This is a genomic window from Agrobacterium sp. ST15.13.015 (genome assembly GCF_027871645.1).
GTDB classification, from domain to species: Bacteria; Pseudomonadota; Alphaproteobacteria; order Rhizobiales; family Rhizobiaceae; genus Agrobacterium; species Agrobacterium leguminum.
Window position 1 is genome coordinate 1 of the sequence record NZ_JAQAHF010000012.1, and the last position, 53,391, is coordinate 53,391.

The following is a 53,391-nucleotide window of genomic DNA, read 5'->3' on the forward strand; positions in this document are numbered from 1 at the left end:
AAATCCTCGCTACCGTCGCAACCATGCGAAAGCTTCTGACAATGCTCAACGCCATCATCAGAGACAACAAACCATGGCAAAACGCTTGACATCAAAGACAGTCGCTCATCCGACCCTTCGGGCCACCTTCTCCCCCTTGGGGAGAAGAAACAGGCGGCACGGGCTCGCCCTATGCGGCAAGAATGGCATTTTCCTGAATCAACCTCTTAGCAACACCCGCCAGCGGGTTGAAGAGACTCACCTTTTCCGACCCGCTCAGCTCGCCTTCGGCCGCCAGACGATATCCGCCACGTTGAGTTTCTTCGGCACGATCTTCAGATCGTAGAACTCATCCGCAAGTGCCTGCTGATAGGCGATGGCTTGATCCGGAACCAGCGAAACCCGCCCGAGATCGGCGCCCGGCCGCGTTAGCGAGACCTTGGTGACATCCTCGGGAACGCCGGTGATCGACGCCAGCGACTTTGCCGTTGCATCGATATTGGCCTGCGCTTTCGCACCCACATTCGCCAGTTCCTTGAGGATCAACGGCACGAGATCGGGATTGGCCTCCACGAAATCGCCATTGGCAAGGAAATAACTCCACGGATCGACGATGCCTTCGGCGGTCGAGAGAACCCGTGTCGTCGGCTCTTTTTCCGCCACGGCGAAATAAGGATCCCAGATCGACCAGGCATCGATGCTACCGCTTCGGAAGGCGGCGGCCGCATCCGGCGGGGCAAGATCGACCGGCGTAATATCATTCAACGTCAACCCTGCCTTTCGCAACGCCTTGACGGTGACATTATGCGCGCTGGAGCCGCGCTTGAAGGCGACTTTTCTGCCTTTCAGGTCTTCCAGCGTCTTCAGCGGCGAATCCTTCTGCACGAGGATGGCCGATCCGCCGGCCGCCGCTTTGTAAGTGCCCACATAACGCAGATTGCCGCCGGCGGCCTGCGCGAAAAGCGGCGGCACATCGCCGGTCGGGCCGATATCCAGCGCACCGGCACCCAGCGCTTCGAGAAGCGGCGGCCCGGAGGAGAATTCCGACCATTTGACCTCGATACCGCGATCCTTCAGCAACGCTTCGAGCGCGCCCTGGCTTTTCGCGAGCGCTATCACGCCATTCTTCTGCCAGCCAATCCGCAATGTGGCGGTTGCGGCACTCGCCCGCCGGATATGCGGCAGAAACACCGCCCCGGTCGCACCTGCAATCAGTCCCAATGTTCCGCGTCGTGTAAGCATATGGATATCCCTCGCTATTCCATCCTTCGACAGTAAAAGCGTAGATATTCGAGAGATTTTATCAAAATCGCAGTTTGCGCGCAGACAGCTCCGGGAGAATTGAATGTGCGAATTTGCCACGATGGGTGGAATAGAATTGTCGTGCCCCGGCGGCGGCTACCGGGATGGACCTTCCGGCTGGATCAGCCCTTGGCGGGCCAGATCGACGGGAAAAACGACCCGCAAATGAAAATGCCCTCCCCGGCAACCGGAAAGGGCATTGGTCGAAAAAATTGACCGGCGGACGATCACTCCTCGCCGGATTTCGGATTGTCCAGCAGCATGTAATCGAGCGGCAGCTCGGTCGTATATTTGATCTGCTCCATCGCGAAGGCGGAGGACACGTCGCGAATTTCGATCTTGGCGATCATGCGCTTGTAGAAGGCGTCATAGGCCGCAATGTCAGGCACAACGACGCGCAGCAGGTAATCGACATCGCCGCTCATGCGGTAAAATTCGACGACTTCCGGAAACTCGGAAACCACCTCGGAGAAACGCTTCAGCCATTCGATGGAATGGGAGGCGGTGCGGATGGAGACGAAAACCGTGACCTTGGTGTTGACCTTGACCGGATCGAGCAGCGCCACGCGCCGGCGAATAACGCCGTCTTCCTCCATCTTCTGGATACGCCGCCAACAGGGCGTCGTGGAAAGGCCGACCTTTTTCGCCAGATCGGCAACGGCCAGCGTGGAATCCTCTTGCAGAATGCGCAAAATCTTACGGTCTAGGCGATCCAATGCGTCTATCCTCCTGAATTAATTTCCTTTCAATACACTAATTTTTGCAGAAAAACAGAAAATTGTTTCACTAAAGCCGCATTTCCACATGTTGTCGCAGAACCGGCAGCAGTTCCTCCGTGAACCATGGGTTCTTTTTCAGCCAGCCGGTATTGCGCCAGCTTGGATGCGGCAGGGGAAAAATGCCGGGGCCGGAATTGGCATGGAGAAAGCCGCGCCAGTCCTGCACCGTTTCCGTCATGGTTTTGCGCCGCCTTTCACCCAGGTGAAAAGCCTGTGCATATTGGCCGATGGCGAGGATCAGCTCCACCTGCGGCATCGCCATTATTACCCGCTCACGCCATTGCGGCGCGCATTCGCGCCGGGGCGGCAGGTCGCTGCCCTTGTCGTCATAACCGGGGAAACAGAAGCCCATGGGCACGATGGCGAAACGATCCGGATCGTAGAACGTCTGCCGGTCGACGTTCAGCCATTGGCGCAGCCGGTCACCCGAGGCATCGTTGAACGGCAGCCCTGTTTCATGCACGCGAAGCCCCGGCGCCTGCCCGGCAATCAGGATGCGCGCCTTGGTGGATATGACGACCACCGGCCGGGGTTCGTGCGGCAGGCGATCGGCCATTCCCCTGAGCGGCTTGTCGCGACAGAGACGACAACGGGCGATTTCGCCGCGCAATACGTCCAGCCCGTCATCACGCACCGGCGCTAGCTCAACCATGATCCCACCCCAGAAGATGACGGACAATGGTGAGGAAACCCGCCGCCGGCGTTTCCAGATCCGCGGCACGGTGTTCCCGCCGCCATTGCGACGGTTTCTCGAATTCTCCCGCCCAGATGCCGCGTGCCTGCCTGCGCGCCGCCGCCTGCTCGCTGGAGAACTGGAAATAACCAGATGCGACGGCAAAACCCGCCGACACCATTTCCGATGAGACATCCCTGCCGCCGGCGGAACAATAAACCAGCAGCCGCCCGTAACGGTCCCTGGAACTGCCGGAACAGGAAAAATCCACAGCCCCGGCCAGCCTTTGCAGGACACGACGCGCTTCCTCACCGCACGGCCAGCTTTCGCTGCCGCGCAGGCATGTCTGCGAAAGCTCCGGCGCATCGATGCCGAGCAGCCGGAAACGTTCCTCACCCTTCGACAGCGTATCGCCATCGATCACGAAGAAGCGGCCGCTATAGGTTTCGCTGTTGATCTGGTCGAGCTTGGCCGCGATCAGAATGCCCAGAAAAACCGTGGCGAGAAAAAGCCCGCCATCGCGAAATGCCGAAAACCGCCTGCCCTTGCCTCCATTTCGTCTCATGTAACAACAAACCCTTGTCAGAAATGGCAAACAAATCCTTTCACGGCAGCATCTTCTTAAGATTTTGCGCGTAGTCTGCAAGGGTTCATGTCACCCTGCGTTGTAACAATGAGTAAAAGCGTCAGCACGTCCACCGACAAGATCATCGTCGACCGGTCGAAAAAGCACCGCAACAAGGCGGTCTTCGACACGGTGAAGACGACGCGTGAACGCCTGCAGCAGGGGGCCGGCGCAAGCGACGCCTATGAACGCGAAATGCTGACCATGCACATCGCCGAAACCCTGCAGGGCGCGATGATCATGCCGCTTTTCATCCTGCTCGCCTCCATCATCGGCCTTTATATAACGCGCGACATCAGCCTGATCATCTGGTCGCTGATTGCGCTGAGCTTCCACGCCTTTTCCCTGCTCTTGGCCAAGCGGGCGGCAAAACAGGAAATCACGGCCGACAATCTTCAGCACTGGAAAAGTCTCTTCCTCGGCATGCAGATCCTCATCGGCTGCGCCTGGGCGATGTTTGCGTTGGCCGAACCCGTGCGCAACGACCCGACGCTCGTGCTTTTCTTCAAGGGCTCGACGCTGCTGATCGCGCTTTCGCTCACCGCCATGGCCAATTTCATGCTGCGACGGGCGACCTTCATGACCTTTTTGCCGGTGCTCGCGGCTCTCTGCATGACCTCGGCCATTTCGCGCAATCCTTTCGATGTCGGTCTCGCGCTGATGTTCGGCATGGCCATCCTCTTCTGCCATCGCATCACCAGCCGGCTTTACCAGACCAGCATCAAGCTCCTCTCCTCGCAGACGGAAAAGGACGACCTGATTGCCGAACTCGAAGTCGCCAATTCGGTTTCGGACGAGGCGCGGCGGCGCGCGGAAGAAGCCAATCTGGCGAAATCGCGCTTCCTCGCTTCCATGTCGCACGAGCTCAGAACGCCGCTCAACGCCATTCTCGGTTTCTCGGAAGTCATGTCGTCGGAAGTGCTCGGCCCGCTCAACAATCCGCTCTACAAGGAATATTCCGGCGATATCCATCGCTCCGGCCAGCATCTGCTTGATCTCATCAACGAAATCCTCGACCTGTCGCGCATCGAGGCAGGCCGCTACGACCTGAACGAAGAAGCGATCTCGATGCTGGAAATCGCCGAGGATTGCATCGGCATGATCCAGCTTCGCGCCCGCGCCAAGAACATCAAAATTTCCCAGCAGTTCGAAAACAGCCTGCCGCAGGTCTGGGCCGATGAGAAATCCATCCGCCAGGTCATCCTCAATCTGCTGTCCAACGCCGTGAAATTCACGCCGCAGGGCGGCGAAATCCTCGTGAAGGCGGGCTGGACGGCAGGCGGCGGCCAATATGTCTCGATCAGGGATAACGGACCCGGCATTCCCGAAGATGAAATTCCCGTGGTGCTGTCCGCCTTCGGTCAGGGATCGATCGCGATCAAGAGCGCCGAACAGGGAACCGGCCTTGGCCTGCCCATCGTTCAGGCCATTCTGGCCAAGCATGACGGCCAGTTCATCCTGAAATCGAAACTGCGCGAGGGCACTGAAGGCATCGCCATCCTGCCGGCCAAACGCGTGCTGCAAAGCCTCCCGGCCGTGGAAGAAACCCACGCCATCCAGCCGCGCCGCCGGTCCTTCGCTTGAGGCATTTCCAGGAAAAGTGGCCTCCGGTTTTCCGTCCGGGAGAACTTCAGAAGAACAGCGTCGTTACCAGCGAATACAGCACGAAAAATCCGTTCGCCATCAACAGGCAGAAGACGGCAAAGGAGCCGAGGTCCTTGGCATGCCGCCCGACCGAGGAGATTTCCGGTGAAATGCGATCCACCAGCTCTTCGATGGCGGTATTGAGCGCTTCCACCGAAAACAGCAACAGCATCAGCACCGTAAAGACGAGAAGATGGGCAAAGGGTGCGCCGACGACCAGAAGCAGGGTAAGCCCGACGCCGAAGGCGAGAACCTCATGCCGGAACGCCGCTTCCTGCCACAGCCGGCCAAGCCCCTGCACGGAATAGCGCGCGGCGGCAAAAAGATGCCGCCAGCCTTTTTCCTTGCGAAAGGCGGGTTCCGGTTGCTTCTTTTGCGGCGTCACGTCCATCTTCAGCCTCAATGGTCGGGGCGGGAGCTGATGCGGGTGTCCACACCCGCCGCTTCGAATGTCGCCATGCCGGAATGGCAGGCGGCGGCGGCCTTGACGATGCCGGCGGCAAGCGCTGCCCCCGTGCCTTCGCCGAGCCGCATGCCAAGCGCCAGAAGCGGCGTCTTGCCGAGCTTTTCGATGGCGGCCAGATGGCCGGGCTCACCCGAGACATGGCCGATCAGGCAATGGTCGAGCGCCGCAGGATTGGCAGCCTTGAGGAGAGCGGCAGCGGCCGTCGCCACATAACCGTCGATCAGCACGGGAATGCGTTGCACGCGGGCAGCAAGGATGGCGCCGGCAATCGCTGCGATCTCGCGTCCGCCGAGACGGCGCATGATCTCCAGCGGATCGGACAGATGATCCTTGTGGAACTCCACCGCCGCCTTCACCGCCGCGATCTTGCGGGCCATGACTTCGCCTTCCGAACCGGTGCCCGGACCGGTCCATTCTTCCGCCGTGCCGCCATAAAGCGCGAGATTGATCGCCGCCGCAATGGTGGTGTTGCCGATACCCATTTCGCCGACGCAGAGAAGATCGGTTCCGCCGGCAATCGCTTCCATGCCGAAGGCCATGGTGGCGGCGCAGTCGCGCTCGGAAAGCGCCGGCTCGCAGGTGATGTCGCCGGTCGGGTAATCGAGCGCCAGATCGAAAATCTTCAGGCCAAGATCGTTTGCAACGCAGATCTGGTTGATCGCCGCACCGCCTGCCGCGAAATTTTCTACCATCTGTTGGGTCACGGATGTCGGATAGGGCGTGACGCCGTGCCGGGTAACGCCATGATTGCCGGCGAAGATCGCCACCAGCGGACGGGTGACGGCCGGAGAACGGCCCGACCATGCCGCTAGCCACATGGCGATTTCTTCGAGACGTCCGAGCGAACCGGCAGGCTTGGTCAGCTGCGCATTGCGCTCCTTGGCCGCCACAAGCGCGTGCGTATCCGGGCCGGGAAGCTCGCGCAGCAGCGCGCGGAAATCGTCGAAGGGCAATCCGCTCATGCTCATGATATCTGTCTTTCTCGTCGTCGGGTTGGCTGTCGCATCGGCTCATGCGTCCGGAACTTGTGTTTTCCGGCAAATCGGTCTTTGTTGCGCCTCTCATAATCGCGGATGCGCCGCGGAACAACCGGAAATGCAGCGACTGCAACGGAGAGAGCATGAAGGCCGGGGATTTTATAACAGATGTCATGCATTCCCTCGCCTTTCTGAGCCGCCTGCCCGTTCCTTCGCGGTTTTTCGATGATGCCGACGGCGTGTCGATGCGCCGCACAGCCCGCGCCTTTCCCGCCGCCGGCCTGCTGATCGCCCTGCCCGCCGCTTTCCTTATTGTGGTTTTCGCAGTCTTCGACGCCTCTCCGCAACTTACCGGCTGGCTCGTCATCGGCCTGACGGCCCTCATCACGGGGGCTCTGCACGAAGACGGTCTCGCCGACATGGCCGACGGTTTCGGCAGCGGCAAGGAGAAGGCCCGCACCCTTGAGATCATGAAGGACAGCCGCATCGGCAGCTATGGCACGATTGCCATGATCATGTCCTTTGCGCTTCGCGCTACCGCACTCGCCTCGCTCATTGAGACGCTGCCGGCAAAGACCGCCGCCGCCGCCCTGATCGCCGCGCTTGTCCTCAGCCGCGCCCTGATGGTGTGGCACTGGCAGTCCCTGCCTGCCGCCAAAACCTCCGGCATCGCCGCCGGCGCCGGTCAGCCGGGCTCCAGCGAGCGCAACATCGCGCTCGTGATCGGGCTACTGCTTTTCACGCTCTTCACGCTGCACGCCCTGCCGCTCCTGTCGATTGCCCTCGTGCTGGCGGCAGCCTTTCTGGCGGCCGTCCTTTTCGGTAGGGTCTGCGACAGCAAGATCGGCGGCCATACCGGCGATACCATCGGCGCCTGCCAGCAGATCACGGAGATCGTGATTCTCATCGCCCTTGCCCTTGCGGCGTGACGGCCTGATATAAATCATCATGGAAACACCCTGCATCCATATCTGCCGCCTCGATGAAACCAGCAGCCTCTGCATCGGCTGCGGACGAATGCTGGATGAAATCGGCGGCTGGGCAGGCTATAGCGACGAGAAGCGCCGCGAAATCATGCGGTCGCTGCCGCAAAGACTGGCAAACCTGCCCGAGACCGCCAAGGAGACGCATACCGCATGAACAGGCTGACCATCGTTCTCCTCCTGCTGGCCGTCGGCCTTGGCCTGCTTCTCATCAATCACGACGGCGGCCGAACGCTCGGCATCGACAACGATCAATTCGCCCACGTGCTTTATCTTCTGCCCATTGCCGGTCTATTATCGGCCGGCATTCTGGCGGGAAGACGAGGCAGTTTCAGCACCGTCATCCGCCAGCTCGCCGTCTGGCTCGTCATTATTCTCGGCCTCGTCTCGCTCTATCTCTATCGCTACGACCTGCAATCCTTCGGCGACCGGTTGCTCGGCGGCCTGATGCCCGGCCGCGCCGTGGTGGTGACGACAGCTGGCGGCGAACAGGAAATCGTCCTGCAAAAATCGATGAGCGGCCATTTCGAGGCAAATGTCGGCGTCGAAGGCAAGACGATCCACATGCTCGTCGATACCGGTGCAAGTTCCGTGGTGCTCGCCAATGCGGATGCGGCAGAAATCGGCATCGACACCGCAAATCTCCGCTATACCGTGCCGGTGATGACCGCGAATGGTCGCACGGCGGCAGCCCCCGTTACCCTTTCGGAAATCAGTATTGGCCCGATCATGCGACGCAACATCCCCGCCCTCGTCGCGCAGGATGGCCAATTGGGCCAAAGCCTGCTCGGCATGAGCTTCCTGTCGACGCTCGGTTCGCTGCAGATGCAGACCGATGAATTGCGATTGCGGGATCGGTAAGCTGCTCTCGGAGAAGGCACCTTATCTTGCGATCAAACGCCCCCATCACAATATATGTGAAGTAACGAGGAAAGGGTTGATCAACGCTGACCCGCTGAAGCAGTGGCTTATCTCGAAAAATACCGCCACCTCGGCAAATCATTGACAGGCCGCATTGACCATGAGACAAGATTACATATTCAACGCAGGAGTTCTCAACATGATCGGTCCAGATCCTATCCTACTTTGATCTAAACGTCCTTCCACTGTAGAGAAGCGAAGCGTCGAACTATGGTTTCGGCGCTTTTTGGTTTTTTGAGATGCCCGGTGAACGGATTTTTCGCTTTAGTTTGTATCCCCTGTATTTTCTTTCCATTGTCTGCAAAAGCTTCTCGCCGGTTTTCTTTGCCTCTTCCGCGTGCTCGTAGAGGCTACGAATGGCGCTTTCCCGACCCTCGAGTGAAATATTGGTGAAACTCTTACGGTATATTCCATCTATCTTGGCGCGGATTTTATCCAGAACACCATAGAAATAGACGACATCGCCAATATACTCTCTTCCAGTGGCCGATATGGAATCGATATTCTTCAGATAGAAATGGGTGTGACGTGCATCTGTAATATGCGGAACGAAATCTTTGTTTTCCTTGATGCGCTCCCTGAAAGTCACATAGGAAATAGGCGCGGCAAGGAAGATCGCCATATCGGCTGTATTAAAGTCGATTTCCGCATACAGGGATCGAATGAATTTCTCTTTTTCTCGCGATTTTTTCCAGAATCCTACGCCCACCGCTACAAATTGTCCAAGTATCCAAAGTGTGAAGGCTGTGGAAGCCGCCACCAACGCGGCGAGCAATTGCGGGCTTTCAGATATTTGCTGCGTCGCTGACATGCAACAATTCCCTTAAATATAAGAAAATACATATTGCGATAATGACAATATAAAAATCACAAGACGCCAATATTAACAACATAAATACGATACTTCAGATGGCGAACTGGCCAGGATTGCGCCGCCAATATCAAATCGGTCTCGATAGAAAAACGCAGTAGGAACTCAACCTGAAACGGGCGGAACTAAAATGCTCGTAGAAACGCCTTTCCGAGAGATTTCTTTCTGCCCGGCACCCGCCCAACGAACCATTGCCCCTTGATTCCTTCCCATTTGATAATTTATGTTGGTTCCGTTCTCAGGGCGGGGTGCAATTCCCCACCGGCGGTATCGGGATTTTTCCCGGAGCCCGCGAGCGCTTCCGGTCTCCAAAGCCGGAAGGTCAGCAGATCCGGTGAGAGGCCGGAGCCGACGGTATAGTCCGGATGGAAGAGGACAAGGCATAGGACGCCCGCGCGTGAGCGGGCTTCGCATTGCATTGTTCGCCCAAGGGATATTTGGCGCTTCTCGAAGCGCGAAAATGCCGCAAAACGGCATAACCCTTGAAAGGCTTGAAAGAAAATGACCATTGCTAAAATTGAAGACGCGATCGAAGCCATTTCCCGTGGCGAGATGGTGATTGTGGTTGACGACGAAGACCGCGAAAATGAAGGCGATATCATCGCCGCCTCCGACAGCATCACCCCACAGCAGATCGCCTTCATGATGAACCATGCGCGCGGGCTGATCTGCGTCGCCATGCCGGGCGAGCGTCTCGATGCGCTCGATATTCCGCTGATGGTGTCGCGCAACACCGAATCCCTCAAGACGGCCTTCACCGTCTCGGTGGACTATATTCCGGGCACCACCACCGGCATTTCCGCCGCCGACCGCGCAAAAACCGTGCGTGCGCTGGTATCGGAAGAATCGCGCCCGGAAGATTTCGCCCGCCCCGGCCACATCTTCCCGCTGCGCGCCAACCCACAGGGCGTTCTCGGCCGCACCGGGCACACCGAAGCAGCTGTGGACCTCTGCCGCCTCGCCGGCAAATATCCCTGCGGCACCATCTGCGAAGTCGCCAATGACGACGGCACCATGGCCCGCCTGCCCCAGCTCGAAGTCTTCGCCGAACGCCACGGCCTGCTGGTCGTGACGATCAAGGACCTTGTTGCTTACCTCAAGGGCGAGGTTGTCGAGGAAGTGGCGCAGAAGCAGGTCGCTTGAGCTGCTGCTCGCGGTGTGAATACAAAAACGCCCGGCGCAAGCCGGGCGTGATGCCTGTGAAACCGTCTGGTCCTCTTCCGTCATGCCGGACTTGATCCGGCATCCAGCCACGGCGCGTCTGCGCCGTGAGAAGAGTATTTTGCGATCAAAGACTTGATCGCGCTGGACCCCGGATCAAGTCCGGGGTGACGGAGGGAAAAGCCGCGTCAGCCTGACCCATAGGTCTGGCGCGCCCCATCATCCACCTCAGCGCTACCGCGTCGAAAACCCTACCAGCAGCAGAAACCACCATCCACCAGCAGATCCACGCCCGTCACGAAGCTCGCCGCATCGGAGAGCAGGAAGATCGCCGGACCGACCATCTCATCGACGCCCGCCATGCGCTGCATCGGCGTCTGCTCTTCGAACAGCTTCGTCTGGTGCACCATTTCCGGCCGCGTATTCATCGGCGTCGCCGTGTAACCGGGCGAGATGGTGTTGACGCGGATGCCGCGACCCACCCACTCCATCGCCATGGATTTCGACATGTGGATGACGCCTGCCTTCGAGGCATTGTAGTGGCACTGCATCAGCCCGCGATTGACGATGACGCCGGACATGGAGGCGATGTTGACGATTGCGCCGCGCCCGTTCTTCAGCATGGCATTGGCTTCCGCCTGGCAGGACAGGAAAACGCCCTTCAGGTTTATGTCCATCATCGTCTGGAACTGGCTTTCCTCCATCTCCTCGGCCGGATTGGCATTGGCGATGCCGGCCGCATTGACGGCGAGCGACAGCGCGCCAAGTTCGGCCTCGGTGCGGGCAACCGCATCGGTCAGCGCCTCTTTGCTGGTCACATCAGCGGCAATCTGGATCGACTTGCGCCCGGCCTTGGCGATGAAATCCGCCGTCTGCGCCAGACCGTCATCGGTGCGGCGGTCAAGCAGCGCGACATTGGCGCCGGACTGGGCAAGCCCCATGGCGATCCGCTGGCCGATGCCGGAACCGGCGCCGGTGACGAGCGCCACCTGGCCGGAAAGATCGAACAGTTTCGGCGCATTGAGCGTGATGGTAGACATCGGTATTTCCTTCTTCAGATGGTTGCCAGTTCCATGACCGAGACGTCGTTTGCTTCGTCACGGTTGAGGATGCCGGCCTGTTTTCCCTGCGCAAGCACGAGGATGCGGTTCGAAACGCCCAGCACCTCCTCGAGATCGGAGCTGACGACGATGACGGCCACGCCGCTTTTGGCCAGATCGACGATGATATCGTAAATGCCCGCCCGCGCGCCGACATCGATGCCGCGCGTCGGCTCGTCCAGCACCACCACACGCGGATTGCGGGCAAGCCATTTGGCAATGACCACCTTCTGCTGGTTGCCGCCGGAAAGATCAGATGCCGGCTGTTCGCTACGGCCCTTCACGCCAAACTTGGCGATGGCCTCCTTGGTAAAGGCGCGCTTGATACGCGGCGTGATCCAGCCGGTGCCTACGCGGTCGAGATTGGCATAGATCAGGTTTTCGCCGATCTCGTGCTCCACCACCAGCCCCTGCAATTTGCGGTCTTCCGGCACCATGACGATGCCCTTGGCGATGGCGTCCGCCGGGCTTTTCAACGTCAGCACCTTGCCATCCAGCAGCACCTCACCCGCACTCGTCGGATCGGCGCCGGAAATGGCCCGCACCAGTTCGGTGCGTCCCGCGCCGATAAGACCGGCAATACCGAGAATTTCACCGGCGCGAACGCCGAAGCTAATGTCGCGGAAGGCATTGGTCGCGCCGGTCAGCCCCTTGACCTCCAGCACCACCTTGTCCTGCGGTTCCGGCAGCGTCGGAAACAGGCGTTCCAGCGAGCGGCCGACCATGCTTTCGACAATGGTCCGTACCGGCGTCGCGCTATCGGCGAATTCATGCACCCGCTCGCCATCGCGCAACACGACGATGCGGTCGGTGATCTGTTTGATCTCTTCCATGCGGTGAGAAATATAGATGATGCCCACGCCCTCGGCGCGCAGCTTGCGCACCTGCTCGAACAGCGCCTGCGTTTCCGCGCCGCCAAGTGCCGCCGTCGGCTCGTCGAGGATCAGAAGTTTGGCGTCCAGCGCCAGCGCCTTGGCGATTTCGATCAGCTGCTGATTGGCAGTCGAAAGACCGGCCACCTTGCGGGTCGCGGGAATGTGGAGGTTGAGACGCGCCAATTGCTGCTGGGCTCTGCGCACCATCTCGGCACGGTCGACAACGCCGTTCTTCATCGGCCAGCGGCCAATGAACACGTTTTCGGCGATGGAAAGCTCCGGCAGGAGCTTCAATTCCTGATGGATGAGGACGATGCCCTTGTCGATCGCCTCTCGCGGCGAAGACGGTGCATAGGGCTGGCCGAGCCATGTCATCGTGCCTTCGGACGGCTCGCGCGAACCGGCGATGATGCCTGACAGCGTGGACTTGCCCGCGCCGTTTTCACCCAGCAGGGCCACCACTTCGCCGGGATAAACGTCGAGATCGACGTTTTTCAGGACCTCGAGCGGACCGTAACGTTTGCTGATGCCACGGAGCGAAAGAACCGGCTCGCGCATGACGGGACCTCCCAGGACATGATCGCGGCGGAGATCCGCCACAGCCTTGTGTCCAAATTGCATAAAGACAAACCAATGAATGCCCCGCGCATCCCATCGGACGCGCGGGGCGGATGCATCAGGGATGGTTGGCGATGAAGCCTTCGACATTTTCCTTGGTGGTCAGCGTCGCATCGGAAAGCTGCACAGCCGGAACCTTTTCGCCGCCGACGATCTTGACGGCCATCTCGACAGCGGTGCGGCCCATCTTCTGGGTCTGCTGTGTTGCGGTCACGTCGAACACGCCGTTCTTCAGCGCCTCAAGCGCCGCCGTATCGCCATCGAAGCCGCCAACGACGATCTTCTGCGAAGGGTTGGCGACCTTGATCGCCTGCGCCGCGCCAAGCGCCAGACCGTCGGCCTGTGCAAAGACGATGGAAATATCCGGATTGGCCTGCAGCATGTTCTGCATGATCTGGAAGCCTTCATCCTGGCTCCACATATTGGACCACTGTTCGGCAACGATCTTCACACCGGAATTGGCCTTCACCGATTCCATGCAGCCCTTGGTGCGGTCCACTTCCGGCGTCGTGCCCTTCTGGCCGTGGATGATGACCATCTTGCCCGAACCGCCGGCCTGCTTGATGATGTAATCGCAAACCGCCTTGGCGGAGGCGACGGAATCGGTGGCGAGGAAGGTATCGCCCGGCGCGCCATCGGCATTGCGGTCGATGTTGATGACCGGAACACCGGCGGCCTTGGCAAGCTTTACCGGAACGGTCGCGGCGGCGGCACCGGCCGGAATATAGATCAGCGCATCGATATTCTGGGTCAGCAGATCCTGGATCTGGTTCACCTGCGTCGGGCCATCGCCCTTGGCATCGACGGTGACGACGGCAATGCCGCGCGTCTTGGCTTCGGCCTCAACGGCCTGCTTGATCTGGTTGAAGAAGTTCGCCTGCAGATTGGCGACGGCAAGGCCGATCTTCTTGACTTCGGCGGCATTGGCAGAGCCGAGCGACAGGGCGAGAAGGGCGGCGGATGTCAGCAGAATGCGTGAAAATTTCATGATTATTCCTCCATTTGTTGATTGTTGACCTTCGGGCAGATCGAACCTCCTCCCCTCCGGCCGTTTATTTCACGCCTCCCCAATAAGGAGGGTCGTTTATTGCGCGGACGGCTCAGCACCGTCCGCAGGCAAATTCAGCTTCTGCGGCGGCGCAAGGTTTCAGCGCCAACGGCCAGCACGATGACGACACCGATGATGACCTGCTGCAAAAAGGGAGAGACGTTGAGCAGGTTGAGGCCGTTGCGCAGCACGCCGATGATCAGCACGCCGATCAGCGTTCCGCCGATGCCGCCCGCACCGCCCGAAAGCGAGGTTCCGCCGATGACAACGGCCGCAATCGTATCCAGCTCGTAACCGAAGCCGCTGGAGGGCTGCACCGAGTCGAGACGCGCCGCAAGAACGATGCCGGCGAGACCGGCAAGAACTGCACAGGCGACATAAACGCAGATCGTCACCAGCGGCACATTGATGCCGGCAAGGCGCGCCACTTCCGGGTTACCGCCGACCGCATAGACCGTCCGGCCTTCCGAACGGAAGCGCAGGAACAACCAGGAAACCAGAACGACGACGAGCATCAAAAGCACGGTCGCTGTCAGCACGCCGAAATGGCGGTCGATTGCCAGCATCATGAACCAGTCAGGGAAACCGACGATCTGCTGTCCATCGGTGATCATATTGGCGAGACCGCGCGCCACCGACATCATCGCCAGCGTGGCGATGAAGGCCGGCACGCGGAAGGCAGTGACGAGAATACCGACCACGAGGCCGCAGGCGGCGGACGCGATCAGCGCCAGCACGATGGCCATGCCCATCGGCATGCCCGCCACATTTGCCGTCCAGCCCATGATCATCATCGACAGCGCCAGAACCGAGCCGACAGACAGATCGATGCCGCCAAGCAGGATCACGAAGGTCATGCCGACGGCCATGATGCCGAGAACGGTGATCTGGTCGAGAATGTTGAGCCCATTGCGCAGCGACAGGAAATTCTCGCTGGCGAAGGTCAGAAACACGCAGAGCAGCAGCAAGCCCAAAAGAGGTCCGGTCGCTCCGCTCAACCAGGCAAGCGGGCTCCTGGTGTGCGTGACCCCCTCATTGCGTTCAATCGCGGACATGGCTCCTCCCGGTGACTGTCTTGCATTTTTTAAACCGATTAGAATAATTATTCATTGTCGGTGAAACATGCATAAGCCAGTTTCGAGAAGGTTGTCAATAGGGCGTTAATGGCGAGGCCTGCCGTGAACAAGGACAGGCGGCTTTCAGCCTGCCGCCTCTCTACTCATTCCTGTGCTCGTCACAGGAATCCAGTCGACGCGCGTCTGCGCGGCGGGAAGAGCCCTTTCAGCCCAAGGACTTGGGCTGACTGGATTCCTGTGACAAGCACAGGAATGAGGGCTGTAGAGATGCTCTTCACCGTGAATGCGAATGTAGCGGCAGAAATAACCAGCACGGATTGAAACAAGAGAATCCGCAATTCCGGCTTGACAGAAACGCCATCTCTGCAATTATATAAATAGCTGTATAAATATTCACACGCATGTTTTGAAGAGGATTCCATGCAGTCCCAGGAGCTAGAGCGCATTGCGCGCCAGATTCGCCTTCGCGACGTACAGGCTGTTTTCGAAGCTGGTGCGGGCCATGTCGGCGGCGAAATGTCCGCTATCGACATCATGACGGCCCTTTATTTCCGCGTCCTGCGCATCTGGCCGGATGATCCGAAAAACCCTGCCCGCGACCGTTTCGTGCTTTCCAAGGGCCATACGGCCTGCGCGCTGTATGTGACGCTGGCCAAGCGCGGCTTCATCCCCGAAGAGGAAATCTCGACTTTCCTGCAGCCGAATTCGCGCCTTAACGGCCACCCGAACTGTAACAAGGTGCCGGGTGTGGAAACCAATACCGGCCCGCTGGGTCATGGATTGCCAGTTGCGGTGGGCATGGCCAAGGCGGCCAAGCTTTCCGGCGCGGACTACCACACCTATGTGATGACCGGCGACGGCGAGATGCAGGAAGGCTCCAACTGGGAAGCCATCATGTCCGCCGCACAATTCGGCCTGAACAACCTGACGCTGATCGTCGACCACAATCGCTTCCAGCAGGGTGCGGCGCTTTCGGAAACCAATGATGTCGCGCCGCTTCGCCCGAAGCTCGAGGCTTTCGGCTGGGAAGTCAGCGAAATCAACGGCAATGCCATGGCGGAAGTCGTGCCGGCGCTGGAGCATCGCGGCGACCGTCCGCATTGCATCGTCGCCCACACCAACAAGGGTCACGGCATTTCCTTCATGCAGGACCGCGTCGACTGGCACCATAAGGTTCCGAGCAGGGAACAATATGAAATCGCCGTCAAAGAACTTTCGGAGACATTGTGATGAACGCGCCCGTAACCGCCGCCAAGCTTTATGACTGCCGCGACGCCTTCGCCGAAACGCTGGAAGCGCTGGCAGCCGGCAATGACAAGGTCGTCGCCGTCTGCAACGATTCGGTCGGCTCCTCGAAGCTCGGCGGCTTCAAGTCGAAATTCCCCGAGCGCCTCGTCAATGTCGGTATCGCCGAACAGAACATGGTCGGCGTTGGCGCCGGTCTCGCCAATGGCGGCCAGTTGCCTTTCGTCTGCGGCGCATCCTGCTTCCTCACCGGCCGCGCGCTGGAGCAGATCAAGGCTGACCTTGCTTATTCCAACGCCAATGTGAAACTGATCGGCATCTCCTCGGGCATGGCCTATGGCGAACTCGGCCCGACGCATCATTCCATCGAAGATTTCGCCTGGACCCGCGTTCTGCCAAACCTGCCGGTCATCGCCCCCTGCGACCGCATCGAAACGGCGGCCGCCGTCAAATGGGCGGCAGACTATGCCGGCCCCTGCTTCCTGCGCCTGTCGCGCGTCGGCGTGCCTGATCTGCTGCCGGAAGGCCATGTCTTCGAACTCGGCCGCGCCAACCTGCTGCGTGAAGGCTCCGATGTGACGCTGATCGCCAACGGCACGCTGACGCACCGCATCGTCAAGGCCGCCGATATTCTGGCCAGCCGCGGCATCAAGGCTCGGGTTTTGAACATGGCGACCGTGCGTCCCATCGATGAGGCGGCCATCGTCGCAGCAGCGAAGGAAACCGGCGCGATCCTGACGGCTGAAGAACATTCGATCTTCGGCGGCCTCGGCTCGGCCATTGCCGAAGTCGTGGTCGAACAGGCCCCCGTACCGATGAAGCGCCTCGGCGTTCCGGGCGTCTTCGCCCATACCGGTTCTGCCGAATGGCTGCTGGATGAATTCGGCATGGCGCCGGCCGCCATTGCGGATGCGGCCGAAGCGCTGATCAAGAGAAAATAAAGTCTCCTCCCAGAGTCGTCGCGTGTCTTCGGATGCGCGGCGACACCCTTTCTGCAATATCGTCGTTTAATCGCCGCAAGGCGGAAACGAAAACTGCCGACGAAAGACTCCCATGATGCGCGCCATTCTGTCCATCGATCAGGGCACCACCAATTCCAAGGCCATTCTCGTCTCGGAAAGCGGAGAGTTGCTGGCGCGCGGCTCATCACCGGTCGGCATCGCCTATCCGCAGCCCGGCTGGGTGGAACAGGAGCCGCAGCGCATCTGGGCCTCGGTCTGCGAAGCGATCTCCGCCTGCCTCGCCGCCGCGCCCTCCACCGTCGATGTCGCAGCCATCGCCATTTCCAACCAGCGCGAATCCGTAACCATCTGGGACGGCGAAACCGGCGAGCCGCTCGGCCCGGTGCTCAGCTGGCAATGCCGCCGCACGGCGCAGGATTGCGCCGAACTGATCGAGAAGGGCCATTCCGAGCGCGTCATGGCGCTGACCGGCCTGCCGATCGACCCGATGTTTCCGGGCGCAAAAATGCGCTGGCTGCTGGAGCGCGCGCCGAAGGGCCGCAGGCTCCGCATCGGCACCATCGACAGCTGGCTCATCCATTGCTTCACCGGCGGCGAGGTCCATGCCTGCGACGCCTCCAACGCCGCCCGCAGCCAGGTGCTCGATCTCAACCGGCAGGTCTGGAGCGATGAGCTTTGCGAGCTCTTCGGCATCGATATCGACACTCTGCCCGATCTGCGCGACAGCAGCGGCGATTTTGGCGTCACATCAGGCGTTCCCGGCATCAAGGACGGCACACCGATCCTCGCCGCCATCGGCGACAGCCACGCTGCCCTCTTCGGCCATGGCGCCTTCAATCCGGGTGACGGCAAGGTAACCTTCGGCACCGGCTCCTCGGTCATGACAACCCTGCCGCATTTCATCGCGCCCGAACGCGGCATCACCACCACCGTTGCATGGCGGCTCGGCGGCAAACCGACCTTCGCTTTCGAGGGCAATATTCTCGTTTCGGCAGCCTCCCTGCCCTGGATGACGGAGATTCTCGGCCTGCCGGATGTCAGCGCCCTTGTCGAGCTGGCCGCCACTGCTGAGCCAAACGGCCCCGGTTTCGTGCCGGCCTTCGTTGGCCTCGGCGCACCCTATTGGGATACGAATGCGCGTGCGCTTTTCTCCCAGATCAACTTCAGCACTACCCGCGCCCAGATGGCCCGCGCCGTCACCGATTCCATCGCCTTTCAGGTCCATGACGTCTTCGCCGCCATGCGCGCGCAGTCGCCTTCCGGCTTCGGGCGCCTGTTCGTGGATGGCGGCCCGAGCCAGAACCGTTTCCTGATGCAATGTGTCGCCGACATGCTGCAACACCCCGTCATCCAGCGTGACGCGCCGGAAGCCTCGGCACTGGGTGCCGCCTATCTCGCCGGCCTCGCCCTGGGTGTCTGGAGCGATCTCGATGCCATCGCGGCGCTGAACAGCAACGGCAACACCATCGCGCCGTCCGCGAGCGAAAACAGCCAGCGGCTCGGCATCTGGCGCGATGCGATTGCCCGCTCGACCTTGCCTGTAACCTCGGGTAATGGTGAATAAAAATTCACCCCTGGAGGGCTTATGGGCAGGCTAAACGAACTTCGAATGATTTCCCGCGTGGCGCAGATGTATTTCAGCGAGCACAAACGTCAGGCGGAAATCGCCCAGCATCTCAATCTCTCGCAGGCCACCGTCTCGCGCATGTTGAAGCGCGCCGAGGCGGAAGGCATTGTCCGCACCAGCATCATTCCGCCGCCCGGTACCTATAGCGATCTGGAAGCGCAACTGCGCGAACGTTTCGACCTGCCGGAAGCCATCGTTGTCGATTGCAGCGAAGATCGCGACGGCGCGATCATGGCCCGCATTGGCGAGGCAGCGGCGCATTTCCTCGAGGTGACGCTGTCGCAGAACGAGATCATCGGTGTTTCCAGCTGGAGCCAGACGATCTTCAAGATGGTGGAAAACATCCACCCGCTAAAAGGCGCCAAGGCGCGTTATATCGTCCAGACGCTGGGCGGCATGGGCGACCCATCGGTGCAGACGCATGCGACCCAGATCACCACGCGTCTGGCGCGGCTGACGGAGGCCGAGCCGAAACTGCTGCCGGTACCGGGCGTCGCCACCTCACGCGAAGCCAAGCTTTTGATGCTCGCCGACCCCTTCGTGCGAGAAACCATCGATCTCTTCGGGTCGATCACACTCGCCGTCGTGGGCATCGGTGCGGTCGAGCCGTCGGAGCTTCTCGCCCGCTCTGGCAACATCTTTTCCGCCAAGGAACTCGCCGATCTCGCGCAGGCAGGTGCGGTGGGCGACATCTCGCTGCGCTTCTTCGACAAGGACGGCAAACCGGTGAAGACGCCGCTCGACGACCGGGTCATCGGCCTGCCGCTGGAAAACCTCTCCAATGTTGACCGTGTCATTGCGCTCGCCGGCGGTTCGAAAAAGACCGAGGCGATTGCCGGCGCGCTCAGAACCGGGGTGATCGACGTACTCGTCACCGACAAATTCACCGCCGAACGACTGGTCGGCCAGGAAACATAGCCAAAATCCCATAAAGGAGGAGACATGAGGCGCTTTGAAGGTCAATCCATATTCGTGACCGGAGGCAACAAGGGCATCGGTTACGGCATCGCCCGCCGTTTTGCCGAGGAAGGCGCGAAAGTCGCCATCGCCTCTGTCGACAAAGACACGCAGGATGCCGCCAAAAAACTGGCGGACGAGACGGGCAGCGTCACCCATGGCGTGATCCTCGACGTTCGGGATGCGGCAGCGGTGCGCGAGGCCTATGGTGCCGCCGAAGAGGCTATCGGCCCGCTTTCCATCTCCGTCCAGAATGCCGGCGTCATCACCATTTCGAAGATCGAGGAACTGACGCAGGAACAGTGGGATTTTAACCTCGACGTCAATACCAAGGGCGCCTTTCTCTGCTGCCAGGAGGCGATCCGCCGCTTCCGCGAAAGCGGCACCAAGGGCCGCCTCGTCAATACCGCCTCCGGTCAGGCACGGCAGGGTTTCATCTATACCCCGCATTATGCCGCCTCGAAGTTCGGCGTTATCGGCCTGACGCAGAGCCTTGCCAAGGAACTCGCGCCGGAAGGCATTACCGTCAACGCCATTTGCCCAGGCATCATCCACACCGAAATGTGGGACTATAACGACCGCGTCTGGGGCCAGATGCTGGGTGAGTACAAGCCCGGCGAACTGATGGCCGAATGGGTGCGCAACATCCCCATGCGCCGCGCCGGAACGCCCGCCGAAGTCGCCGCACTGGTGGCGTTTCTGGCTTCCGACGACGCGGCCTATATCACCGGCCAGACGATCAATGTCGATGGTGGGTTGATTATGTCTTGAGGCTCGTTTGGGAACGGGTGCGGAGCAGCCAACCTCCCTCATCCCTGTGCTCGTCACAGGGATCCAGCCAGCCCAAGTCCTTGGGCTGAAAAGAGTCTTTCCGCCACGCAGACGCGTGTCGGCTGGATTCCTGTGACGAGCACAGGAATGAGGGAGGTAGGCCGTACCGTCAGTTGCGCAGCCTATACCCCGTCTTGAACATCCAGCCGACAACACCGAGGCAGAGCGCCAGAAACAGCGTGATCATCGCAAGGCTGATGGCAGGATTGACGTCGGCGATCTCGTAGAAACTCCAGCGGAAACCGCTGATGAGATAAAGCACCGGGTTGAAGTGGCTGACCGTCTGCCAGAAGGGCGGCAGCATGTCGATGGAATAGAAGCTGCCGCCGAGGAAGGTCAGCGGCGGCACCACCAGCATGGGGATGAGGTTCAGTTGCTCGAAATTCGTCGCCCAGATGCCGATGATGAAGCCGAACAGGCTGAAGCTCACCGCCGTGAGAACGAAGAACAGGATCATCATGAACGGGTGGGCGATGGTGATATCCACGAAGAAGGAGGCTGTTATCAGGATGATCGTGCCGATCATCAGCCCCTTGGTCGCCGCCGCCCCGACATAACCGGCCAGAATTTCCGTCATCGCCACCGGAGCGGAGAGGATTTCGTAGACCGTGCCGGTGAATTTCGGGAAATAGATGCCGAAGGAGCCGTTGCCGATACATTGCGTCAGAAGCGTCAGCATGATGAGGCCGGGCGTTATGAACGCGCCGTAGGAAACACCGCCAACCTCCTGAATCCGCGAACCGATCGCGGTTCCGAAGACGATGAAATAGAGCGAGGTGGAAATGACCGGCGAGACCACGCTCTGCAGCAGGGTGCGGCGCGTGCGCGCCATTTCGAACAGATAGATGGCCTTGATGGCTTCGAAATTCATTTCTGGCCTCCCACCAGCGAAACGAAGATATCCTCAAGCGAACTCTGCCGCGTTGAAATATCCTTGAAATGGATGTTGGCGGCAAAAAGGGCGCTCAGAACGTCGGCAATACGACCCTGTTCGCCATTGTCCTCGATTTCATAAGTAACGGTGCAGCGGTCATCGGAAAGCGTCAGCCCGAAGGGCGCAAGACTGTCGGGCAATTGCTCCACGGGCTGGGCAAGCTCCAGGAAAAGCTGCTTGCGGCCGAGTTTCTTCATCAGCGCCGTCTTTTCCTCCACCAGCAGCAATTCGCCGCTATTGATGACGCCCACACGGTCGGCGATTTCTTCCGCCTCTTCGATGTAATGCGTGGTGAGGATGATGGTGACGCCCTTGGCGCGCAGCTCTGAAACGACGTTCCACATGTCGCGGCGCAGCGCCACATCCACGCCGGCCGTCGGCTCGTCAAGGAATAGAACCTTCGGCTCATGCGCCAGCGCCTTGGCGATCAGCACACGCCGTTTCATGCCGCCGGAAAGCTCCCGCAGCATATTGTCCTTCTTGTTCCAGAGCGACAGGGATTTCAGGATGCGCTCGATCAGTTCCGGGTTCTTCTTCTGCCCGTGCAGGCCGCGCGAGAAGCTGACGGTGTTCCACACGGTCTCGAACTGGTCGGTGGTCAGTTCCTGCGGCACGAGGCCGATCAGGGCGCGGGTCTGGCGAAAGTCCTTCACCACATCATGCCCGCCGACAAGCACCGAACCTTCACCGGGATTGACGAGGCCGCAAACGATGGAGATCAATGTCGTCTTGCCAGCACCGTTCGGACCCAGAAGAGCGAGGATTTCCCCCTCTTTGATATCGAGGCTGACACCTTTGAGCGCCTGAAAGCCGTTTGCGTAGGATTTTGTCAGATTCCGTATCGAAACAATGGCATTCATGGCGAATCTTTCGAAAAACCGAGTAAGATGCACGCCATATAGGCCGGGGAAGGCGCAAATGCCAGTCCGACAGGCTGAACACTGCGTTCGGCGATTAAGGAAAATCAGCCGTAAACGCTATAGAAAAACTGCGCCGCAACGAAAACCAGAAACAGTCCGAAGGCGCGCTCCAGCTGCTTCTTGCTGAGCGCATGCGCCAGCCGCGCGCCATAGGGCGCAACGACAAGCGTGATGGGGATCAGCAGTACCACGGCGATCCAGTTGATGAAGCCGGTGGAAAACGGCGGCAGGCCCGCATCGCCCCAGCCGGCCCAGATATAACCCAACAGACCCGGCAGTGAAATCAGCACGCCGACGCCGGAAGACGTGGCGACCGCCTGATGAATGGTGCGTCCATAGAGCGTCATGAAGGTGTTGTTCATCACCCCGCCACCCACGCCCATCAGGCCGGAAAAAAGCCCGATGCCGGTGCCCACCAGAAAACGGCCCGGGTTTTGCGGCAGGTCGGAACCGAGATGCCAGCTTGCCCGGTTGAAGATCATCCGAAAGGCAAGCGCCAGCGCGATGAAGGCGAAGATCAGCCGCAGCGCAACGCTCGAGGCATAAGCGGCAACCACGGATGCGAGGATGGTTCCTAGCGGCACGGCGACGATCCAGCCCTTCAGCAGATCGATATCGACCGCGCCTTTCTGACGATGCGTCAGGAACGAACGGATGGAAGTGGGCACGATAATGGCGAGCGACGTGCCAAGCGAGAGATGCATGCGCACCGCCTCCGGCACATCCAGCAGCCCGAAGACCTGGTAGAAGACAGGCACCAGCACCGCGCCGCCGCCAATGCCGAACAGCCCCGCCAGAAGACCGGCGACAACACCCGCTGCCGCAAGCGCCGCAGCAAAGACCATCAGCTCTGAAACAGGGGGCATAAAGGCAGGCTCCCGAAGGCCGTTGTCACAAACATGTGACCCTCATAGCGTATCAGAAGAGCGCGGCAAGCCATGTTGGCCGCAGGTCAGTACGGCGCGATGTCTTTTGCCGCACATCCGCGCCGGATGGACCACTCCATGGGATCGTTTCCCATTGCATGCCCTTGCAAAGACGCCGATATCCCCCCGATAAGGCTGTCTTCTTCAACCGGCCTTCGGGCCGGTCTTTTTTTGTGAGAATGTGACAGAGGAGTTGGAATTCCGACAGTGAACCCACACTTCCGTCATTCCGGCCTTGAGCCGGAATCCAGCCAGCTCAAGTCCTTGAGCTGAAAGGAGTCTTCCCGTCGCGCAGACGCGCGTCGGCTGGATTCCGGCTCAAGGCCGGAATGACGGAAGTTGCAAACGTGAAGCATCACAGCGAGCGTCTAAAACGCCGCCCGACTATTGCCCTGCCCAATCACGCCGTTCTTGTCCCAATCCCCTAATCGCAATGCCTGTAACCTGACTTGCGGGTACGCAGGTCGAAGTGAAAATGGTTCCAGTGATTGGGATCGCTGCCCGGTCCGAGAACGGTGGAGAAATATTTACAGCTGTCGGACCTCACCGCCTTCAGCAGCGCCTTTTCGCGGAAGGCGAAGAAGCTCTTTTTGCGGACGTCGATTTCCTTGCCGTTTTTCAGCGTGATGGTGCCGATATCGATGGCGTTGCCGCGCGCATGTTCGGACCACGGATTGCTGGAGCGTGAATTCATCTTGCGGCAGGAATAACCGCCCATCGGCGTAATGCGGCCGACGCCGGAGAGATAGCGGAAACGCGAGGACGGTACGAGTTCGAACTTCACCCATTTCGCAAAGGCAAGCGTAACCTGGCAATTGAGCTTCACCGCCGGACGAACCGCGACGCCGCTGGCGAGACCGCTGAGCTCGATTGGGTAATCGATACCGCAGGTCGGACCGTCGGCAATGCGCGCTACATCCCGGAAAGCGACGCCGAGACGGCGAAGTTCGGAGCGGCAGGCAACTTCGGAGGATGGCATGACGCCGGGCGGCATCGAGCGGTTGCTTTGCAGCCCGCCACCCGCCATCGGATCGTTCGGCATCACCATCGCCACCTCTTCCACTGGCTGGCGACGGGAGGAGGCGCCGAGCGGCGGCGGCGGGATGAGCCGCGATCGGCTGGCCCGTTGCGGCTGGCGGGCCGGAGGAACGGCCACGGGATTATCGGTGCCGATACCGTCCACCACCGGCTGCGCCGACGCGCCTTCGGCAATATCCGCATCCTGTTCTTCGGCAAGTCCGCGAACCGGCTCCACGCCCAGCATGGAATCCATGTTCACGCCGCCTTCGCCTTCGGCGATCTGGTTGCTGGTCATCTGCTGCGCGGGCATGGTCTGCCCCTGCATCGTCTGGCCCTGCATTGTCTGCGCCGGCATATTGCCATGGCCGCTTGCCGCCATGCGCGCCTGATGCTGGGAATCGAGCGTTGAATAACCCTGTCCGCCCTGCGGCGATTGCAGCAGGGGATCCTGCGAGGCGTAAGGCTCCGGCATCGGTTGTGAAACGGCTGCCGGATAATCGGCGCCCTGCCCGGCCTGCTCGGCCTGATACACCGCACCCGCCGGCGCGCTGTAACCCTGCTGCCGCGAGGAGCGGATGGCGCTGACGCGCGTGGTGCCGTCCACCTCCGCCGGTGGCACGAGGCCCTCCGCCGAACACGACACCATGACCGTGGAAATCATCAGCAACGTCACAAGACGACGCGGAAGGGAAACATACGCCATACGAGAACCTGTACCTTCAGCGGCCGCTATTCGCGGCAATACAGGATAAATTTTAAAGAAATGAGGTAAACGAAACCTTATTGGTTGCGGGAAATAACGAATGATGTGTTTGGCGCAGTCCCATCCACACAAGACCGTGACAATTGCGTCCAACGACGACGCGGGCCGATAAAGTCTTGCCCATAACAAAGGGCGCGGCCAAAGCCGCGCCCTTTAACTTTCCTGAAACACCTGAAATCACGCGGCCCGCGAAACCTCGCGCCCGGCACCATGTCCAAGCTCGAAACGCGACAGTAGCGAGCGCAGCTGGCGGCTTTCCTCGGCGAGCGTCTGGCTGGCCGCCGTCGTTTCTTCCACCATGGCGGCGTTCTGCTGTGTCATCTGGTCCATGTGGTTGACGGAGGTGTTGATCTCCTGCAGGCCGGTCGCCTGCTCGCGCGCTGCCGTGGCGATGGAGTTGACATGGCCATCGACACGATTGACCAGCGCCACGATCTCCTCCAGCGCGTCGCCCGTCGAGCGCACCAGTGCGACGCCGCCGCCGACTTCTTCGGCCGAACGGTTGATGAGGGTCTTGATTTCCTTGGCCGCATTGGCGGAACGTTGCGCCAGTTCGCGAACCTCCTGCGCCACGACGGCAAAACCACGCCCGGCCTCGCCCGCACGTGCCGCCTCAACACCGGCATTCAGCGCCAGAAGATTGGTCTGGAAGGCGATTTCGTCAATGACCGAGATGATCTGGCCGATGCGCTTCGAAGACTCCTCGATACGGCCCATGGCGTCGACGGCATTGCGCACGATCTCGCCTGAGCGGCCGGCGCTGGTTTTCGTGTCCTGCACCATCTGCCGTGCCTCGTTGGCACGCTCGGAAGCGGTGCGCACCGTGGCGGTAATCTCGTCCAGAGCAGCCGCCGTCTCCTCCAGCGCCGCCGCCTGCTGTTCGGTTCGGCGGGAAAGATTGCCGGTCGCACCGCTGATGTCTGAGGCGCTGTCATTGACCACATGGCCGGTTCTGGCAATCGCCTCGATCGCACCGTGCAAGGCGCCGACGGCACGGTTGAAGTCCATGCGCAGCTTTTCATAATCCGCGCCGATATCCGCAAGCGAAACGGTCAGATCGCCATTGGCAAGCGCCTCGAGCGCATCGCCCAGTTGCTCCATGGCGTGGGCCTGCCGCTCGGAAGCGGAGCGCAGAACCATCTCGTTACCATGCCGCTCCTGCTCCAGTGCCCGCTGCTGGTCGGCCTCGCGGGCCTGCAGCGCGCTGCGCTCATTGACGCTGTCGCGCAGTACCAGCAGCGTCTTGGCAATCGCGCCGATTTCATTGCGACGGTCGGCGAACTGTATATCCGCCGCGCCGTCACCATCGGCAATCCGCCTCATGCTCTGGCGGATGAGATCGATCGGCCGCGTCACGCTGCGCACGACGGCTGCGGCAACGCCGACAACAACAAGACCGGCGGCGATGCAAAGACCGCCATTAAAATAGACGTCGCGCCAGAATACCGCTTCAAGATCGTCAACATAAACACCAGTGCCGACAATCCAGCCCCAGGGGGCGAAACCGGCGACATGGGAAAATTTCTCGACCGGCTCCGGCGCGCCGGGCTTCGGCCAGTAATAATCGACAAAGCCCTTGCCGCCCGCCTTGACCGTGTTCACGAACTCGACGAACAGCGCCTTGCCGTTCGGGTCCTTGTTGGCGGTAAGGTCCGTGCCGTTCATTTCGGGCTTGATCGGATGCATCACCATTTTGGGATGCATGTCGTTGATCCAGAAATAGCCGCTGCCATTGCCGTAGCGCATTGCCGCAATGGTCGTCTTGGCCTGCTGTTGCGCCGCCTCCCGCGTCAGGCTTCCGCCCTGCTCCAGCCGGTAATATTGATCGAGAATGGCAACAGCGGTTTCATTCATTGCCGCAAGCCCGGCTTTCCGTTCCCGCTCCATCTCGTGGTAGCTTTCAAACAGGCTGAATGTCAGGGCCGCGGCCAGTATTGCCAGAAACAATGCGACGAGCGCATAAAGGCGCGTAGATATTGTTACGTTTTTCATGTTCCCCCTCAACGTCGCTGATGCACTTCGACCAGCCGATGTTAAAGGCAAAAAATTTATTATTATTAAATACACATATTATACGTTGGTATTATTCTTATATGCTCATACGCCTTGGCGCCATCATGCCAGACAGGCACAGCAAGCGTGAATTTTCAAACCGGCCGGCGGCATTTAAAGACACCGTTAACCGTGCGGCCCCTATCCTCTTTGACCGAAATTACTTTACAGGGAGGGCGCGATGGCCCGGCCGAATTTTCGCTATACGCATTATGACCTGAAGGAATTGCGGGCAGGAACTACCCTTGAAATATCCCTGTCAGCCGTCAACAATGTCCGGCTAATGACGGGCGCGAATTTCCAGCGCTTCACCGAGCTGCTCGATTTCAAATATCTCGGCGGCGTTGCGAAAAAATCGCCGATCCGCATCGCCATCCCAGAGACATTGCACTGGCATCTGGTGATCGATGCTGAAGGTCATAGCGGCCTGGCGGAATCCTCGGTCAAGATGCTGCCCGCGCAGCCGCAGGCGGCACCGCATCGCAAGGCATCCTGATCTTCCTTAAAAAACAGCGAGTTGTCGCGGTTTCGCGACTCTTTTTGCCAGCGGCCTGAATCTTTTTCTTAAGATCGACCGCGATACGGCTTTCGGCACAATCGCGTAAAATCCTAGCGCGATCCACGCTCGCGACGCAGCTTCGCCCACCAGTCCAGACGCTTGCGGATTTCCCTTTCGAACCCCCGATCAGGCGGATCGTAAAAGGTCGTGCGCCCCATTTTCTCCGGGAAATAATCCTGTCCGGAAAAGGCATCCGGCTCGTCATGGTCGTAACGGTAACCGTCGCCATAACCCTCACCCTTCATGAGCTTGGTCGGCGCGTTCAGAATATGTTTCGGCGGCACCAGCGAGCCGTTTTCCTTGGCCGCCCGCATCGCCGACTTGAAGGCGGTATAGACGGCGTTCGATTTCGGCGCGGTGGCCAGATAAACGCAGGCCTGCGCCAGCGCCAGCTCACCCTCGGGTGAGCCGAGATAATCATAGGCATCCTTGGCGGCATTGCAGACGGCGAGCGCCTGCGGATCGGCAAGGCCGATATCCTCCACCGCCATGCGCACCAGCCGCCGCCCGAGATAAAGCGGGTCCTCGCCGGCATCGAACATGCGGGCGAGGTAATAAAGTGCCGCATCGGGGTCCGAACCACGCACCGATTTATGCAGCGCTGAAATGAGATTGTAGTGGCCGTCCTGGCTCTTGTCGTAAACCGGGGCGCGACGTTGCACGATGCGCGTCAGCCCTTCGACATCGAAAGTTTCATCCTTGCGCGCCGCACGCCAGACTTCCTCGGCAAGGGTCAGCACGGCGCGGCCATCGCCATCGGCCATGCGGATCAGGCTCGCCCGTGCCTCTTCCGTCAGCGGCAGGGGCTTGCCCTCCGCCTCCTCGGCGCGCTTCAGAAGCTCGCTCAGACTGTCCTCGTCATGCGAGCGGAATGTCAGGACACGCGCGCGCGACAACAGAGCGGCATTGAGTTCGAAAGACGGGTTCTCGGTGGTGGCGCCTACCAGAATAATGGTGCCGTCTTCCATCACCGGCAGGAAGCTGTCCTGCTGGGCGCGGTTGAAGCGATGAATCTCGTCTACGAAAAGCAGCGTCTGCCGGCCATTCATCCGCCGTGTGCGCGCCGCCTCGAAAACCTTCTTGAGATCGGCGACACCGGAAAAGATCGCCGAGATCTGCTCGAAAGCCAGCCCCGCCTCGCCGGAAAGCAGGCGGGCAACCGTGGTCTTGCCGGTGCCGGGCGGCCCCCAGAAGATCATCGATCCCAGTGAGCCGCTATCGATCATGCGGCGCAGCACGCCCTCCTCGCCCGTCAGATGCGGCTGTCCGCTCACCTCCGCCAGCGTCTTCGGACGCAGGCGATCGGCAAGAGGCCGCCGGTTGGCGACCTCCACGGGCACCTGCGGGGCGAAGAGATCGTCGCTCATCGCAGGAACTGCCGGATGCGTTGCCCGTCGCGCAGGATTTCCACCCGCCAGAAGCCGGGATTATCGTCCAGCGCCTTCTCGACAGCGGCGGTGGTGCCGATATCCGCGCCGTTCAGCGACAGGATCACGTCCTTCGGCTGGAAACCGACACGATAGGCCGGGGAACCGCGCTTCACATCGGTAATGACAACGCCGGTCACCTGCGACGGCATGCGCAATTCATCGGCAAGCTTCGGCGAAAGATTGGCGACAGTCGCACCGGCGAAGGGATTGCGACCCTCGATCAGCCGTTCATCGCGGGGTGCGGTTTCCGGCGCGGTATCGAGCGCGATGGTCACCTTTTTCTCTTTCCCCTTGTCCATGACAGTGAGTTCGGCGGATTTGCCGATGCCGGCGGTCGTCAGGCGATAACCCAGCGCATCCGGATGTTCCACCTCGAAGCCATTGACGGCGGTAACCACCTGTCCGGGTTCGATGCCCGCCTTTTCGGCCGGCCCACCCTTGACGACGCTGACGACCAGCGCGCCGCGGGCGCGATGCAGGCCAAGCGCCTCGGCAACATCGGATGTCACCGGATCGAAGGTCGCACCGATATAGGGCCGCTCGAAGCTTGCATCCCCACGCTCGGCGGCAGCGACGAAAACCCGGACCAGATTGGCGGGAATGGCGAAACCGATACCGTTCGAGCCGCCGCCCTTGGAGAAGATGGCCGTATTGATGCCGATCAGTTCACCCGCCATGTTCATCAATGCGCCGCCGGAATTGCCGGGATTGATGGAAGCGTCGGTCTGGATGAAGAAGCCGAAATCGCCCTGCGTCACCTGGTTGCGCGCCAGACCAGAGACGATGCCGCTCGTCACCGTCTGGCCGACACCGAAGGGGTTGCCGATGGCCAGCACCAGATCACCCACTTCAATCGCATCGGAATTGCCGAGCGACAGCACCGGGAACTGCTCCTTCGCATCGATCTGCAGAATGGCGAGGTCGACGCGGTCATCCTTAAGCAGCACCTTGGAGGAAAATTCACGCCCATCCGCCAGCGCTACCTTGATGTCATCGGCACCGTCGATGACGTGATTGTTGGTCACCACAAGGCCGCCAGCGGTCACGATGACGCCAGAGCCGAGCGACGACTGCTTTTCCGTGCGGTTCGGCATCTGCTGGCCGAAGAACTGTTCGAAGAAAGGATCACCGGCAAAGGGCGACAGACGCCGCTGCACGACGCGTTCGGCATAGACATTCACCACCGCGCCCGCGGTGCGCTTGACCAGCGGCGCGAAGGAAAGCTGCATTTCCGTGTGGCTCGACGGCACGGTCCTGTTATCCTGCGCCGCAGCACCCAAGGGCAGGAGAATGAGTGCGGCGAGAAAGCCGGTGGACAGATACTTCAACACGCTTCGCATGTGATTCCTCATCGTCATCAGTATGATGGAGTTATAACGCCAAAGCCTGTAAAGCAAAGAGCGGCAAGATGATGGCCGTCCTTTTCCAGGCATGGATCGGTGGGCGACATTGGAACCAACAGCGCCCCTTTTCGGTTTCACCGGCACCTGACTGTCCTTAAAAAGAGACGACCCATGCATCTGAAACCGATCCTCCTTGCCAGCGGCATCCTGCTTGCCCCCTCCTTCATTTCGCTGGCCAGCGCGGCGAGCTTCGATTGCGAAAAGACCGATCTGGCCGCGGACGAGAAGGCGATCTGCGACAACCGCATGCTGAACGATCAGGATGTGAAGATGGCCACCACCTTCGACATCCTCACCCAGCTGATGGCCATGGGCGCCCGCGACACGCTGCGCGACGAGCAGAGCCAGTGGCTGAAGAAACGCCAGGAATGCGCAGCGGACGTTGCCTGCCTTACCAGCGCTTACGAGGAACGCATGAAACGCCTAGGCGAGGCGTTCCAGAGCATCAACCGACCGCTGTAACGCAAATCCGATATTGACAACATATTGTCAATTTGGCAATGTATTGTCATGAAAACGGACAACGCACACATTCTTTCCGCTCTGGCGGTTGCCATCTTTCGAACCAATGGCGCGTTGATCGCCGCGGGTGACGCCCTGTCTGCCCCCTTCGGTCTCTCCAGTGCACGCTGGCAGGTTCTGGGAGCGGTGGCGCTTGCCGGCCAGCCTTTGACCGTGGCGCAGATCGCACGGAACATGGGCCAGACCCGGCAGGGTGTACAACGCCTCATCGATGAGATGGAACGGCAGGACATTGTCTGCTTCGAAAACAATCCGCACCACAAGCGGGCCAAGCTCATTCGCCTTACCGAAAAAGGCGAGAATGCCTATGCCGCCACCATGCAGCAATGGAATGAACTCGCCGGCCGTTTAGCCACGGATATGGAGGCGGAGCAACTGAGTAACGCCATAGACTGCCTGAACCAGCTTTTCGCCGGGCTGGACGCCGATCCGCCGCAAGGCTGAACCGATCTTCTAAAGGACTATATCGATGAGAACCCTTCATCCCGTCGCCGGCACGCTGGCGCTGGCGATCATACTCGCCTTTTGGTTATCCACCGCGCTCACCGAAATCTCCGGTTCCAGCGAAGCGATCCGTACCGTCAAACTCGCCATTCCCTGGGGGTTTCTGGTGCTTGCGCCCGCGCTTGCGGTCACGGGTTTCAGCGGCTTTCGTATGGGCGCGAAATGGAAACACCCGCTGATCGCAGCCAAGAAGAAACGTATGCCGCTCATCGCACTGAACGGGCTGCTGGTCCTCGTCCCCTGCGCGCTTGTGCTTCGGCATTTCGCCCTTTCAAACGATTACAGCGGGGTCTTCTACGCCGTTCAGGCGCTGGAGCTTTGCGCCGGAGCGCTCAATATCACCCTTCTCGCAAAAAGCTTCCGCGATGGCCTTCAGCTAAAACGCCGTCTGGCCGCCTAGTTCGGCGTTTTGCGCATGAGGTTATACCGCCCGGATAATGGTCTCCATAAGGCCATGCAACTGGTCCCGATAACCGGTTCGGGCGGAAGGCGCGTCCTCGCGAGAGGTCATCACGACCGATAGCCGTCTGGCGGGTACGATATAGAGCATCTGCCCGCCATAACCCCAGGCGTAATAGACCGTCTCGCCTGCCATCTCCTTGATGAACCAGCAATAGCCATAGCCGTCGCCGTTGAAGACGGAATTGGTGCGCCGCCTCCACGATTGCTCGATCCAGCCCTGAGAAATCAACCGCTCGCCGCCGGGTGTCACACCACCCAGGCGGTAAAGCTCACCGAAGGCCAGCAAAGACCGCGCGGTCATCGCCATCTGGTTGCCGCCGAGATAGATGCCCTGCGGATCGCGCTCCCAGCCGCCGATGGAAAATCCTTCAAGCGGTCGGAACCAGTCGCGCGCAAGCGACAGCGTCGAACGGCCGGACGCTTTTGTCAGGATCGCCGAGAGCAGATGGGTGGAGCCGGTGGAATAAAGCATGCCGCCGCCCGGTTCCCCGGCAAAACCGGAACCCAGCGCCATCCGCACCCAGTTGCGGCTGGCGACCCAGCGGCCGTAATTGGGGCCGGACATGCGCTCCAGGCCGGATTGCATCGACAGCAGGTTGCCGACGGTAATCCGTTCCAGCCGGGGATCGGGATTTTGCGGAAAATCGCCGCGCAGAACAGTCGCGATCGGCTGGTCGGCGCCTTCGAGAATCTTTCGATCGATCGCCATGCCCACCAGCGCCGAGATGATCGATTTCGAGGCCGACTTGATATTGGTGGAGCCGTTCAAACCCGCGCCGTGATAAGCGCGGCTCGCGACCTCTTCGCCATCGATGCTGACGATGACCGCCTTGAGGCTGGAAAGCGCATCCGCCTCCCTCAGCAACGGATCGAAACGGATGCCATTGCCGGTGCTTTGCGCGCGGGCAAGCGAGGCGAAAGGCAGGGAAGCGATGAGGGCAAGTGCGGTTCTTCTTTTCATGTCACTGAGCTAGGAAGCCATAAGGAGATGAAAAGAGGAAACATCGCCAATCACTCCAATGTGACCTTATTTCAAGCACCGGATTTCCACACCCCCAATTCGATGATCTCGCGAAATCTGTATGAAAACAGGGCGTTGGCCTGCATTCCGGAATCGAGATGCAAAGCGCTTGAATCAGTTTCTGATCTTAAGGACTATTGCCTGCCGCAAATGCAAAAGATGGGAAACGATGCCGCAACTGAAATCATCACCCCTTGTCCTGCGGCCTTTTAAAATGACGGACGCCTCGCCACTCGCCCGACTGACGAACGACCCGCTCATTTTGCGCAATCTGCTGCGCACGGCCTATCCTTTCGAACCCGACGATGCACTGCGCCTGATCAGGCGCATTGCTGAGCGTCGGCTGCCGGTATGGGCGGTGGATGATGGCAGGCTGGTCGGTCTCATCGGCCTTTCAGGCGAATTCGGACTTTGGCTTGATCGCCGTGTCTGGGGAAAGGGCTATGGAGAAGAAGCCGGACGCCTCGTCATCGATTATGCCTTTCAGCACATGGGCATAAGAACCCTGCATGCCAATCCGCTGTTTGACAACAGGGCGTCGCACCGTCTGGTGGACAAGCTGGGCTTTGTTGCAACCGGCCGTGCAAATGCCTTTTGCAGGCAAAGGGGAAAAATCGTGCCGCTTCGACCTTATCGGCTCGGTAAAGAATAAACGGCACAAAAAAAGCCGCCGTTTATCAACGGCGGCTTTTTATCATCCCGCAAATCCGGAAATTACTCCGGCAAAATCCGCACCGCGCCCTTGTCAGCGCTCGAGGCAAAGGCTGCATAGGCTTTCAGCGCGGTGGTGACATTGCGCTTGCGTGGCGCTTCCGGCTTCCAGCCCAGTTCTTCCTGCTGGGCACGGCGCGACGCCAGCTCCGCATCGGTGACCTTCAGGTTGATGGTGCGGTTCGGAATGTCGATCTCGATGAGATCGCCCTGACGCACGAGGCCGATGGCGCCGCCCTGCGCCGCTTCCGGCGAGGCGTGACCGATGGAGAGGCCCGAAGTACCGCCGGAGAAACGGCCGTCGGTGATCAGCGCGCAGGCTTTGCCGAGGCCCTTGGATTTCAGGTAACTGGTCGGATAGAGCATTTCCTGCATGCCCGGCCCGCCCTTCGGCCCTTCGTAACGGATGACGACGACGTCGCCCGCCTTGACCTCGTTGCCGAGAATGCCCTTCACCGCCGCATCCTGGCTTTCGTAAACCACTGCCGGGCCGGTGAATTTCAGGATGGATTCATCGACGCCCGCCGTCTTCACGATGCAGCCGTCAAGCGCGATGTTGCCGTAAAGCACGGCCAGACCGCCATCCTTGGAGAAAGGCTTCTCGACCGAGCGGATAACGCCGTTTTCGCCGTCCGTATCCAGATCGTCCCAGCGCGAGGATTGGCTGAAAGCCACCTGCGTAGGCACGCCGCCAGGAGCCGCCTTGAAGAACTGGCGCACCGTCTCGCTGTTGGTACGGGTGATGTCCCAACGGTCGATGGCGTCGCCCAGCGTCGCCTCATGAACGGTATAGGTATCGCGATTGATGAGCCCACCGCGTTCCAGCTCGCCGAGAATGCGCATGATGCCGCCAGCGCGGTGAACGTCTTCCATGTGCACGTCCTGCTTGGCAGGCGCGACCTTGGAAAGGCAGGGAACCTTGCGGGAAAGACGGTCAATGTCTTCCATGCCGAAATCGACGCCGCCCTCATGCGCGGCCGCCAGAATATGCAGCACCGTGTTGGTGGAGCCGCCCATGGCGATATCCAGCGACATGGCGTTTTCAAACGCCGCCTTGTTGGCGATGGTGCGCGGCAGGACGGTTTCGTCCTCCTGCTCATAATAACGGCGCGCCAGATCGACGATCAGGTGACCGGCCTCGACGAACAGCCGCTTGCGGTCGGAATGGGTGGCAAGCGTCGAACCGTTGCCGGGCAGCGACAGACCCAGCGCCTCGGTCAGACAGTTCATGGAATTGGCCGTGAACATGCCGGAACAGGAACCGCAGGTCGGGCAGGCCGAACGCTCGATAACCTTCACATCCTCGTCGGAAATCTTGTCGTCTGCAGCCGCAACCATGGCGTCGACCAGATCGAGCGCCACCGTCTTGCCATGCAGGACGACCTTGCCGGCCTCCATCGGACCGCCGGAAACGAAGACAGCGGGGATGTTGAGGCGCATCGCCGCATTCAGCATGCCGGGGGTGATCTTGTCGCAGTTGGAAATGCACACCATCGCATCGGCGCAATGGGCATTGACCATATATTCCACCGAATCCGCGATGATCTCGCGCGACGGTAGCGAATAGAGCATGCCGTCATGGCCCATGGCGATACCGTCATCGACCGCAATCGTGTTGAATTCCTTGGCAACGCCGCCTGCCGCCTCGATTTCGCGGGCAACCAGCTGGCCGAGATCCTTCAGATGCACATGGCCCGGCACGAACTGCGTGAAGGAATTGACCACCGCGATGATCGGCTTGCCGAAATCGCTGTCCTTCATGCCGGTGGCGCGCCAAAGGCCGCGCGCGCCCGCCATGTTGCGGCCGTGGGTTGTCGTTCTGGAGCGATAGGCTGGCATGGTGTTTTCCTCGATCTCTGGCGAAGAGCGCATTTCCGCAAACGCGGTAAAAATAGCTCCTGCCCTATTTTGCGGTTTTTCTAGCGCAAACCGCAAGCCCTGTCACTGTCACCTTGGGGCAAAACAGTACGGTTCGGTACGGTACGCTTTCTCTTCATCGTGCTATCCGGCCGCGCCTTCATCACAAATGCGCGATTTCCGCCGCCCCACCGTTGTTTTTCCGCAGAGCGCTGAAACATATCTGTGCAGCGGCCGTATTGGCTATCATAATCGATTTATCGCCGATGTACCCGGCTTTTGTGGAGGTTCCAATGCCCGCCTATCGTCCGCCCCTCATCTCGGCAAATGAAATCACGCCGAAAAATATCTACCTGTCCAGACGTGGCTTCCTCGGCACGGCGGCGGGGCTGGCGGCAATCGGGCTGGCCGGGCGCGAGGCTGTTGCCGCGCCGCTTTCCGCAAAACCCGGCGCCTACAAGCTTGATGAGAAGCTCACCCCGCTCGATGCTGTCACCAGCTATAATAATTTCTACGAATTCGGCGTCGGAAAATCCGACCCGAAGGAAAATTCCGGCAAGTTCAAGCCTACCCCCTGGACGGTAAAGGTGGATGGCCTCGTCTCCAAACCGCAGGAATTCGGCATTGAAGAGCTGATGAAATATCCCCTCGAAGAGCGCACTTACCGCATGCGCTGTGTCGAGGGCTGGTCAATGGTCATTCCTTGGATCGGCTTCCCGCTCGCCACCCTTCTCGATAAGGTGGAACCGCTTGGCAGCGCGAAATATGTCGCTTTCGAAACCGTGGTGCGGCCAGACGAAATGCCGGGTCAAAGCGGTCTGTTCCAGCCTCTCTCCTGGCCCTATGTCGAGGGGCTCCGCGTCGATGAAGCGCGCCATCCGCTCACCATTCTCGCCGTCGGCCTTTATGGAGAAACGCTGCCGAACCAGAACGGTGCGCCGATCCGCCTCGTCGTGCCATGGAAATACGGCTTCAAGGGCATCAAATCCATCGTCCGCATTTCGCTGGTCGAGAAACAGCCGGAAACGACGTGGAAAAACTCCAACGCCCGCGAGTATGGCTTCTATTCCAACGTCAACCCGAATGTCGATCATCCCCGGTGGAGCCAGGCGACGGAACAGCGCATCGGCGAAGGCGGTTTCTTTGGCACCCAAAACCGCCCTACCCTTATGTTCAACGGTTATGACGAGGTGGCAAGCCTCTATGCCGGTATGGACCTGAAAGCGAATTATTGACCATGGCCTTCGCCCTGCCTCTTCCCTCGCTGCCGAAGCGTTACCAGCCGGCGGCCATCTGGTCGCTTTATGTAATCGGCCTCTGTCCGGGTGTCTGGTATTTCTATCTCGCCGCAACCGGCGGCCTCGGCTTCAATCCGGTCAAGGATTTCGAGCACCTGCTCGGCATCTGGGCGCTGCGCTTCCTCTGCCTCGGGCTTCTGGTGACGCCGCTGCGCGATCTCTTCAACATCAACCTCATCGCCTATCGCCGGGCGCTGGGGCTGATCGCCTTTTATTACGTGCTGGCGCATTTCACCGTCTATCTGGTGCTGGACCGCGGCCTGATCCTCGGCTCCATCGCCGGCGATATTCTGAAGCGCCCCTATATCATGCTCGGCATGGCCGGGCTTCTCATGCTCATACCGCTGGCGCTCACCTCAAACCGCTGGTCGATCCGCAAACTCGGCAGCCGCTGGAACACGCTGCACAAACTCGTCTATCTCGTGCTCATCGTCGGCGTGCTGCATTTCGTGCTGGCGCGAAAGTCGATCACGCTGGAGCCGGTGTTTTATATCAGCACGATGGTGGTGTTGCTGGGGTATCGGCTGGTAAGGCCATCGATCATGGCAAGGAAGCGGGGGAAACGCGCTGACAGGAACTCTCTGCAACGCCCATCACGATCATGAAGCCGACCGATCAAAACCTCCGAACCGCCCGCCGCCCTGAAATCTCCATTTCCGGTCAAACGGCTCTCTCCGAAATATTCAACACAATGGCAACTGGTGCGGCTTTCGACCCTGCTCGAATTGCCCGCGCCTTGAACAGTGCTCATCGGCAGGCGTTATCAGGGCTTGTTGAACGCATTGAGAACGACGACGTTAAAGAAGAAGACCTGCAAAGGCTCTGGCTCGCGCATCATGTTTCGGACCGCATTGTTCTGATGGCCACACTTGTTGACCTTATTCGTCAAATCAGCCGCTACTTGCCGGGTCGACAGCCTTAAATCCGGAAAGTGAAGCAACAAAAAAAGCCGGGCGATCTCTCGCCCGGCTTTTTTAACTCATGACGCCTGAACGGCGTCACACCTTATGCAGCTTCGGCAGCAGCAGCTTCAGCGGCAACGCGAGCCTTGTCGGCTGCGCCCTTGGCGTCAACGTCGCGCTCGACGAATTCGATGACGGCGAGAGCGGCATTGTCGCCCTGGCGGAAGCCGGCCTTCATGATACGCAGGTAGCCGCCGTTGCGGTTTGCGTAGCGGGCTGCGATCGCGTCGAACAGCTTGCGAACGGCGTCCTGATCCTTGATCTGCGAGATCGCCTGACGACGAGCGTGCAGGTCGCCGCGCTTGCCGAGGGTGACGAGCTTCTCAACGATCGGGCGAATTTCCTTCGCCTTCGGAAGCGTGGTTACGATCTGCTCATGGGTGATGAGCGAAGCAGCCATGTTGGCAAACATTGCCTTGCGGTGGCTGGCGGTTCTATTGAGCTTGCGGCCTGAATTACCGTGGCGCATTGCTATTCTCCTTCTTCGCAGGTTCCTTCTCTAAGGCCTGCCGTTTCCTGGCACATGCAGGTGACTTACCTGCTGTTTGACGGGGAAAGGCAGTCTTTAAAGGGTCTGCCTTTTTGATTGTTAGTACTGGTCTTCGTAACGCTTTGCGAGATCTTCGATGTTCTCGGGCGGCCATGCCGGCACTTCCATGCCGAGGTGCAGACCCATGGAAGCGAGAACTTCCTTGATTTCGTTCAGCGACTTGCGACCGAAGTTCGGCGTGCGAAGCATTTCGGCCTCGGTCTTCTGGATCAGGTCGCCGATATAAACGATGTTGTCGTTCTTCAGGCAGTTTGCCGAACGAACGGACAGTTCGAGCTCGTCGACCTTCTTGAGAAGCGCCGGGTTGAACGCGAGTTCGGTAACCGATTCTTCTTCTGCTTCCTTCTGCGGCTCGTCGAAATTGACGAAGACGCCGAGCTGGTCCTGAAGAATGCGAGCGGCGAAGGCAACGGCGTCTTCGCCGGAAACCGAACCGTTGGTCTCGATCGTCATGATCAGCTTGTCATAGTCGAGAACCTGGCCTTCACGGGTGTTTTCCACCTTGTAGGACACTTTCTTGACCGGAGAATAGAGGCTGTCCACCGGAATGAGGCCAATCGGGGCATCTTCCGCGCGGTTGCGCTCAGCCGGTACGTAACCCTTGCCGTTGTTGACGGTGAATTCCATGCGGATTTCAGCGCCATCGTCCAGCGTGCAGATCACGTGGTCGGGGTTCAGGATCTCGATGTCGCCAACCGTCTGGATGTCACCAGCGGTCACGGCGCCCGGACCCTGCTTGCGCACGACCATGCGCTTGGAATCATCGCCGTCCATCTTGATGGCGATTTCCTTGATGTTGAGCACGATATCCGTCACATCTTCCCGGACGCCGGGGATGGAGGAGAATTCGTGCAGGACACCGTCGATCTGCACGGCCGTCACAGCGGCGCCACGCAGAGAAGACAACAGAACGCGACGCAGCGCGTTGCCGAGGGTAAGACCGAAACCACGCTCCAGCGGCTCGGCAACCAGCGTTGCCTTGGTGCGGCTGGACGAGGTGAACTCGACCTTGTTCGGCTTGATAAGTTCCTGCCAGTTCTTCTGAATCATCTTTAAACCTTCCGTTCGCCGCCACCATCCAATCGTGACGGACCGAGCATGAAAACACCGAGAGGAACCTAATTCAGCGGTTCATCGGTGGGTTCTTGAGCGCAAGTCCGCCGATCGAAATCGACGCGCACACGCCAGATACACGAAAATTCCGCCAGACCTGAGGTAAGGCGGAATTTCCGAACCACGGTCGCGTCAGACGCGGCGCTTCTTGCGCGGACGGCAACCGTTGTGCGGGATCGGCGTCACGTCGCGAATGGAAGTGATCATGAAACCGGCAGCCTGCAGGGCGCGAAGTGCCGATTCACGGCCGGAACCCGGACCGCAAACTTCAACTTCAAGCGACTTCATGCCGTGTTCCTGAGCCTTCTTCGCGCAATCTTCAGCAGCGATCTGGGCAGCGAACGGGGTCGACTTGCGCGAACCCTTGAAGCCCTTGGCACCAGCGGACGACCAGGCAATAGCATTGCCCTGTGCGTCGGTGATGGTGATCATCGTGTTGTTGAAGGTCGAGTTGACGTGCGCGACGCCCGACGTGATGTTCTTACGTTCGCGACGGCGAATACGTGCGGCTTCCTTGGCCATTTTATACCTTTCATTGATCTCTTCACCGCCGTAACACCAGCGGCTACACCGGCGATCAACCCCATCGGAGCTTCACGCCAAACTCAGAAAGGCTGGCGCGGACTGCACCAGCCTCCCCTTTCCGGAGAACCGGAAAATTACTTCTTCTTACCAGCGATAGCCTTCGCCGGACCCTTGCGGGTGCGGGCGTTGGTGTGCGTGCGCTGACCGCGGACCGGAAGGCCACGACGGTGACGCAGGCCGCGGTAGCAACCGAGGTCCATCAGACGCTTGATGTTCATCGAGGTCTCACGACGCAGGTCGCCTTCGACCTGGTAGTCGCGGTCGATAGCTTCGCGGATCTGAAGAACTTCAGCATCCGTCAGCTGATGAACGCGCTTCTCAGCCGGAAGACCGACCTTGTCCATGATTTCCTGCGCGAATTTCGGACCGATCCCGTGAATGTAGGTCAGCGCAATAACAACGCGCTTCGCGGTCGGGATGTTGACGCCAGCGATACGTGCCACGTCTCTTCTCCTTGGTTCCAGTTGCCATCCGGCAAGTGGTGATTCCATTCGAGCGGCCGAGAAGACCGCCAGTTCAAATTGGTGTCCGTGACAAGTCAAAACGACCGAACCCGGATCTCCCTTCCCTTAGGGAAATCCGCGCCAGTCGCTTGGGATGTCGCGAGTTGGCGCGGTGTTTAACGGAATCAGCGCAAAAAAGCAACCGGCTCCGCCAAGATTCTTTTACGATCCAAAGGATCTGCCGCCATGCGGAGGCGAGATATGGGCAAGAGCGCAACAGCCTCGCCCATCCGCTCCGTCGATCAGGCGGAGGCTTTCTCGAGAACGCGTTCGATAGCCTCGGTGACGGCATCGACGTCAGCCATGCCATCCAGCGTCACGAGCTCGCCCTGTTCGCTGTAATAGGCGGACAGCGGCGCGGTCTTCTCGCGATATTCCGTCAGGCGCTTGCGGAACGCTTCCGGATTGTCATCCGAGCGAACCGTACCGCCGGCGGCAATGGTTTCAGCCACGCGGTTTTCGATTCGGCGAATCAACGCCTCTTCGTCCACCTTGAGTTCGATGACGGCATCGAGGACCAGATTCTTCTTGCGCATGTTCTCGGCAAGCGCCTTGGCCTGCGGAACCGTGCGCGGATAGCCGTCGAGAATAAAGCCCTTGGCACAGTCCGGTGCTTCGATGCGTTCGGAAACGATCTGATTGACGATATCGTCGGAAACAAGCCCGCCGGCGTCCATGACGGCCTTGGCGCGTTTGCCGATTTCGGTGCCCGCGCTGACCGCAGCGCGAAGCATGTCACCGGTGGAAAGCTGCGGGATCCCGTACTTGTCCGTCAGCCGCTTGGCCTGGGTTCCCTTGCCCGCACCCGGCGGACCCAAAAATATCAGTCTCATCGTCCCCTCTTTCCTCCACGCAACTTCGACTTCTTGATCAGCCCTTCATACTGCTGCGCGATCAGGTGGCCCTGAATTTGCGCAACCGTATCCAGAGTTACACTGACAACGATCAAAAGCGAAGTACCACCAAGGGCTAATGGAATGCCCGTGCGTGCGATAAGTGTCTCAGGAAGGATACAGACGAAGACAAGATAAATCGCGCCGACCACGGTGATGCGGGTCAGGACGTAATCGATGTACTCCGCGGTGCGCTCGCCCGGACGGATGCCCGGAATGAAGCCACCATGCTTCTTGAGGTTATCTGCGGTGTCCTTCGGATTGAAGACGATCGCCGTATAGAAAAATGCGAAGAACGCGATCAGCAGGCCATAGAGCGCCATGAACAGCGGCTGTCCGTGCTGCAGCGACGCGATGATTGAGGTTGCCCAGCCCGGCAGGTTGGTGTTTCCGGCAAAACCAGCGGCCGTTGCCGGCAGCAGCAGCAGCGACGATGCGAAGATCGCGGGAATGACGCCGGCCGTGTTGAGCTTCAGCGGCAGATGCGAGGTATCGCCCTGGAACATGCGATTGCCGACCTGTCGCTTCGGATATTGGATCAACAGGCGGCGCTGCGCGCGTTCCACGAAGACGATGAGCGCGATGACGCCGATGGCGACCACAACGACCGTCAGGATGAGCGGGGTGGAAAGCGCACCGGTACGGCCGAGTTCCAGCGTGCCGGCCAGCGCCTTGGGCAGGCCTGCGGCAATGCCCGCGAAGATGATCAGCGAAATACCGTTGCCGATGCCGCGCGAGGTGATCTGTTCGCCGAGCCACATCAGGAACATCGTGCCGCCGAGCAGCGTGATGACGGTGGAAATGCGGAAGAACCAGCCCGGATCAACCACGAGGCCGTTGCCGCTTTCGAGGCCGACCGCAATGCCATAGGCCTGCAGCGTGCCGAGCAGCACCGTGCCGTAGCGCGTATACTGGTTGATGATCTTGCGGCCGGCTTCGCCTTCCTTCTTCAACGCTTCGAGCGAGGGCACGACCGAGGTCATGAGCTGCACGATGATCGAAGCGGAGATGTAAGGCATGATGCCGAGCGCGAAGATCGCCATGCGCTCGACGGCGCCACCCGCAAACATGTTGAAAAGACCGAGAATACCGTTGGCCTGGCCACGAAAGGCCTGCGCATAGGCTTCGGGGTTCAGGCCCGGAAGCGGAATGTGGGTGCCGAGACGGTAGACGAGAAGTGCGGCAAGAGTAAACCAGAGACGCTTTTTCAGATCCTCCGCCTTAGCGAAGGTCGAAAAATTCAGGTTCGAAGCCAGTTGTTCCGCTGCTGAAGCCATAAATTTCTCCGAATGACCCTTGCCAGCCAGCGCAACCGGCCGATGCGGAAAGGTCTAAAAGATACTGGTCAAAACCGGGCTTCGGACAAATGCGGCTCTGAGCCGCCATCATGCCTCACCCTGTTTTTTATGTCCTATCCCCTCCCCTACGGAAGTTCAAGAACTGTGAGGCTCTCCCTGCAGCACTTTCTGCCGCAAGCGGGGCCGTGGAAGCACACCGCGAAGAGATTGCCCTGATGCTCTATAAATCGATTTAGATCGAAAGCACCATAGGCCAGGGAGCGCAAACGCCCGGAGCGACGAGCCCCGGGCGTCTGAAGTCTATATATTACTCGGCGGCTTCTGCTGCAACTGCGAGAAGCTTGATCGAACCGCCAGCCTTTTCGATCTTTTCAATTGCGGGCTTGGAAGCGCCGGCAACTTCGAAAGCGACCTTGGCCTTCAGCTCGCCGTCGGCGAGAATGCGTACGCCGTCCTTGGCGCGGCGGATAACGCCGGCAGCCTTGAGAGCAGCGGCATCGATCGTTGCGGAAGCGTCAAGCTTCTTGGCGTCGATGGCGGTCTGAATGCGGCCGAGCGATACGACAACATATTCGGAAGCGAAGATGTTGTTGAAACCGCGCTTCGGCAGACGACGGTAGATTGGCATCTGACCGCCTTCGAAACCGTTGATGGCGACGCCCGAACGAGCCTTCTGGCCCTTCACACCGCGACCACCGGTCTTGCCCTTGCCGGAACCGATACCGCGACCTACGCGGATACGATCCTTGGAGGCGCCTTCGTTGTCTCTGATTTCATTGAGTTTCATGATAGGTTACTCCGTCTCACTTCTCGTCAACGACGCGAACGAGATGCTGGACCGCACGGATCATGCCGCGAACCGCCGGAGTGTCTTCCAGGGTGCGCTGACGATGCATCTTGTTGAGACCCAGGCCGATCAGCGTCTGGCGCTGGATTGCCGGGCGGCGAATGGGGCTGCCGATCTGTTCGACCGTAACAGTCTTCTTGGCTTCAGTAGTCTTCTTGGCCATGATCCAGCTCCTTATTCTTCAGAAGCGTTGCCGGAAGCGGCACGACGAGCCTGAAGGGTCGCATACTTCAGACCGCGCTGTGCAGCGATGTCCTTCGGATGAACCTGATGCTTCAGAGCGTCGAACGTAGCGCGAACCATGTTGTACGGGTTCGAAGAACCGGTCGACTTGGCAACAACGTCATGAACGCCGAGCGTTTCGAAAACGGCGCGCATCGGACCACCGGCGATGATACCGGTACCGGCCTTGGCCGAACGCAGCAGAACCTTGCCTGCGCCGTGACGGCCATTGACGTCGTGGTGCAGCGTGCGGCCATCGCGCAGCGGAACGAAGATCAGATCGCGCTTTGCGCTTTCGGTTGCCTTGCGGATCGCTTCCGGAACTTCACGAGCCTTGCCGTGACCGAAGCCGACGCGGCCCTTCTGGTCGCCAACGACGACGAGAGCGGCGAAGCCGAAGCGACGGCCACCCTTAACAACCTTTGCAACGCGGTTGATCGCGACCAGCTTGTCGACGAATTCGCTATCGCGCTCTTCGCGGTTCTGACGCTCTTCGCGGGAACCTCTTTTATCCTGTGCCATTGTCCTTGTCCTTTTTCTTTTGCGGGTGGAACGGCAAACGAAAAGACCAGCGGCCCCGATGAAGAGATCCGCATGGTCCGGTGAAATTCCGCCCGGATCGTTGTCCGGGCGGAAACTGCAGCGCGAAAAGCGCTACAGCATCTTTGTTGGTGCATGATCCTTTCTTTCGATCTCAAAAAATCGAAAGGGTCATGCACTCAGAAGTTCAGGCCGCCTTCGCGGGCAGCGTCTGCCAGAGCCTTGATGCGGCCGTGGTAGATGAACGCGCCACGGTCGAATACGACATCCTTGACGCCAGCCTTGACGCCACGCTCGGCAACCAGCTTGCCGACAACAGTTGCTGCTGCAACGTCGGCGCCGGTCTTGAGCGAGCCGCGCAGATCGGCTTCGAGCGTGGAGGCAGACGCAAGCGTCTTGCCAGCAACGTCATCGATGATCTGGGCGTAGATGTTCTTCGACGAGCGATGAACCGACAGGCGCGGGCGGCCGTTGGCAACCGCCTTGATCTGGCGGCGCACACGGCTCGCGCGACGTGCAAGTGCTTCTTTCCTGCTAGCCATTTCGCGTGATCCTTACTTCTTCTTGCCTTCTTTGCGGACAATACGCTCTTCAGCGTACTTCACGCCCTTGCCCTTGTAGGGCTCGGGACCGCGGTATTCGCGGATTTCCGCGGCTACCTGGCCAACCTGCTGCTTGTTGATGCCGGAAACGATGATTTCCGTGGGCTTCGGAACGGCAATGGTGATGCCGACCGGAGGCTCGTAAACAACGTCGTGGGAGAAGCCGAGAGCCAGCTGCAGGTTCTTGCCCTGCATGGCGGCACGGTAACCGACGCCGTTGATTTCGAGCTTGCGCTCATAGCCGTCCTTAACACCCTTGAAGATGTTCTCGATCATCGTGCGGGACATGCCCCACTTCGAACGAGCTTCCTTGGTGCCGTTAGCCGGCGTTACGGAAACGCCGTTATCTTCGAGCTTCAGCTGAATGTCGTCGTTAGCGACGAAAAACAGTTCACCCTTCGGGCCCTTAGCAGTAACCTTCTGGCCGTCGACATTGGCCGTCACACCTGCTGGAACCGGAACGGGCTTTTTACCGATACGAGACATTATTCAATCCTGTCTGTTCGTTATGGAGATCCTTGCTCGGGTCTTAGAAGACCGAGCAAAGAACCTCGCCACCAACGTTCTGTTCGCGAGCCTGGTGATCGGCCATCACGCCCTTCGGGGTCGAAAGGATGGTGATGCCGAGGCCGTTCGCGACCTGCGGAATGGACTTTACCGAGACATAAACCCGGCGGCCCGGCTTGGAAACGCGGCCGATCTCACGGATCACGGACGCGCCTTCGTAGTACTTCAGCTCGATCGTGAATTCGGACTTGCCGTTTTCGAAATCGACCTTGGAATAACCGCGAATGTAGCCTTCAGCCTGCAGCACGTCGAGAACGCGTGCGCGGAGGCTGGAAGCCGGCGTGCTTACCGAAGACTTGCGGCGAGCAGCACCATTGCGGATGCGGGTGAGCATATCACCCAAAGGATCAGTCATGGTCATGTGCCCGTCTCCTTACCAGCTCGACTTGACAATGCCCGGCACCTTGCCGGAATTGCCCAGCTCACGAAGCGCGATACGCGACATCTTGAGCTTGCGATAGAACGCGCGCGGACGGCCCGTTACTTCGCAGCGGTTGCGGATACGCGTCTTCGAGCCGTCACGCGGCAGCGAAGCGAGCTTCAGAGTGGCCTTGAACCGGTCTTCGATCGGAAGGGACTGGTTCATCACGATCGCCTTCAGTGCGGCGCGCTTGGCGGCCTGCTGGGCGACCGACTTGCGGCGGCGCTTGTTCTTTTCAACTGCGCTTGTTTTCGCCATATCGGAGTTCCTTTTCTACGCTCGTCGTTACGGTTAGTGACGGAACGGGAAGTTGAACTCTGTCAGCAGAGCCCGAGCTTCGTCGTCCGACGTCGCCGTCGTGCAAACGATGATGTCCATGCCCCACATCTGATCAACCTTATCGTAGTTGATCTCAGGGAACACAATGTGTTCCTTGATGCCCATGGCGAAGTTGCCACGGCCGTCAAAGCTCTTCGGGTTCAGGCCCCGGAAGTCGCGAACGCGCGGCAGCGCGATGTTGACCAGACGATCAAGGAATTCGTACATGCGGGCGCCACGAAGGGTAACCTTCGCACCGATCGGCATGCCTTCGCGAACCTTGAAACCAGCGATCGAGTTGCGAGCGCGGGTAACGACCGGCTTCTGGCCGGCAATCGCAGCCAGGTCACCGGCAGCGATGGTGGGCTTCTTGGAGTCGGCAGTCGCTTCGCCAACGCCCATGTTGATCACGATCTTTTCAAGCTTCGGGATCATCATGACGTTTGCGTAGGAGAACTTCTCCTGCATGGCGCCACGGATACGGGAAACGTATTCCGTCTTGAGACGCGGCTCGTACTTATCAGCCATCGATCACTTCTCCCGAACGCTTGGCCACGCGGACCTTCTTGCCATCCACAACCGAGAAGCCAACGCGGGTCGGCTTGCCATCCTTGTCGACGATGGCGATGTTGGAGATGTGCAAGGATGCTTCCTTGTTGATGATGCCGGCTTCCTGGGCCTGGGTCTGGCGCTGGTGACGCTTCACCATGTTAACGCCACGCACAACGGCCCGGTCTTCTTTCGGCAAAACCTGGATTACTTCGCCGGTACGGCCCTTGTCCTTACCGGTCAATACGACAACCTTGTCGCCTTTACGAATCTTCTGCATCGCTTGTCGCTCCTTACAGTACTTCCGGAGCCAGCGAGATGATCTTCATGTGGTTCTTGGCGCGAAGTTCGCGCGGAACCGGTCCGAAGATACGGGTGCCGATGGGCTCTTTCTTGTTGTCGATAAGAACGGCTGCGTTGTTATCGAAACGGATGACGCTGCCGTCAGCGCGGCGGATGTCCTTGGCGGTGCGCACGACAACCGCCTTCATCACGTCGCCCTTCTTGACGCGGCCGCGCGGAATAGCTTCCTTGATGGAAACGACAATAATGTCGCCAACAGAAGCATATTTGCGCTTCGAGCCGCCCAGCACCTTGATGCACATGACACGACGTGCGCCGGAATTATCCGCCACGTCGAGGTTTGTTTGCATCTGAATCATGTCAGGTCGCCTTCTTGTTGTTACCGGAACGGTTGGGCAAACTCTCCCGAGTAAGCCCCCTGCCCCAGCTTATGAATATCTCTTTTTTTGCGCGGAAATGTCGTGACAGGGTGGTTTCCCGAAGGACCTTCCGTGCGCATCAAAGCAAAAGACGCTCGATTCACGAGCGTCCTTGCGGTGCTTCATACAGGAATTCGCGCCAAGTGCAAGACACCTGGCGCGATTCTGATGAAATTAAGCCTGGGCGGAAACGACCGTCCAGCGCTTGTCCTTGGAGATCGGTGCGCATTCCTCGATGGAAACGACATCGCCGACCTTATACTGATTGTTTTCGTCGTGTGCCTTGTACTTCTTCGAACGACGAACGGTCTTCTGAAGCAGCGGGTGAGCGAATCGGCGCTCAACCCGGACTACGACAGTCTTCTCGTTCTTGTCGGACACAACGACGCCCTGCAGAATGCGTTTCGGCATATTATTCTTCCTTAGGCCTTGGCTTCTGCCGCCTTCTGGCGGGCAATGGTTTTAACGCGGGCGATATCCTTGCGGACTTCGTTGATGCGCGAGGACTTCTCCAGCTGACCAGTTGCCTTCTGGAAGCGCAGGTTGAACTGCTCCTTCTTCAGATCGGCGAGCTTGTCCTTGAGCTGGTCGGCGCTGAGGCCGCGAACTTCATCGGCTTTCATGTGCCTTGCTCCTTACTCTGCGATGCGCTGTACGAAGCGCGTCTTGACCGAGAGCTTGGCAGCGCCGAGACGAAGCGCCTCACGGGCGATCTCCTCGGACACACCGTCGATCTCGAACATCATACGACCGGGCTTGACCTTGCATGCCCAGTAATCGACCGAACCCTTGCCCTTACCCATACGAACTTCGGTCGGCTTTGCCGTGACCGGAACGTCGGGGAATACGCGGATCCACACGCGACCTGCGCGCTTCATGTAACGCGTGATCGCGCGGCGGGCCGCTTCGATCTCGCGTGCATTCACGCGGTTCGGTTCCTGCGACTTCAAGCCGAATTCACCGAATGCCAGGTCAAAGCCGCCCTTGGCGACGCCCTTGATGCGTCCCTTGAACTGCTTACGGTACTTAGTACGCTTTGGCTGCAACATTTTCTTACTTCTCCGAGCTTATCTTTCGCCAGCGTCAATCAAGCGTTTTCGCGACGACGATCGGGACGATCGCCACGCTCACGGCTTGCAGGGCCCTGTGCGTCGCCTTCGAGACCGCGACGCTCAGAAGCCATCGGATCGTGCTCAAGGATTTCGCCCTTGAAGATCCAGACCTTGATGCCGCAAATGCCGAATGCGGTTTCAGCTTCAGCCGTGCCGTAGTCGATGTCCGCACGCAGCGTGTGGAGCGGAACGCGACCTTCGCGGTACCATTCGGTACGAGCGATTTCTGCACCGCCGAGACGGCCGCCGCAGGTGATCTTGATGCCTTCGGCGCCAAGACGCATTGCGGACTGAACAGCACGCTTCATCGCACGGCGGAAAGCCACGCGGCGCTCGAGCTGCTGAGCGATCGACTGGGCAACCAGCGTCGCGTCGATTTCCGGCTTGCGCACTTCAACGATGTTGAGGTGCGTTTCGGAGTTGGTCATCTCGGAAAGCTTCTTGCGAAGCTTCTCGATGTCCGCACCCTTCTTGCCGATGATCAGACCCGGACGAGCCGAGTGGATCGTAACGCGGCACTTCTTGTGCGGACGCTCGATGACGACCTTTGCGATACCGGCCTGCTTGAGTTCCTTGATCAGGTAAGCCCGGATCTTCAGGTCTTCATGCAGCAGCTTGCCGTATTCTGCGGTGTCAGCGTACCAGCGGCTATCCCAGGTACGGTTGATGCCGAGGCGGAAGCCGATCGGATTGATTTTCTGACCCATTATGCGGCCTCCCCTTTTTCCTCGACTTCACGAACAACGATCGTGAGGTGAGCGAACGGCTTTTCGATGCGGGAAGCACGACCACGGCCACGAGCGTGGAAACGCTTCATGGTGATGGACTTGCCAACATAGGCCTCGGCGACGACGAGAGCGTCGACGTCGAGGTCGTGGTTGTTTTCCGCATTGGCAATTGCAGATTCCAGCGTCTTCTTGACGGTGCCTGCAATGCGCTTGCGGGAGAATTCGAGCTCGGCGAGAGCGCGATCAACCTTCTTGCCACGGATAAGAGCGGCAACCAGGTTCAGTTTCTGGGGGCTGACGCGGAGCGTACGGGCAACGGCCTGAGCCTCGTTGTCCTTCAGCCGGCGTTCGGTCTTAGCCTTCGCCATGATTACTTCCTCTTTGCCTTCTTGTCCGCGCCGTGACCGTAATAGGTACGGGTCGGAGAGAATTCACCGAACTTGTGTCCGACCATGTCTTCGTTGACGGAGACGGGCACATGCTTGCTGCCGTTGTAGACGCCGAAGGTCAGACCAACGAACTGCGGCAGGATCGTGGAGCGACGGCTCCAGATCTTGATTACTTCGTTACGTCCGCTCTCGCGCACCTTCTCAGCCTTGGTGAGAAGATAGCCGTCAACAAACGGACCTTTCCATACTGAACGAGCCATTAGTGACTACCTCTCTTACTTCTTACGCTGATGGCGCGAGCGCATGATGAACTTGTCGGTCGACTTGTTCGAACGGGTGCGCTTGCCCTTCGTGGGCTTGCCCCACGGAGTAACCGGGTGGCGACCACCCGACGTGCGACCTTCACCACCACCGTGCGGGTGGTCGACCGGGTTCATGACGACGCCGCGAACGTGCGGACGCTTGCCGCGCCAACGGGAACGACCGGCCTTGCCGTCGTTGATGTTGGCGTGGTCCGAGTTCGAAACGGCACCGATCGATGCAAGGCACGAGCCATGCACCAGACGCTGTTCGCCCGAGTTGAGACGCAGGATGGCCATGCCGGCATCGCGGCCGACGAGCTGGACATACGTACCGGCGGAGCGAGCGATCTGACCGCCCTTGCCCGGCTTCATCTCGACGTTGTGGATGATCGAACCGACCGGAATGTACTGAAGCGGCATGGTGTTGCCGGGCTTCACGTCCACTGCCTTGTCGGAGGCGATCACCTTGTCACCGGCAGCGAGACGCTGTGGCGCGAGAATGTAAGCCTGTTCGCCGTCGGTATACGTAACCAGCGCGATGAACGCGGTGCGGTTGGGGTCGTATTCCAGACGCTCAACGGTGCCTTCTACGTCGAACTTGCGACGCTTGAAGTCAACCAGACGGTAGGTCCGCTTGTGACCGCCACCCTGGAAACGGACGGTGATCCGGCCCTGGTTGTTACGGCCACCCTTGGAGCTGAGGCCCTGGGTGAGAGCCTTTACCGGCTTGCCCTTGTAGAGCGAAGCGCGGTCCACGATAACCAGCTGGCGCTGGCTCGGCGTGGTCGGATTGAAACTTTTCAATGCCATTTTCTTGTTCCCTTTTGGGTCTTTGCCCGCTTGGGCCTAACCTTTAGAGTCCGGTGGACACGTCGATGGATTGACCTTCGGCGAGCGTGACGACGGCTTTCTTGACGTCCTTCAGCTTACCGGCGAATCCACGGAAACGACGGGTCTTACCCTTGCGGATAAGCGTGTTCACAGCCGTGACTTTGACGCCGAAGAGAGCTTCCACGGCAGCCTTGATCTCAGGCTTGGAAGCATTCTTGGCGACGTTGAATACGACCTGGTTCTGTTCGGATACCAGCGTCGACTTTTCCGTGATCGAAGGAGATACGATCACATCGTAGTGGCGAAGATCCGTCATTTGAACCGCTCCTCCAGAGCCTCTACAGCAGCCTTGGAAAGCACCAGCTTGCCACGACGCAGGATGTCGTAAACATTGATGCCCTGAACCGGCAGAACGTCCACGTTCGGGATGTTCTGAGCAGCGAGCTTGAAGTTGCCATCAAGTTCGGCGCCGCCGATAACGAGAGCGTTGGTCAGGCCAAGCGAAGCGAAGCTGCCCAGCAGAGCCTTGGTCTTTGCTTCGGACGCGACGAGCTGATCGACGATGATCAGTTCTTCAGCCTTCAGCTTTGCAGACAGGGCGTGACGCAGAGCGAGCGCACGAACCTTCTTCGGAAGATCGTGTGCATGGCTGCGAACGACCGGGCCGTGGGCCTTGCCGCCGCCGCGGAACTGCGGTGCGCGAGCCGAATGGTGACGAGCGCGGCCCGTACCCTTCTGCTTGTACATCTTCGCGCCGGTGCGGGAAACTTCCGACCGGTTCTTGGACTTGTGGGTTCCCTGCTGCTTCTTTGCAAGCTGCCAGCGAACCATGCGGGCCAGGATGTCCTGGCGGGGGTCGAGGCCGAAGATCTCATCCGACAGAGAAACCTTGCCGGCGTCTTTTCCCTCGAGGGTCTTGACGTTCAATTCCATGATAAGGCTCCCTTACTTCGCAGCCGACTTGACGGCGTCGCGGACGATGATCCAGGAACCCTTCGAGCCGGGAACTGCACCCTTCACGAGGATGAGGCCACGGTCTTCATCGGTCGAAACGACTTCGAGGTTCTGGGTCGTAACGCGCGTCTGGCCCATATGACCAGCCATGCGCTTGCCCTTCCAGACGCGGCCCGGATCCTGGTTGTTACCGGTCGAACCGTGTGCACGGTGCGATACGGAGTTACCGTGCGAAGCGCGGCCACCACCGAAGTTGTGACGCTTCATAGCACCGGCAAAACCTTTACCGATCGTGGTTCCAGTGACGTCGACCAGCTGGCCGGACTGAAAATGATTTGCGGTCAGTGTTGCACCGATGTCGATCAGGTTCTCGGGGGAAACCCGGAACTCGACGAGCTTGGCTTTCGGTTCGACATTGGCAGCGGCAAAGTGACCGCGAAGCGCCTTCGTCGTGTTCTTGACCTTGGACTGGCCGGCACCGAGCTGAACTGCGGTATAGCCATTCTTGTCTTCCGTGCGCTGGGCAACGACTTGTACGTTATCCAGTCGCAATACTGTTACGGGGATATGTTCACCTGCGTCGTTATAGACGCGTGTCATACCCACTTTCTGTGCAATCACACCTGAACGCATTGGTTCATCCTCTTGCGAGCCTTGAAGGGAAAACCCTCTCTGGCCTTTGTTAAGGAGTGCCCTTCGACATCTCACGATGTTTCCGGTCTCCGGTTTGGAAGTCGTTGGATTGCTCCACGTACCTTCCTTGTTATTGGCCCTCACCCAAAGGTGAAGTCCGGCCTTGTTACTTCAGCCCTCACCTTGAATGGATCGGGCCGGGTCTTAGAGCTTGATTTCCACGTCAACGCCAGCAGCGAGGTCGAGCTTCATCAGAGCATCGACAGTCTGCGGGGTGGGGTCAACGATATCGAGAAGACGCTTGTGCGTCCGCATTTCGAACTGTTCACGGCTCTTCTTATCAACGTGAGGAGAGCGGTTGACGGTAAACTTTTCGATGCGGGTGGGGAGCGGAACCGGGCCGCGAACGCTGGCGCCGGTGCGCTTTGCGGTCGACACGATTTCACGGGTAGAGGCATCGAGGATCCGGTGATCGAACGCCTTGAGGCGGATACGGATATTCTGGCCGTTCATTCGTCTTGTCCTTGTTCTTTGTTATTCGTTTCCGCACGCGGAAACACATGAACTTCTATTGATCGTGGCGCCGCAGATTTTCAAAAATCGAGAGAAATGCGCTGTCGCATCCCAATCATTTCAATTGTCTGTATT

At 59.5% G+C, this 53,391-nt stretch carries 66 protein-coding genes and 1 riboswitch; of the genes, 19 read left to right on the forward strand and 47 right to left on the reverse strand.

What is annotated here, in order from left to right; genetic code table 11:
• Positions 1-255: 255 nt before the first annotated feature.
• From PIB16_RS18420 to PIB16_RS18435, 4 genes are all read right to left on the reverse strand, one after another.
• Positions 256-1,221: an aliphatic sulfonate ABC transporter substrate-binding protein gene (locus PIB16_RS18420; RefSeq protein ID WP_078052761.1), complete on the reverse strand. Its 966-nt coding sequence runs from the start codon at positions 1,219-1,221 to the stop codon at positions 256-258.
• 287 nt (positions 1,222-1,508) lie between these two features.
• The gene (locus tag PIB16_RS18425; protein WP_003507846.1) at positions 1,509-1,997 is read right to left on the reverse strand and encodes an Lrp/AsnC family transcriptional regulator; all 489 of its coding nucleotides are present in this window, start codon (positions 1,995-1,997) and stop codon (positions 1,509-1,511) included.
• A gap of 70 nt (positions 1,998-2,067) precedes the next feature.
• Complete coding sequence (locus tag PIB16_RS18430) at positions 2,068-2,712, reverse strand: uracil-DNA glycosylase family protein (protein WP_271046140.1); 645 nt, start codon at positions 2,710-2,712, stop codon at positions 2,068-2,070.
• Positions 2,705-3,298: a thermonuclease family protein gene (locus tag PIB16_RS18435; RefSeq protein WP_271046141.1), complete on the reverse strand. Its 594-nt coding sequence runs from the start codon at positions 3,296-3,298 to the stop codon at positions 2,705-2,707. Before PIB16_RS18435 ends, PIB16_RS18430 begins: the two co-directional genes overlap by 8 nt.
• A gap of 108 nt (positions 3,299-3,406) precedes the next feature.
• Between PIB16_RS18435 and pdhS2 the strand changes: the two genes are divergently transcribed.
• Complete coding sequence (pdhS2, locus tag PIB16_RS18440) at positions 3,407-4,942, forward strand: two-component system sensor histidine kinase PdhS2 (protein ID WP_035262217.1); 1,536 nt, start codon at positions 3,407-3,409, stop codon at positions 4,940-4,942.
• Between the two features lie 46 nt (positions 4,943-4,988).
• Here the strand turns inward: pdhS2 and PIB16_RS18445 are convergent, their stop codons facing one another.
• Together PIB16_RS18445 and cobT are read right to left on the reverse strand one after the other, a co-directional pair.
• Positions 4,989-5,393, reverse strand: coding sequence for a diacylglycerol kinase (locus PIB16_RS18445; protein WP_271046142.1), 405 nt, complete (start codon positions 5,391-5,393; stop codon positions 4,989-4,991).
• An 8-nt stretch (positions 5,394-5,401) separates the two neighbouring features.
• Positions 5,402-6,436, reverse strand: a complete 1,035-nt coding sequence (gene cobT, locus PIB16_RS18450) for a nicotinate-nucleotide--dimethylbenzimidazole phosphoribosyltransferase (RefSeq protein WP_271046143.1) — start codon at positions 6,434-6,436, stop codon at positions 5,402-5,404.
• Between the two features lie 152 nt (positions 6,437-6,588).
• Here cobT and PIB16_RS18455 point away from each other — a divergent pair, with 152 nt between their 5' ends.
• The 3 genes from PIB16_RS18455 to PIB16_RS18465 are packed head-to-tail and all read left to right on the forward strand — an operon-like array spanning position 6,589 to position 8,289.
• Positions 6,589-7,374, forward strand: coding sequence for an adenosylcobinamide-GDP ribazoletransferase (locus PIB16_RS18455; protein ID WP_333780002.1), 786 nt, complete (start codon positions 6,589-6,591; stop codon positions 7,372-7,374).
• 19 nt (positions 7,375-7,393) lie between these two features.
• Positions 7,394-7,585 carry a DUF1289 domain-containing protein gene (locus PIB16_RS18460; RefSeq protein ID WP_271046145.1) on the forward strand — a complete coding sequence of 64 codons (192 nt, stop codon included), beginning with the start codon at positions 7,394-7,396 and terminating at the stop codon, positions 7,583-7,585.
• On the forward strand, positions 7,582-8,289 hold the full coding sequence (locus PIB16_RS18465; RefSeq protein ID WP_271046146.1) for a TIGR02281 family clan AA aspartic protease: 708 nt from the start codon (positions 7,582-7,584) through the stop codon (positions 8,287-8,289). Before PIB16_RS18460 ends, PIB16_RS18465 begins: the two co-directional genes overlap by 4 nt.
• A 268-nt stretch (positions 8,290-8,557) precedes the next feature.
• Here the strand turns inward: PIB16_RS18465 and PIB16_RS18470 are convergent, their stop codons facing one another.
• A complete protein-coding gene (locus PIB16_RS18470; RefSeq protein WP_271046147.1) occupies positions 8,558-9,160 on the reverse strand; it encodes a hypothetical protein in 603 nt (200 codons plus the stop codon).
• A gap of 290 nt (positions 9,161-9,450) precedes the next feature.
• A riboswitch (FMN riboswitch) is annotated at positions 9,451-9,601 on the forward strand.
• 120 nt (positions 9,602-9,721) lie between these two features.
• On the opposite strand from PIB16_RS18470, the gene ribB reads away from it, so the two are divergent.
• Complete coding sequence (gene ribB, locus PIB16_RS18475; protein WP_065655913.1) at positions 9,722-10,363, forward strand: 3,4-dihydroxy-2-butanone-4-phosphate synthase; 642 nt, start codon at positions 9,722-9,724, stop codon at positions 10,361-10,363.
• 269 nt (positions 10,364-10,632) lie between these two features.
• Here ribB and PIB16_RS18480 read toward each other — a convergent pair whose 3' ends face one another.
• The 4 genes from PIB16_RS18480 to PIB16_RS18495 form a co-directional block, all read right to left on the reverse strand.
• The gene (locus PIB16_RS18480; RefSeq protein ID WP_035262232.1) at positions 10,633-11,421 is read right to left on the reverse strand and encodes an SDR family oxidoreductase; all 789 of its coding nucleotides are present in this window, start codon (positions 11,419-11,421) and stop codon (positions 10,633-10,635) included.
• Positions 11,422-11,435: 14 nt separating this feature from the next.
• The gene (locus PIB16_RS18485; RefSeq protein WP_125147032.1) at positions 11,436-12,914 is read right to left on the reverse strand and encodes a sugar ABC transporter ATP-binding protein; all 1,479 of its coding nucleotides are present in this window, start codon (positions 12,912-12,914) and stop codon (positions 11,436-11,438) included.
• Between the two features lie 118 nt (positions 12,915-13,032).
• Positions 13,033-13,962 carry a sugar ABC transporter substrate-binding protein gene (locus PIB16_RS18490; RefSeq protein WP_271046148.1) on the reverse strand — a complete coding sequence of 310 codons (930 nt, stop codon included), beginning with the start codon at positions 13,960-13,962 and terminating at the stop codon, positions 13,033-13,035.
• A gap of 134 nt (positions 13,963-14,096) precedes the next feature.
• Positions 14,097-15,077, reverse strand: a complete 981-nt coding sequence (locus PIB16_RS18495) for an ABC transporter permease (protein WP_065655910.1) — start codon at positions 15,075-15,077, stop codon at positions 14,097-14,099.
• 441 nt (positions 15,078-15,518) lie between these two features.
• On the opposite strand from PIB16_RS18495, the gene PIB16_RS18500 reads away from it, so the two are divergent.
• From PIB16_RS18500 to PIB16_RS18520, 5 genes are all read left to right on the forward strand, one after another.
• Positions 15,519-16,328 (forward strand): transketolase, encoded by an 810-nt coding sequence (locus PIB16_RS18500; RefSeq protein ID WP_078052753.1) that lies wholly within the window; start codon positions 15,519-15,521, stop codon positions 16,326-16,328.
• Positions 16,328-17,284 (forward strand): transketolase family protein, encoded by a 957-nt coding sequence (locus tag PIB16_RS18505; RefSeq protein WP_271046149.1) that lies wholly within the window; start codon positions 16,328-16,330, stop codon positions 17,282-17,284. Before PIB16_RS18500 ends, PIB16_RS18505 begins: the two co-directional genes overlap by 1 nt.
• Positions 17,285-17,399: 115 nt before the next feature.
• Positions 17,400-18,869: an FGGY family carbohydrate kinase gene (locus tag PIB16_RS18510; protein ID WP_271046253.1), complete on the forward strand. Its 1,470-nt coding sequence runs from the start codon at positions 17,400-17,402 to the stop codon at positions 18,867-18,869.
• 21 nt (positions 18,870-18,890) lie between these two features.
• A complete protein-coding gene (locus tag PIB16_RS18515; RefSeq protein ID WP_063947625.1) occupies positions 18,891-19,850 on the forward strand; it encodes a sugar-binding transcriptional regulator in 960 nt (319 codons plus the stop codon).
• Positions 19,851-19,874: 24 nt separating this feature from the next.
• Complete coding sequence (locus tag PIB16_RS18520) at positions 19,875-20,660, forward strand: SDR family oxidoreductase (RefSeq protein WP_271046150.1); 786 nt, start codon at positions 19,875-19,877, stop codon at positions 20,658-20,660.
• A 169-nt stretch (positions 20,661-20,829) separates the two neighbouring features.
• Here PIB16_RS18520 and PIB16_RS18525 read toward each other — a convergent pair whose 3' ends face one another.
• The 5 genes from PIB16_RS18525 to PIB16_RS18545 all read right to left on the reverse strand — a co-directional run bounded on the left by PIB16_RS18525 (position 20,830) and on the right by PIB16_RS18545 (position 27,275).
• The gene (locus PIB16_RS18525; RefSeq protein WP_003520396.1) at positions 20,830-21,591 is read right to left on the reverse strand and encodes an ABC transporter permease; all 762 of its coding nucleotides are present in this window, start codon (positions 21,589-21,591) and stop codon (positions 20,830-20,832) included.
• Positions 21,588-22,514 (reverse strand): ABC transporter ATP-binding protein, encoded by a 927-nt coding sequence (locus PIB16_RS18530; RefSeq protein ID WP_271046151.1) that lies wholly within the window; start codon positions 22,512-22,514, stop codon positions 21,588-21,590. Before PIB16_RS18530 ends, PIB16_RS18525 begins: the two co-directional genes overlap by 4 nt.
• 104 nt (positions 22,515-22,618) lie before the next feature.
• A complete protein-coding gene (locus tag PIB16_RS18535) occupies positions 22,619-23,440 on the reverse strand; it encodes a sulfite exporter TauE/SafE family protein (protein ID WP_065655906.1) in 822 nt (273 codons plus the stop codon).
• 484 nt (positions 23,441-23,924) lie between these two features.
• Positions 23,925-25,223, reverse strand: coding sequence for an extensin-like domain-containing protein (locus PIB16_RS18540; protein WP_174039375.1), 1,299 nt, complete (start codon positions 25,221-25,223; stop codon positions 23,925-23,927).
• 237 nt (positions 25,224-25,460) lie between these two features.
• Entirely contained in the window at positions 25,461-27,275 is a 1,815-nt protein-coding gene (locus PIB16_RS18545; protein WP_065655904.1) for a methyl-accepting chemotaxis protein, read from the reverse strand.
• Positions 27,276-27,516: 241 nt separating this feature from the next.
• Between PIB16_RS18545 and PIB16_RS18550 the strand changes: the two genes are divergently transcribed.
• Complete coding sequence (locus tag PIB16_RS18550; RefSeq protein ID WP_003520391.1) at positions 27,517-27,831, forward strand: DUF1883 domain-containing protein; 315 nt, start codon at positions 27,517-27,519, stop codon at positions 27,829-27,831.
• Positions 27,832-27,944: 113 nt separating this feature from the next.
• On the opposite strand, the gene PIB16_RS18555 is transcribed toward PIB16_RS18550, so the two are convergent.
• Both PIB16_RS18555 and PIB16_RS18560 read right to left on the reverse strand, forming a co-directional pair.
• Positions 27,945-29,261 carry a replication-associated recombination protein A gene (locus PIB16_RS18555; protein WP_271046152.1) on the reverse strand — a complete coding sequence of 439 codons (1,317 nt, stop codon included), beginning with the start codon at positions 29,259-29,261 and terminating at the stop codon, positions 27,945-27,947.
• On the reverse strand, positions 29,258-30,664 hold the full coding sequence (locus PIB16_RS18560) for a DegQ family serine endoprotease (protein WP_065655902.1): 1,407 nt from the start codon (positions 30,662-30,664) through the stop codon (positions 29,258-29,260). Before PIB16_RS18560 ends, PIB16_RS18555 begins: the two co-directional genes overlap by 4 nt.
• A 174-nt stretch (positions 30,665-30,838) precedes the next feature.
• On the opposite strand from PIB16_RS18560, the gene PIB16_RS18565 reads away from it, so the two are divergent.
• From PIB16_RS18565 to PIB16_RS18575, 3 genes are read left to right on the forward strand one after another with little or no spacing between them, the layout of a single operon-like run.
• A complete protein-coding gene (locus PIB16_RS18565) occupies positions 30,839-31,189 on the forward strand; it encodes a lysozyme inhibitor LprI family protein (RefSeq protein WP_174036166.1) in 351 nt (116 codons plus the stop codon).
• A gap of 48 nt (positions 31,190-31,237) precedes the next feature.
• A complete protein-coding gene (locus PIB16_RS18570; RefSeq protein ID WP_271046153.1) occupies positions 31,238-31,693 on the forward strand; it encodes a MarR family winged helix-turn-helix transcriptional regulator in 456 nt (151 codons plus the stop codon).
• 25 nt (positions 31,694-31,718) lie between these two features.
• Positions 31,719-32,153 carry a hypothetical protein gene (locus tag PIB16_RS18575; RefSeq protein WP_271046154.1) on the forward strand — a complete coding sequence of 145 codons (435 nt, stop codon included), beginning with the start codon at positions 31,719-31,721 and terminating at the stop codon, positions 32,151-32,153.
• A gap of 21 nt (positions 32,154-32,174) precedes the next feature.
• Here PIB16_RS18575 and PIB16_RS18580 read toward each other — a convergent pair whose 3' ends face one another.
• Positions 32,175-33,176, reverse strand: a complete 1,002-nt coding sequence (locus PIB16_RS18580; protein WP_271046155.1) for a serine hydrolase domain-containing protein — start codon at positions 33,174-33,176, stop codon at positions 32,175-32,177.
• A 27-nt stretch (positions 33,177-33,203) separates the two neighbouring features.
• Between PIB16_RS18580 and PIB16_RS18585 the strand changes: the two genes are divergently transcribed.
• Both PIB16_RS18585 and PIB16_RS18590 read left to right on the forward strand, forming a co-directional pair.
• Positions 33,204-33,449 carry a hypothetical protein gene (locus PIB16_RS18585; RefSeq protein WP_271046156.1) on the forward strand — a complete coding sequence of 82 codons (246 nt, stop codon included), beginning with the start codon at positions 33,204-33,206 and terminating at the stop codon, positions 33,447-33,449.
• On the forward strand, positions 33,406-33,888 hold the full coding sequence (locus PIB16_RS18590) for a GNAT family N-acetyltransferase (protein WP_162934095.1): 483 nt from the start codon (positions 33,406-33,408) through the stop codon (positions 33,886-33,888). Before PIB16_RS18585 ends, PIB16_RS18590 begins: the two co-directional genes overlap by 44 nt.
• Before the next feature lie 62 nt (positions 33,889-33,950).
• On the opposite strand, the gene ilvD is transcribed toward PIB16_RS18590, so the two are convergent.
• A complete protein-coding gene (ilvD, locus tag PIB16_RS18595) occupies positions 33,951-35,786 on the reverse strand; it encodes a dihydroxy-acid dehydratase (RefSeq protein WP_080857046.1) in 1,836 nt (611 codons plus the stop codon).
• 311 nt (positions 35,787-36,097) lie between these two features.
• Between ilvD and msrP the strand changes: the two genes are divergently transcribed.
• From msrP to PIB16_RS18610, 3 genes are read left to right on the forward strand one after another with little or no spacing between them, the layout of a single operon-like run.
• Positions 36,098-37,039 (forward strand): protein-methionine-sulfoxide reductase catalytic subunit MsrP, encoded by a 942-nt coding sequence (gene msrP / locus PIB16_RS18600; RefSeq protein ID WP_174039378.1) that lies wholly within the window; start codon positions 36,098-36,100, stop codon positions 37,037-37,039.
• 2 nt (positions 37,040-37,041) lie between these two features.
• Complete coding sequence (gene msrQ / locus PIB16_RS18605) at positions 37,042-37,707, forward strand: protein-methionine-sulfoxide reductase heme-binding subunit MsrQ (RefSeq protein WP_271046157.1); 666 nt, start codon at positions 37,042-37,044, stop codon at positions 37,705-37,707.
• On the forward strand, positions 37,704-38,024 hold the full coding sequence (locus PIB16_RS18610; protein WP_220317163.1) for a hypothetical protein: 321 nt from the start codon (positions 37,704-37,706) through the stop codon (positions 38,022-38,024). The genes msrQ and PIB16_RS18610 overlap by 4 nt, the downstream gene beginning before the upstream one ends.
• An 83-nt stretch (positions 38,025-38,107) precedes the next feature.
• Here the strand turns inward: PIB16_RS18610 and rplQ are convergent, their stop codons facing one another.
• From rplQ to rpsJ, 27 genes are all read right to left on the reverse strand, one after another.
• Positions 38,108-38,533, reverse strand: a complete 426-nt coding sequence (gene rplQ, locus PIB16_RS18615; RefSeq protein ID WP_003521014.1) for a 50S ribosomal protein L17 — start codon at positions 38,531-38,533, stop codon at positions 38,108-38,110.
• 120 nt (positions 38,534-38,653) lie between these two features.
• Positions 38,654-39,664 carry a DNA-directed RNA polymerase subunit alpha gene (locus tag PIB16_RS18620; protein ID WP_003495228.1) on the reverse strand — a complete coding sequence of 337 codons (1,011 nt, stop codon included), beginning with the start codon at positions 39,662-39,664 and terminating at the stop codon, positions 38,654-38,656.
• A gap of 195 nt (positions 39,665-39,859) precedes the next feature.
• Entirely contained in the window at positions 39,860-40,249 is a 390-nt protein-coding gene (gene rpsK, locus PIB16_RS18625) for a 30S ribosomal protein S11 (protein WP_003521013.1), read from the reverse strand.
• Between the two features lie 137 nt (positions 40,250-40,386).
• Complete coding sequence (gene rpsM, locus PIB16_RS18630) at positions 40,387-40,755, reverse strand: 30S ribosomal protein S13 (RefSeq protein WP_035263425.1); 369 nt, start codon at positions 40,753-40,755, stop codon at positions 40,387-40,389.
• 302 nt (positions 40,756-41,057) lie between these two features.
• Complete coding sequence (locus PIB16_RS18635) at positions 41,058-41,648, reverse strand: adenylate kinase (protein ID WP_003521011.1); 591 nt, start codon at positions 41,646-41,648, stop codon at positions 41,058-41,060.
• Complete coding sequence (gene secY, locus PIB16_RS18640) at positions 41,645-42,985, reverse strand: preprotein translocase subunit SecY (protein WP_003521010.1); 1,341 nt, start codon at positions 42,983-42,985, stop codon at positions 41,645-41,647. Before secY ends, PIB16_RS18635 begins: the two co-directional genes overlap by 4 nt.
• Before the next feature lie 328 nt (positions 42,986-43,313).
• Entirely contained in the window at positions 43,314-43,793 is a 480-nt protein-coding gene (rplO, locus tag PIB16_RS18645; protein WP_003521009.1) for a 50S ribosomal protein L15, read from the reverse strand.
• 16 nt (positions 43,794-43,809) lie between these two features.
• A complete protein-coding gene (gene rpmD / locus PIB16_RS18650) occupies positions 43,810-44,016 on the reverse strand; it encodes a 50S ribosomal protein L30 (protein ID WP_020812287.1) in 207 nt (68 codons plus the stop codon).
• Between the two features lie 11 nt (positions 44,017-44,027).
• Positions 44,028-44,597, reverse strand: coding sequence for a 30S ribosomal protein S5 (rpsE, locus tag PIB16_RS18655; RefSeq protein ID WP_004442585.1), 570 nt, complete (start codon positions 44,595-44,597; stop codon positions 44,028-44,030).
• A gap of 197 nt (positions 44,598-44,794) precedes the next feature.
• Positions 44,795-45,157: a 50S ribosomal protein L18 gene (gene rplR, locus PIB16_RS18660; protein ID WP_003521008.1), complete on the reverse strand. Its 363-nt coding sequence runs from the start codon at positions 45,155-45,157 to the stop codon at positions 44,795-44,797.
• A gap of 12 nt (positions 45,158-45,169) precedes the next feature.
• Complete coding sequence (gene rplF / locus PIB16_RS18665; protein ID WP_003495204.1) at positions 45,170-45,703, reverse strand: 50S ribosomal protein L6; 534 nt, start codon at positions 45,701-45,703, stop codon at positions 45,170-45,172.
• Between the two features lie 43 nt (positions 45,704-45,746).
• Positions 45,747-46,145 (reverse strand): 30S ribosomal protein S8, encoded by a 399-nt coding sequence (gene rpsH / locus PIB16_RS18670; RefSeq protein WP_003521007.1) that lies wholly within the window; start codon positions 46,143-46,145, stop codon positions 45,747-45,749.
• A 12-nt stretch (positions 46,146-46,157) separates the two neighbouring features.
• A complete protein-coding gene (gene rpsN, locus PIB16_RS18675; RefSeq protein WP_003507785.1) occupies positions 46,158-46,463 on the reverse strand; it encodes a 30S ribosomal protein S14 in 306 nt (101 codons plus the stop codon).
• A 33-nt stretch (positions 46,464-46,496) separates the two neighbouring features.
• Entirely contained in the window at positions 46,497-47,051 is a 555-nt protein-coding gene (gene rplE, locus PIB16_RS18680) for a 50S ribosomal protein L5 (RefSeq protein ID WP_003495201.1), read from the reverse strand.
• Positions 47,044-47,352, reverse strand: coding sequence for a 50S ribosomal protein L24 (gene rplX / locus PIB16_RS18685; RefSeq protein ID WP_003521006.1), 309 nt, complete (start codon positions 47,350-47,352; stop codon positions 47,044-47,046). The genes rplE and rplX overlap by 8 nt, the downstream gene beginning before the upstream one ends.
• A 13-nt stretch (positions 47,353-47,365) precedes the next feature.
• A complete protein-coding gene (gene rplN / locus PIB16_RS18690; protein ID WP_003495199.1) occupies positions 47,366-47,734 on the reverse strand; it encodes a 50S ribosomal protein L14 in 369 nt (122 codons plus the stop codon).
• A 234-nt stretch (positions 47,735-47,968) separates the two neighbouring features.
• Positions 47,969-48,205 carry a 30S ribosomal protein S17 gene (gene rpsQ / locus PIB16_RS18695; RefSeq protein ID WP_003495195.1) on the reverse strand — a complete coding sequence of 79 codons (237 nt, stop codon included), beginning with the start codon at positions 48,203-48,205 and terminating at the stop codon, positions 47,969-47,971.
• Between the two features lie 11 nt (positions 48,206-48,216).
• Entirely contained in the window at positions 48,217-48,417 is a 201-nt protein-coding gene (gene rpmC, locus PIB16_RS18700) for a 50S ribosomal protein L29 (protein WP_003495193.1), read from the reverse strand.
• Between the two features lie 12 nt (positions 48,418-48,429).
• Positions 48,430-48,843, reverse strand: coding sequence for a 50S ribosomal protein L16 (gene rplP, locus PIB16_RS18705; protein ID WP_003495190.1), 414 nt, complete (start codon positions 48,841-48,843; stop codon positions 48,430-48,432).
• A gap of 38 nt (positions 48,844-48,881) precedes the next feature.
• Positions 48,882-49,613 carry a 30S ribosomal protein S3 gene (rpsC, locus tag PIB16_RS18710; protein WP_003495188.1) on the reverse strand — a complete coding sequence of 244 codons (732 nt, stop codon included), beginning with the start codon at positions 49,611-49,613 and terminating at the stop codon, positions 48,882-48,884.
• The gene (rplV, locus tag PIB16_RS18715; RefSeq protein WP_003521005.1) at positions 49,613-50,002 is read right to left on the reverse strand and encodes a 50S ribosomal protein L22; all 390 of its coding nucleotides are present in this window, start codon (positions 50,000-50,002) and stop codon (positions 49,613-49,615) included. The genes rpsC and rplV overlap by 1 nt, the downstream gene beginning before the upstream one ends.
• Before the next feature lie 2 nt (positions 50,003-50,004).
• Positions 50,005-50,283, reverse strand: a complete 279-nt coding sequence (rpsS, locus tag PIB16_RS18720; RefSeq protein WP_003507772.1) for a 30S ribosomal protein S19 — start codon at positions 50,281-50,283, stop codon at positions 50,005-50,007.
• Between the two features lie 15 nt (positions 50,284-50,298).
• On the reverse strand, positions 50,299-51,135 hold the full coding sequence (rplB, locus tag PIB16_RS18725; RefSeq protein ID WP_003521004.1) for a 50S ribosomal protein L2: 837 nt from the start codon (positions 51,133-51,135) through the stop codon (positions 50,299-50,301).
• Between the two features lie 43 nt (positions 51,136-51,178).
• A complete protein-coding gene (locus PIB16_RS18730; RefSeq protein ID WP_003521003.1) occupies positions 51,179-51,472 on the reverse strand; it encodes a 50S ribosomal protein L23 in 294 nt (97 codons plus the stop codon).
• The gene (rplD, locus tag PIB16_RS18735) at positions 51,469-52,089 is read right to left on the reverse strand and encodes a 50S ribosomal protein L4 (protein WP_003495173.1); all 621 of its coding nucleotides are present in this window, start codon (positions 52,087-52,089) and stop codon (positions 51,469-51,471) included. Before rplD ends, PIB16_RS18730 begins: the two co-directional genes overlap by 4 nt.
• Positions 52,090-52,101: 12 nt before the next feature.
• Entirely contained in the window at positions 52,102-52,743 is a 642-nt protein-coding gene (gene rplC / locus PIB16_RS18740) for a 50S ribosomal protein L3 (RefSeq protein ID WP_003507769.1), read from the reverse strand.
• Between the two features lie 204 nt (positions 52,744-52,947).
• A complete protein-coding gene (gene rpsJ / locus PIB16_RS18745) occupies positions 52,948-53,256 on the reverse strand; it encodes a 30S ribosomal protein S10 (RefSeq protein ID WP_003507767.1) in 309 nt (102 codons plus the stop codon).
• Positions 53,257-53,391: the final 135 nt, after the last annotated feature.

Excerpts from the sequence above, each read along its gene's own strand:
- PIB16_RS18420 (WP_078052761.1), bottom strand. The coding sequence starts at position 1,221 with ATGCTTACACGACGCGGAACATTGGGACTGATTGCAGGTGCGACCGGG.
- PIB16_RS18430 (WP_271046140.1), bottom strand. The coding sequence starts at position 2,712 with ATGGTTGAGCTAGCGCCGGTGCGTGATGACGGGCTGGACGTATTGCGC.
- PIB16_RS18435 (WP_271046141.1), bottom strand. The coding sequence starts at position 3,298 with ATGAGACGAAATGGAGGCAAGGGCAGGCGGTTTTCGGCATTTCGCGAT.
- pdhS2 (WP_035262217.1), top strand. The coding sequence starts at position 3,407 with ATGAGTAAAAGCGTCAGCACGTCCACCGACAAGATCATCGTCGACCGG.
- PIB16_RS18445 (WP_271046142.1), bottom strand. The coding sequence starts at position 5,393 with ATGGACGTGACGCCGCAAAAGAAGCAACCGGAACCCGCCTTTCGCAAG.
- cobT (WP_271046143.1), bottom strand. The coding sequence starts at position 6,436 with ATGAGCATGAGCGGATTGCCCTTCGACGATTTCCGCGCGCTGCTGCGC.
- PIB16_RS18455 (WP_333780002.1), top strand. The coding sequence starts at position 6,589 with ATGAAGGCCGGGGATTTTATAACAGATGTCATGCATTCCCTCGCCTTT.
- PIB16_RS18460 (WP_271046145.1), top strand. The coding sequence starts at position 7,394 with ATGGAAACACCCTGCATCCATATCTGCCGCCTCGATGAAACCAGCAGC.
- PIB16_RS18465 (WP_271046146.1), top strand. The coding sequence starts at position 7,582 with ATGAACAGGCTGACCATCGTTCTCCTCCTGCTGGCCGTCGGCCTTGGC.
- PIB16_RS18470 (WP_271046147.1), bottom strand. The coding sequence starts at position 9,160 with ATGTCAGCGACGCAGCAAATATCTGAAAGCCCGCAATTGCTCGCCGCG.
- ribB (WP_065655913.1), top strand. The coding sequence starts at position 9,722 with ATGACCATTGCTAAAATTGAAGACGCGATCGAAGCCATTTCCCGTGGC.
- PIB16_RS18480 (WP_035262232.1), bottom strand. The coding sequence starts at position 11,421 with ATGTCTACCATCACGCTCAATGCGCCGAAACTGTTCGATCTTTCCGGC.
- PIB16_RS18485 (WP_125147032.1), bottom strand. The coding sequence starts at position 12,914 with ATGCGCGAGCCGGTTCTTTCGCTCCGTGGCATCAGCAAACGTTACGGT.
- PIB16_RS18490 (WP_271046148.1), bottom strand. The coding sequence starts at position 13,962 with ATGAAATTTTCACGCATTCTGCTGACATCCGCCGCCCTTCTCGCCCTG.
- PIB16_RS18495 (WP_065655910.1), bottom strand. The coding sequence starts at position 15,077 with ATGTCCGCGATTGAACGCAATGAGGGGGTCACGCACACCAGGAGCCCG.
- PIB16_RS18500 (WP_078052753.1), top strand. The coding sequence starts at position 15,519 with ATGCAGTCCCAGGAGCTAGAGCGCATTGCGCGCCAGATTCGCCTTCGC.
- PIB16_RS18505 (WP_271046149.1), top strand. The coding sequence starts at position 16,328 with ATGAACGCGCCCGTAACCGCCGCCAAGCTTTATGACTGCCGCGACGCC.
- PIB16_RS18510 (WP_271046253.1), top strand. The coding sequence starts at position 17,400 with ATGCGCGCCATTCTGTCCATCGATCAGGGCACCACCAATTCCAAGGCC.
- PIB16_RS18515 (WP_063947625.1), top strand. The coding sequence starts at position 18,891 with ATGGGCAGGCTAAACGAACTTCGAATGATTTCCCGCGTGGCGCAGATG.
- PIB16_RS18520 (WP_271046150.1), top strand. The coding sequence starts at position 19,875 with ATGAGGCGCTTTGAAGGTCAATCCATATTCGTGACCGGAGGCAACAAG.
- PIB16_RS18525 (WP_003520396.1), bottom strand. The coding sequence starts at position 21,591 with ATGAATTTCGAAGCCATCAAGGCCATCTATCTGTTCGAAATGGCGCGC.
- PIB16_RS18530 (WP_271046151.1), bottom strand. The coding sequence starts at position 22,514 with ATGAATGCCATTGTTTCGATACGGAATCTGACAAAATCCTACGCAAAC.
- PIB16_RS18535 (WP_065655906.1), bottom strand. The coding sequence starts at position 23,440 with ATGCCCCCTGTTTCAGAGCTGATGGTCTTTGCTGCGGCGCTTGCGGCA.
- PIB16_RS18540 (WP_174039375.1), bottom strand. The coding sequence starts at position 25,223 with ATGGCGTATGTTTCCCTTCCGCGTCGTCTTGTGACGTTGCTGATGATT.
- PIB16_RS18545 (WP_065655904.1), bottom strand. The coding sequence starts at position 27,275 with ATGAAAAACGTAACAATATCTACGCGCCTTTATGCGCTCGTCGCATTG.
- PIB16_RS18550 (WP_003520391.1), top strand. The coding sequence starts at position 27,517 with ATGGCCCGGCCGAATTTTCGCTATACGCATTATGACCTGAAGGAATTG.
- PIB16_RS18555 (WP_271046152.1), bottom strand. The coding sequence starts at position 29,261 with ATGAGCGACGATCTCTTCGCCCCGCAGGTGCCCGTGGAGGTCGCCAAC.
- PIB16_RS18560 (WP_065655902.1), bottom strand. The coding sequence starts at position 30,664 with ATGCGAAGCGTGTTGAAGTATCTGTCCACCGGCTTTCTCGCCGCACTC.
- PIB16_RS18565 (WP_174036166.1), top strand. The coding sequence starts at position 30,839 with ATGCATCTGAAACCGATCCTCCTTGCCAGCGGCATCCTGCTTGCCCCC.
- PIB16_RS18570 (WP_271046153.1), top strand. The coding sequence starts at position 31,238 with ATGAAAACGGACAACGCACACATTCTTTCCGCTCTGGCGGTTGCCATC.
- PIB16_RS18575 (WP_271046154.1), top strand. The coding sequence starts at position 31,719 with ATGAGAACCCTTCATCCCGTCGCCGGCACGCTGGCGCTGGCGATCATA.
- PIB16_RS18580 (WP_271046155.1), bottom strand. The coding sequence starts at position 33,176 with ATGAAAAGAAGAACCGCACTTGCCCTCATCGCTTCCCTGCCTTTCGCC.
- PIB16_RS18585 (WP_271046156.1), top strand. The coding sequence starts at position 33,204 with ATGAAAAGAGGAAACATCGCCAATCACTCCAATGTGACCTTATTTCAA.
- PIB16_RS18590 (WP_162934095.1), top strand. The coding sequence starts at position 33,406 with ATGCCGCAACTGAAATCATCACCCCTTGTCCTGCGGCCTTTTAAAATG.
- ilvD (WP_080857046.1), bottom strand. The coding sequence starts at position 35,786 with ATGCCAGCCTATCGCTCCAGAACGACAACCCACGGCCGCAACATGGCG.
- msrP (WP_174039378.1), top strand. The coding sequence starts at position 36,098 with ATGCCCGCCTATCGTCCGCCCCTCATCTCGGCAAATGAAATCACGCCG.
- msrQ (WP_271046157.1), top strand. The coding sequence starts at position 37,042 with ATGGCCTTCGCCCTGCCTCTTCCCTCGCTGCCGAAGCGTTACCAGCCG.
- PIB16_RS18610 (WP_220317163.1), top strand. The coding sequence starts at position 37,704 with ATGAAGCCGACCGATCAAAACCTCCGAACCGCCCGCCGCCCTGAAATC.
- rplQ (WP_003521014.1), bottom strand. The coding sequence starts at position 38,533 with ATGCGCCACGGTAATTCAGGCCGCAAGCTCAATAGAACCGCCAGCCAC.
- PIB16_RS18620 (WP_003495228.1), bottom strand. The coding sequence starts at position 39,664 with ATGATTCAGAAGAACTGGCAGGAACTTATCAAGCCGAACAAGGTCGAG.
- rpsK (WP_003521013.1), bottom strand. The coding sequence starts at position 40,249 with ATGGCCAAGGAAGCCGCACGTATTCGCCGTCGCGAACGTAAGAACATC.
- PIB16_RS18635 (WP_003521011.1), bottom strand. The coding sequence starts at position 41,648 with ATGAGACTGATATTTTTGGGTCCGCCGGGTGCGGGCAAGGGAACCCAG.
- secY (WP_003521010.1), bottom strand. The coding sequence starts at position 42,985 with ATGGCTTCAGCAGCGGAACAACTGGCTTCGAACCTGAATTTTTCGACC.
- rplO (WP_003521009.1), bottom strand. The coding sequence starts at position 43,793 with ATGAAACTCAATGAAATCAGAGACAACGAAGGCGCCTCCAAGGATCGT.
- rpmD (WP_020812287.1), bottom strand. The coding sequence starts at position 44,016 with ATGGCCAAGAAGACTACTGAAGCCAAGAAGACTGTTACGGTCGAACAG.
- rpsE (WP_004442585.1), bottom strand. The coding sequence starts at position 44,597 with ATGGCACAGGATAAAAGAGGTTCCCGCGAAGAGCGTCAGAACCGCGAA.
- rplR (WP_003521008.1), bottom strand. The coding sequence starts at position 45,157 with ATGGCTAGCAGGAAAGAAGCACTTGCACGTCGCGCGAGCCGTGTGCGC.
- rplF (WP_003495204.1), bottom strand. The coding sequence starts at position 45,703 with ATGTCTCGTATCGGTAAAAAGCCCGTTCCGGTTCCAGCAGGTGTGACG.
- rpsH (WP_003521007.1), bottom strand. The coding sequence starts at position 46,145 with ATGACCATGACTGATCCTTTGGGTGATATGCTCACCCGCATCCGCAAT.
- rpsN (WP_003507785.1), bottom strand. The coding sequence starts at position 46,463 with ATGGCGAAAACAAGCGCAGTTGAAAAGAACAAGCGCCGCCGCAAGTCG.
- rplE (WP_003495201.1), bottom strand. The coding sequence starts at position 47,051 with ATGGCTGATAAGTACGAGCCGCGTCTCAAGACGGAATACGTTTCCCGT.
- rplX (WP_003521006.1), bottom strand. The coding sequence starts at position 47,352 with ATGCAGAAGATTCGTAAAGGCGACAAGGTTGTCGTATTGACCGGTAAG.
- rplN (WP_003495199.1), bottom strand. The coding sequence starts at position 47,734 with ATGATTCAGATGCAAACAAACCTCGACGTGGCGGATAATTCCGGCGCA.
- rpsQ (WP_003495195.1), bottom strand. The coding sequence starts at position 48,205 with ATGCCGAAACGCATTCTGCAGGGCGTCGTTGTGTCCGACAAGAACGAG.
- rpmC (WP_003495193.1), bottom strand. The coding sequence starts at position 48,417 with ATGAAAGCCGATGAAGTTCGCGGCCTCAGCGCCGACCAGCTCAAGGAC.
- rplP (WP_003495190.1), bottom strand. The coding sequence starts at position 48,843 with ATGTTGCAGCCAAAGCGTACTAAGTACCGTAAGCAGTTCAAGGGACGC.
- rpsC (WP_003495188.1), bottom strand. The coding sequence starts at position 49,613 with ATGGGTCAGAAAATCAATCCGATCGGCTTCCGCCTCGGCATCAACCGT.
- rplV (WP_003521005.1), bottom strand. The coding sequence starts at position 50,002 with ATGGCGAAGGCTAAGACCGAACGCCGGCTGAAGGACAACGAGGCTCAG.
- rpsS (WP_003507772.1), bottom strand. The coding sequence starts at position 50,283 with ATGGCTCGTTCAGTATGGAAAGGTCCGTTTGTTGACGGCTATCTTCTC.
- rplB (WP_003521004.1), bottom strand. The coding sequence starts at position 51,135 with ATGGCATTGAAAAGTTTCAATCCGACCACGCCGAGCCAGCGCCAGCTG.
- PIB16_RS18730 (WP_003521003.1), bottom strand. The coding sequence starts at position 51,472 with ATGACGGATCTTCGCCACTACGATGTGATCGTATCTCCTTCGATCACG.
- rplD (WP_003495173.1), bottom strand. The coding sequence starts at position 52,089 with ATGGAATTGAACGTCAAGACCCTCGAGGGAAAAGACGCCGGCAAGGTT.
- rplC (WP_003507769.1), bottom strand. The coding sequence starts at position 52,743 with ATGCGTTCAGGTGTGATTGCACAGAAAGTGGGTATGACACGCGTCTAT.
- rpsJ (WP_003507767.1), bottom strand. The coding sequence starts at position 53,256 with ATGAACGGCCAGAATATCCGTATCCGCCTCAAGGCGTTCGATCACCGG.